General features: G+C 76.7%; 42 protein-coding genes. 22 read left to right on the top strand and 20 right to left on the bottom strand.

Features of this window, described 5'->3' with window-relative positions; translation table 11 throughout:
• Positions 1-153: 153 nt before the first annotated feature.
• Positions 154-1209, bottom strand: a complete 1056-nt coding sequence (locus ACRYMY_RS14120) for a hypothetical protein (RefSeq protein WP_432547892.1) — start codon at positions 1207-1209, stop codon at positions 154-156.
• A 52-nt stretch (positions 1210-1261) separates the two neighbouring features.
• Complete coding sequence (locus ACRYMY_RS14115) at positions 1262-2140, bottom strand: LysR family transcriptional regulator (RefSeq protein ID WP_432547891.1); 879 nt, start codon at positions 2138-2140, stop codon at positions 1262-1264.
• Between the two features lie 111 nt (positions 2141-2251).
• Between ACRYMY_RS14115 and ACRYMY_RS14110 the strand changes: the two genes are divergently transcribed.
• Both ACRYMY_RS14110 and ACRYMY_RS14105 read left to right on the top strand, forming a co-directional pair.
• A complete protein-coding gene (locus ACRYMY_RS14110) occupies positions 2252-3577 on the top strand; it encodes an MFS transporter (RefSeq protein ID WP_432547890.1) in 1326 nt (441 codons plus the stop codon).
• A 160-nt stretch (positions 3578-3737) separates the two neighbouring features.
• Positions 3738-4883 carry a hypothetical protein gene (locus tag ACRYMY_RS14105; protein ID WP_432547889.1) on the top strand — a complete coding sequence of 382 codons (1146 nt, stop codon included), beginning with the start codon at positions 3738-3740 and terminating at the stop codon, positions 4881-4883.
• A gap of 23 nt (positions 4884-4906) precedes the next feature.
• On the opposite strand, the gene ACRYMY_RS14100 is transcribed toward ACRYMY_RS14105, so the two are convergent.
• Positions 4907-5749, bottom strand: a complete 843-nt coding sequence (locus ACRYMY_RS14100) for an alpha/beta hydrolase fold domain-containing protein (RefSeq protein ID WP_432547888.1) — start codon at positions 5747-5749, stop codon at positions 4907-4909.
• A 20-nt stretch (positions 5750-5769) separates the two neighbouring features.
• Complete coding sequence (locus ACRYMY_RS14095) at positions 5770-6588, bottom strand: hypothetical protein (RefSeq protein ID WP_432547887.1); 819 nt, start codon at positions 6586-6588, stop codon at positions 5770-5772.
• Positions 6589-6770: 182 nt separating this feature from the next.
• Here ACRYMY_RS14095 and ACRYMY_RS14090 point away from each other — a divergent pair, with 182 nt between their 5' ends.
• Genes ACRYMY_RS14090 through ACRYMY_RS14080 form a run of 3 tightly spaced genes read left to right on the top strand, consistent with a single transcriptional unit; the run spans position 6771 to position 9413 of the window.
• Entirely contained in the window at positions 6771-7613 is an 843-nt protein-coding gene (locus tag ACRYMY_RS14090; protein WP_432547886.1) for a fumarylacetoacetate hydrolase family protein, read from the top strand.
• The gene (locus ACRYMY_RS14085) at positions 7610-8392 is read left to right on the top strand and encodes an SDR family NAD(P)-dependent oxidoreductase (RefSeq protein WP_432547885.1); all 783 of its coding nucleotides are present in this window, start codon (positions 7610-7612) and stop codon (positions 8390-8392) included. The genes ACRYMY_RS14090 and ACRYMY_RS14085 overlap by 4 nt, the downstream gene beginning before the upstream one ends.
• 1 nt (position 8393) lies before the next feature.
• The gene (locus tag ACRYMY_RS14080; RefSeq protein WP_432547884.1) at positions 8394-9413 is read left to right on the top strand and encodes an aldo/keto reductase; all 1020 of its coding nucleotides are present in this window, start codon (positions 8394-8396) and stop codon (positions 9411-9413) included.
• Here the strand turns inward: ACRYMY_RS14080 and ACRYMY_RS14075 are convergent.
• From ACRYMY_RS14075 to ACRYMY_RS14065, 3 genes are read right to left on the bottom strand one after another with little or no spacing between them, the layout of a single operon-like run.
• Positions 9397-10320: an acetamidase/formamidase family protein gene (locus tag ACRYMY_RS14075; RefSeq protein ID WP_432547883.1), complete on the bottom strand. Its 924-nt coding sequence runs from the start codon at positions 10318-10320 to the stop codon at positions 9397-9399. The genes ACRYMY_RS14080 and ACRYMY_RS14075 overlap by 17 nt on opposite strands.
• 19 nt (positions 10321-10339) lie before the next feature.
• The gene (locus ACRYMY_RS14070; RefSeq protein WP_432547882.1) at positions 10340-12451 is read right to left on the bottom strand and encodes a phosphoribosylaminoimidazolesuccinocarboxamide synthase; all 2112 of its coding nucleotides are present in this window, start codon (positions 12449-12451) and stop codon (positions 10340-10342) included.
• On the bottom strand, positions 12448-13773 hold the full coding sequence (locus tag ACRYMY_RS14065) for an ABC transporter substrate-binding protein (protein WP_432547881.1): 1326 nt from the start codon (positions 13771-13773) through the stop codon (positions 12448-12450). Before ACRYMY_RS14065 ends, ACRYMY_RS14070 begins: the two co-directional genes overlap by 4 nt.
• A 198-nt stretch (positions 13774-13971) precedes the next feature.
• Here ACRYMY_RS14065 and ACRYMY_RS14060 point away from each other — a divergent pair, with 198 nt between their 5' ends.
• The 3 genes from ACRYMY_RS14060 to ACRYMY_RS14050 all read left to right on the top strand — a co-directional run bounded on the left by ACRYMY_RS14060 (position 13972) and on the right by ACRYMY_RS14050 (position 18477).
• Entirely contained in the window at positions 13972-15003 is a 1032-nt protein-coding gene (locus ACRYMY_RS14060) for an alpha/beta hydrolase (protein WP_432547880.1), read from the top strand.
• 56 nt (positions 15004-15059) lie between these two features.
• Positions 15060-17543, top strand: coding sequence for a putative bifunctional diguanylate cyclase/phosphodiesterase (locus ACRYMY_RS14055; RefSeq protein ID WP_432547879.1), 2484 nt, complete (start codon positions 15060-15062; stop codon positions 17541-17543).
• 109 nt (positions 17544-17652) lie between these two features.
• Positions 17653-18477, top strand: a complete 825-nt coding sequence (locus tag ACRYMY_RS14050) for an aldo/keto reductase (protein WP_432547878.1) — start codon at positions 17653-17655, stop codon at positions 18475-18477.
• A 165-nt stretch (positions 18478-18642) separates the two neighbouring features.
• Here the strand turns inward: ACRYMY_RS14050 and ACRYMY_RS14045 are convergent, their stop codons facing one another.
• The 4 genes from ACRYMY_RS14045 to ACRYMY_RS14030 all read right to left on the bottom strand — a co-directional run bounded on the left by ACRYMY_RS14045 (position 18643) and on the right by ACRYMY_RS14030 (position 22554).
• The gene (locus tag ACRYMY_RS14045) at positions 18643-19767 is read right to left on the bottom strand and encodes an alpha/beta hydrolase family protein (RefSeq protein ID WP_432547877.1); all 1125 of its coding nucleotides are present in this window, start codon (positions 19765-19767) and stop codon (positions 18643-18645) included.
• On the bottom strand, positions 19764-21023 hold the full coding sequence (locus ACRYMY_RS14040) for a kynureninase (protein ID WP_432547876.1): 1260 nt from the start codon (positions 21021-21023) through the stop codon (positions 19764-19766). Before ACRYMY_RS14040 ends, ACRYMY_RS14045 begins: the two co-directional genes overlap by 4 nt.
• Positions 21024-21105: 82 nt before the next feature.
• A complete protein-coding gene (locus ACRYMY_RS14035) occupies positions 21106-22152 on the bottom strand; it encodes an NAD(P)-dependent alcohol dehydrogenase (protein WP_432547875.1) in 1047 nt (348 codons plus the stop codon).
• Between the two features lie 72 nt (positions 22153-22224).
• Positions 22225-22554: an L-rhamnose mutarotase gene (locus ACRYMY_RS14030; protein ID WP_432547874.1), complete on the bottom strand. Its 330-nt coding sequence runs from the start codon at positions 22552-22554 to the stop codon at positions 22225-22227.
• Positions 22555-22669: 115 nt separating this feature from the next.
• On the opposite strand from ACRYMY_RS14030, the gene ACRYMY_RS14025 reads away from it, so the two are divergent.
• Positions 22670-22996 (top strand): putative quinol monooxygenase, encoded by a 327-nt coding sequence (locus tag ACRYMY_RS14025; RefSeq protein ID WP_432547873.1) that lies wholly within the window; start codon positions 22670-22672, stop codon positions 22994-22996.
• On the opposite strand, the gene ACRYMY_RS14020 is transcribed toward ACRYMY_RS14025, so the two are convergent.
• Positions 22936-23922: a cupin domain-containing protein gene (locus ACRYMY_RS14020; RefSeq protein ID WP_432547872.1), complete on the bottom strand. Its 987-nt coding sequence runs from the start codon at positions 23920-23922 to the stop codon at positions 22936-22938. The two genes, ACRYMY_RS14025 and ACRYMY_RS14020, sit on opposite strands and share 61 nt — an antisense overlap.
• 201 nt (positions 23923-24123) lie before the next feature.
• Between ACRYMY_RS14020 and ACRYMY_RS14015 the strand changes: the two genes are divergently transcribed.
• A complete protein-coding gene (locus ACRYMY_RS14015) occupies positions 24124-24531 on the top strand; it encodes a pyridoxamine 5'-phosphate oxidase family protein (protein ID WP_432547895.1) in 408 nt (135 codons plus the stop codon).
• 19 nt (positions 24532-24550) lie between these two features.
• On the opposite strand, the gene ACRYMY_RS14010 is transcribed toward ACRYMY_RS14015, so the two are convergent.
• The 5 genes from ACRYMY_RS14010 to ACRYMY_RS13990 all read right to left on the bottom strand — a co-directional run bounded on the left by ACRYMY_RS14010 (position 24551) and on the right by ACRYMY_RS13990 (position 32543).
• On the bottom strand, positions 24551-27358 hold the full coding sequence (locus ACRYMY_RS14010) for an alpha-L-rhamnosidase (RefSeq protein ID WP_432547871.1): 2808 nt from the start codon (positions 27356-27358) through the stop codon (positions 24551-24553).
• Between the two features lie 31 nt (positions 27359-27389).
• Positions 27390-28217 (bottom strand): carbohydrate ABC transporter permease, encoded by an 828-nt coding sequence (locus ACRYMY_RS14005; protein ID WP_432547870.1) that lies wholly within the window; start codon positions 28215-28217, stop codon positions 27390-27392.
• Positions 28214-29164, bottom strand: a complete 951-nt coding sequence (locus tag ACRYMY_RS14000; protein ID WP_432547894.1) for a carbohydrate ABC transporter permease — start codon at positions 29162-29164, stop codon at positions 28214-28216. The genes ACRYMY_RS14005 and ACRYMY_RS14000 overlap by 4 nt, the downstream gene beginning before the upstream one ends.
• Positions 29158-30471, bottom strand: coding sequence for an ABC transporter substrate-binding protein (locus ACRYMY_RS13995; protein ID WP_432547869.1), 1314 nt, complete (start codon positions 30469-30471; stop codon positions 29158-29160). Before ACRYMY_RS13995 ends, ACRYMY_RS14000 begins: the two co-directional genes overlap by 7 nt.
• Before the next feature lie 197 nt (positions 30472-30668).
• Positions 30669-32543 (bottom strand): diguanylate cyclase domain-containing protein, encoded by a 1875-nt coding sequence (locus ACRYMY_RS13990; RefSeq protein ID WP_432547868.1) that lies wholly within the window; start codon positions 32541-32543, stop codon positions 30669-30671.
• 264 nt (positions 32544-32807) lie between these two features.
• Here ACRYMY_RS13990 and ACRYMY_RS13985 point away from each other — a divergent pair, with 264 nt between their 5' ends.
• Positions 32808-34754 (top strand): serine/threonine-protein kinase, encoded by a 1947-nt coding sequence (locus ACRYMY_RS13985; RefSeq protein WP_432547867.1) that lies wholly within the window; start codon positions 32808-32810, stop codon positions 34752-34754.
• Between the two features lie 27 nt (positions 34755-34781).
• On the opposite strand, the gene ACRYMY_RS13980 is transcribed toward ACRYMY_RS13985, so the two are convergent.
• Positions 34782-36140, bottom strand: a complete 1359-nt coding sequence (locus tag ACRYMY_RS13980; RefSeq protein WP_432547866.1) for an MFS transporter — start codon at positions 36138-36140, stop codon at positions 34782-34784.
• A gap of 266 nt (positions 36141-36406) precedes the next feature.
• Between ACRYMY_RS13980 and ACRYMY_RS13975 the strand changes: the two genes are divergently transcribed.
• From ACRYMY_RS13975 to rplI, 6 genes are all read left to right on the top strand, one after another.
• Positions 36407-38704 (top strand): transglycosylase domain-containing protein, encoded by a 2298-nt coding sequence (locus ACRYMY_RS13975; RefSeq protein ID WP_432547865.1) that lies wholly within the window; start codon positions 36407-36409, stop codon positions 38702-38704.
• 64 nt (positions 38705-38768) lie between these two features.
• Positions 38769-40211 (top strand): glycosyltransferase 87 family protein, encoded by a 1443-nt coding sequence (locus ACRYMY_RS13970; protein WP_432547864.1) that lies wholly within the window; start codon positions 38769-38771, stop codon positions 40209-40211.
• Between the two features lie 217 nt (positions 40212-40428).
• Entirely contained in the window at positions 40429-40725 is a 297-nt protein-coding gene (gene rpsF / locus ACRYMY_RS13965) for a 30S ribosomal protein S6 (RefSeq protein WP_369053138.1), read from the top strand.
• Complete coding sequence (locus tag ACRYMY_RS13960; protein ID WP_432547863.1) at positions 40725-41327, top strand: single-stranded DNA-binding protein; 603 nt, start codon at positions 40725-40727, stop codon at positions 41325-41327. The genes rpsF and ACRYMY_RS13960 overlap by 1 nt, the downstream gene beginning before the upstream one ends.
• 113 nt (positions 41328-41440) lie before the next feature.
• A complete protein-coding gene (gene rpsR / locus ACRYMY_RS13955) occupies positions 41441-41677 on the top strand; it encodes a 30S ribosomal protein S18 (RefSeq protein ID WP_369053140.1) in 237 nt (78 codons plus the stop codon).
• Positions 41678-41691: 14 nt separating this feature from the next.
• Entirely contained in the window at positions 41692-42144 is a 453-nt protein-coding gene (gene rplI / locus ACRYMY_RS13950) for a 50S ribosomal protein L9 (protein ID WP_369053141.1), read from the top strand.
• 68 nt (positions 42145-42212) lie between these two features.
• On the opposite strand, the gene ACRYMY_RS13945 is transcribed toward rplI, so the two are convergent.
• Complete coding sequence (locus tag ACRYMY_RS13945; RefSeq protein ID WP_432547862.1) at positions 42213-42620, bottom strand: ASCH domain-containing protein; 408 nt, start codon at positions 42618-42620, stop codon at positions 42213-42215.
• A gap of 44 nt (positions 42621-42664) precedes the next feature.
• Between ACRYMY_RS13945 and ACRYMY_RS13940 the strand changes: the two genes are divergently transcribed.
• On the top strand, positions 42665-43447 hold the full coding sequence (locus tag ACRYMY_RS13940) for a carbon-nitrogen hydrolase family protein (protein WP_432547861.1): 783 nt from the start codon (positions 42665-42667) through the stop codon (positions 43445-43447).
• Positions 43448-43451: 4 nt separating this feature from the next.
• Here the strand turns inward: ACRYMY_RS13940 and ACRYMY_RS13935 are convergent, their stop codons facing one another.
• Positions 43452-44813, bottom strand: coding sequence for an MATE family efflux transporter (locus ACRYMY_RS13935; protein ID WP_432547860.1), 1362 nt, complete (start codon positions 44811-44813; stop codon positions 43452-43454).
• 433 nt (positions 44814-45246) lie between these two features.
• Between ACRYMY_RS13935 and dnaB the strand changes: the two genes are divergently transcribed.
• The 4 genes from dnaB to ACRYMY_RS13915 all read left to right on the top strand — a co-directional run bounded on the left by dnaB (position 45247) and on the right by ACRYMY_RS13915 (position 51965).
• Entirely contained in the window at positions 45247-48399 is a 3153-nt protein-coding gene (dnaB, locus tag ACRYMY_RS13930; protein ID WP_432547893.1) for a replicative DNA helicase, read from the top strand.
• A gap of 98 nt (positions 48400-48497) precedes the next feature.
• Positions 48498-49487, top strand: coding sequence for an LLM class flavin-dependent oxidoreductase (locus ACRYMY_RS13925; RefSeq protein ID WP_432547859.1), 990 nt, complete (start codon positions 48498-48500; stop codon positions 49485-49487).
• A gap of 52 nt (positions 49488-49539) precedes the next feature.
• The gene (locus ACRYMY_RS13920) at positions 49540-50904 is read left to right on the top strand and encodes an alpha-amylase family glycosyl hydrolase (protein WP_432547858.1); all 1365 of its coding nucleotides are present in this window, start codon (positions 49540-49542) and stop codon (positions 50902-50904) included.
• Positions 50905-51128: 224 nt separating this feature from the next.
• A complete protein-coding gene (locus tag ACRYMY_RS13915) occupies positions 51129-51965 on the top strand; it encodes an alpha/beta fold hydrolase (RefSeq protein ID WP_432547857.1) in 837 nt (278 codons plus the stop codon).
• Positions 51966-52074 lie beyond the last annotated feature (109 nt).

Below are 52074 nucleotides of genomic sequence, written 5' to 3'. Positions count from 1 at the left end.
CCGCGGTGATCACGGATCGGTGAACGCTCACCCGTCCGTGATCACCGCGGGGTCCTGCCGTGATCTTGCTGAGATTCCCTGCAAGATCACGGTGGGAGGGGCGGGGCTGCGGGACGAGCGGGGCGGGAGCGGTGAGCCGGAGCGGGCGGGTCGTCAGTCCTCGCCCTGCGCGCGCATCCGGGCGACGTCGGCGTTGACCAGGCCCAGCAGGACCAGGTCGACCACCAGGCCCGCGGTCGCGGCGAACTGCGACGTCGCGAACAGGAACACCTGCGTCACCAGCAGGGACACGAGCACCGCCCGCTGCAGCGACTCCACCGCGGCGCGGCGGCCCGCCCGGCGCGCCTGCACCACCGCGACCAGCGAGAACAGCAGCGACGCCGAGGCGCCCACCAGCACGCCCCAGCCGGACACGCCCAGACCGCCGCTCGAGCCCTGCAGGGCCGCGACCGTCAGCGTCGACCCGGTCGCCTGCACCAGCAGGAGCACCGCCATCGCCGGCACCGCCCACGGCCGGTGCGCCGCGCGGTCGAAGGCGCGCCCCACGCGCGCCCACAGGTGCTCCAGCCTCGCCGGCACGGGCGCCGGGGCCGGCTCGACCGCCGCCAGCAGCGTCCGCAGCTCCGCCGCGCCGGGGGAGTCCGGCACCCGCTCCAGCGAGCGCAGCACCTCGTCGCGCCGGCTCGCGGGCAGCCGCCCGGCCAGGCCGTCGACGAGCACGTGCGCCGCGTTGGCGACCACCTCGTCGTCCTCCAGCGTGCGGTGCCGGCGCCACCAGTAGGCGCCCACCACGAGACCGGCGAACACCACGTACATGATCGCCGCGGCGGGTTCGAAGAAGTAGTCGTTGTCGGCCGTGACGAACTTGCCGACCTCGTCGATGAACAGCCCGAACCCGATCCCGCCCAGCAGCGCCGCCACCGGCCGCGGGCCGCGGCCCACGTAGGCGAACTGCAGGACCAGCGCCGCCAGCATGAGCAGCCCGCCGGGCAGCACGTGCGCCACGTGCAGGTCGCTGTCGCCACCGATGCGCGGGTAGCCGCTGAGGGCGAGGAAGGCACGGGTGACGAGGATCGTCGCCACCGCCGCGACGACGAACGTCGTCAGGTGCTGCACGGCCTTCTCGCTGCGCACGAGGTCCATGCGCAGCAGCGGGCTCAGCCGCCGGGACGGCTCGCGGGACGCGGGGGAGGGGATGAGGGCCGGCACCCGGCCACGCTAACGAGCCGCCCGCGCCCGGCTCCCCCGGGCGGGGCCGCGCTCAGGAGGGCGCGAGCGTCGCCGGGCCGCTGGACAGGACCGCCGCCGCCAGCGCCCGCGAGGCGGGGCGGTCGCGCGTGCGGGGGTTGGTCAGCAGCACCAGGTCGATCTGCCCCAGCTCGGGCAGCTCGTGCCGCCGGCCCAGCGGCGTCAGCTGCGGCGGCACCAGGCTCGTGGCCAGGCACGAGACGCCGATGCCCGCGGCCACCGCGGCGATGAGGCCGTTGACGCCGCGGCACACGCACGCCGTGCGGTAGGCGATCCCGGCCGCGTCCAGCGCCTCGTGCATCGCCGACGCGCTCAGGCTCGGGCCCGGGTAGACGGCCAGCGGCACCGGCCGGGCCAGGTCCAGGCGGGTGGTGGGCGTGCCCACCCACACCAGCCGCTCGCGCTTGACCAGCTGCCCCTCGCCCGAGCCGCGCGGGCGCTTGCCGATGAACACGTCCAGGCGGTCGTTGCCCAGCCGCCGGTGCAGGCTGCCGGACTGGTCGACCGTCAGCTCCAGGTCCACGCGCGGGTTCTCGGCGCGGAAGTCGCGCAGGATCTGCGGCAGCCGGGTCAGCGCCAGGTCGTCGGACATGCCGATCCGCAGCCGCCCGTGCGGGCGCTCGCCGCGGAAGTAGCCGGCGGCCCGCTCGTGGCTGGCGAGGATCGCGCGGGCGAAACCCGCCATCGCCTCCCCGTCCGGCGTCAGCGCCACCGAGTGCGTGTCGCGCTGCACCAGCAACCGCCCGACGGCGTCCTCCAGCTTGCGCACGTGCTGGCTGACGGTGGACTGGCGCACGCCGGTGCGGGCCGCGGCCTGCGTGAACGAGTTCGTCTGCGCGAGCGCCAGGAACGAGCGCAGCTGCACCGGGTCGAACGTCGCCGTCGGGTCCACCTCGACCGCCTCATCACGGATCGGAATGACTGATAGTCGCCCGATCACGGTAACCCCTGGGCGGGACGGGGGATAGGAAGGAGGAGACGACGAACCACGAGAGGCCCCACCGTGACCTCGGCGACCGCCGACACCCGCACCGGACGACCACCCCGCCGCCCCCACCCGCCGCGCCTGCCCCGGCCGCACCTGCCGCGCGCCACGTTCGCCGCGCTGGCCGTGCCGAACTTCCGCCTGTACGCCGGTGGTCAGGCCGTCGCCAACACCGGTACCTGGATCCAGAACATCGCCCTGGACTGGCTCGTGCTGCAGCTGACCGGCAGCCCCGCTGCCGTCGGCATCGCGATGGCGCTGCAGTTCACGCCGATCCTGCTGTTCGGCATGCACGGCGGGATGCTCGCCGACCGGTACCCCAAGCGGACCATCCTGCTCGTCACGCAGCTGCTCAACGCCGCCGTCGCGCTCGCGCTGGCCGTGCTGACCATCACCGGCGCCGTCACCGTGGGCCTCGTCTACCTCCTGGCGCTCGTCGGCGGTCTCGTCTTCGCCGTCGACAACCCCACCCGGCAGAGCTTCGTCAGCGAGGTCGTGCCCGCGCACCACCTGCGCAACGCCGTCGCCCTCAACGCCGCCGTCTTCCAGACCACCCGCCTCGTCGGGCCCGCCGTCGCCAGCGTCCTCATCGCCGGGGTCGGCACCGGCTGGGCGTTCGGGATCAACGCCCTGTGCTACCTCGGGCCCACGCTCGCGCTCGCCGCGATGAACACCGCCGCCCTCGTGCGCCACCCGGTCGCCGCGCGCGCGAAGGGGCAGCTGCGCTCGGCGCTGCGGTACGTGCGCGATCGTCCGCACGTGGCGTGGACGATCGCCCTCGTCGGCGTCTTCGGCACCTTCGGGCTGAACTTCCCCGTCGTCCTGACCGCCATGGCCAGCCGCACGTTCGACGGCGACGCCGGCCTGTACGGCTTCTTCAACATCGTCGTGGCCGTCGGCTCCATCGCGGGCGCGCTCATCGCCGGCGGGCGCACCCACACGCGGCTGCGGCTCATCGTCGCCCTCGGCGCGGCCTTCGGCCTCGCGCAGCTGCTCGCCGCGTTCGCGCCGACGCTGGAGCTGTTCGTCGCGGCCCTGGTCGCCATGGGCGTCACCAACCTCGCCTTCCAGGCGATGGCCAACTCCACCGTCCAGCTGTCCGTGGACCCGGAGTACCGGGGGCGGGTCATGGGCCTGTACATGCTCGTCTTCATCGGAGGCACGCCGTTCGGCGCCCCGCTCATCGGCTGGATCACCGAGCACGCCGGGGTGCGCGCCGGGATGGCGGTGTGCGGGGCGGTGCCGCTGCTGGCGGCCCTGGTCATCGGCGCCGTCCTCGCGCGCCGCGCCGCCCGGCTGGAGCGCGCGGCGCCGGTCGCGGCCCGGGCGGCGGCTGCCCGCTGACGGCGCTGTCCACACAGCTCCACAGTCGTCCACACCCTGTGTCCACAGCTGTGGACGACGGTGGGGACGGCGGTGGGGACCGGGGGCGGCGACGCGCGCCCCGGTGCCGCCGGCACCCCGGTGGGTAGGGTGGGCCGACCGTCGACCCACGAGGTGCCCCGTGCCGAAGAAGAAGCTCGCACGCCGTCACCGGGGCGGCCCGCAGCGGCCCACCGGGGAGCTGTCGCCCGTGCGCGCCGGCGGCCGCGCCCTCGACGGCCTGCAGGTGCCGTACCGCACCTTCCTCGAGCTCGAGGAGGACGAGACGGTCATGCCGGTCGGGGACATCGAGGCGCGCCTCATGGAGTCCCTCGGCTGGTTGCTGCTCGAGCGCGGCGAGGACGTCGTGCCCGCCGCCGCCCGCCGCTTCGAGGCCGAGGAGCTGCGCGGCTTCCTGCACGAGCTCGTCCCGCAGGTCGCGCAGCAGCACGGCGTGGACCCGCAGGCCCTCGTCGACGAGACCCGCGTGGCGTGGACGACGTACCTGATGTTCCTCGGCGAGTCCGGGCAGTGGCAGGGGCAGCCGGAGGAGCTGGCCGCCTGCCTCGACGTGGTCTCCGGCGGCGCCACCGGCGCCGAGGGGGACAAGCACACCGTCCTCGACGCCGTGGAGGCCGTCGCCGTCGCCGCCGGGGACGACGCCGAGCGCCGCGCCCTGGCCCGGCTGCCGTTCACCCGCGGGGTGGGGGCGCTGCTGGACCGCCTGGCCGCCGGCGAGGACGTCGGCGCCGCCGACGTCGCCACCGGCCGCGGCGTCGACCTCGTGCGCGAGGCCGTCGGCGAGGACGGCCCCGACGCGACGGCGCTGTGGCTGGAGTGGCTGTCCGGGGGCGTCGTGGAGGTGCAGGACGGCCGCACGCGCGTGCCGGGCGCCCGCCGGGGCGAGGACGGGGGCGCGGACCCCGACGACGAGGGGGACCTCGACCTGGACGTGGCCCGCGACGTGGCCGTGGCGTGGGTGGGCGAGCAGCTGGCCGCCGCCGGGTCGCCCGCGGCCGTCGTGGGCGCGCTGACCGCGCTCGCGGCCGCCGTCGTCGACCCCGTCGACGAGGCCGGCCTGGCCGACACCCTCACCGGGTCGGGCGACGAGGAGGAGCTGCCGCAGGTGCGGGCCGTCGTGCAGCGGCTGGCCGACGGCGGCCTGCTGTCCGGCGAGGCGCCGTGGCGCGCCGAGGAGGGCTTCGCCCGCACCGTCCTGCAGGTGCTGGAGCAGTTCTTCGACCCGCCCGGCGGCGGCGACTTCTTCGACTCCGCCGGCCGCGGCTGACCCCCGCGGCCCGGCGCCGCGCCTCAGCGGCGCAGGACCTCGTCCAGCCAGGCGAGCACCGGGGCGGTCAGGCGCCGCTCGAACTCCGGGCCCGCGTGCCCGACGCCCGGCAGCAGCCGGAACGTCACGTCCGCGCGCCGGCGCACCAGCTCCTCCACGACGAGCACCGTCTGCTGGTGCGGCACCAGCGGGTCCTCGGACCCCGCGGCCAGCCAGAACGCCGGCAGCACCGGCGCCGCCCGCAGCCACGGCACCGGGTTCGCGCTCTGCACCAGGCCGGGCACCTCCGCCAGCGGGGCGCCGAGGAACCGCGACTCCGGCGAGTCCGCACCGCCGTGGTCCATCACGGGCGTGCCGTCGCGCGGGGGAGCGGCGGCCAGCTGGGCGTCCATGAGGGAGAAGTCCGAGGGCCCGTACCAGCCGACCACGGCCGCCACCGAGGAGTCCGCGCCGACCGTGTCGAAGGGGGTGCGCCGCCCGCCCGTCGCGCCCGCCATCACCGCCAGGTAGGCGCCCGCCGAGCGGCCCCACGCGGCGAACCGCTCCGCGTCCAGGTCCAGCTCGCCGGCGTGGTGGCGCAGGTGCGCGACGGCCCGCTTCACGTCCTGCACGGCCGCCGGGAAGACCGCCTCGCCGGACAGGCGGTAGCCCACCGCGGCGACGGCGTACCCGTGCGCCAGCAGGGCCGGCAGGGCGTCCAGCTCGCCCGTGCGGTCCCCGGCGCGGAAGGCACCGCCGTGCACGGCCACCACCACCGGGTGCGGGCCGGGCCCGTCGGGCACGTGCAGGTCCAGCAGCTGGCGGGGGGAGTCCGAGCCGTAGGGGACGGTCCGCCACGGGAGGGGCACCTGGGGCACCTGGGGCACACGGCGACCGTAGCGGCGCCTCACAGCGGGGGAGCGGCCAGGCTCTCGTAGGCGTCCAGCTCCCCGTGGTGCGCCTCGCGCTCGCCCGCGCTCGTCCACGCCAGCGCGACGGCGTGGCGCTGCAGCTGCACCACCTCGTCGGGCGCCAGGTCCGCACCGGCCACCACCTCCCGCAGGGCCGCGGTCGGGCCGGAGGGTGAGCCGGCGACGGCCACCCGCACCCCCGCGCGCAGCAGCCGCGCGACGACGTCCGGGTCCGGGCGGCACGTCAGGCCCGCACCGCGCTGCCGCACGAGCTCCAGCAGCCGCGGGTCACCGGCCAGGTCGCCGGCGTCGGACAGGCGGTCGGCGCCCAGGTCCCCCAGCGCGCGCCGCACCCTCCGGGCCCCGTCGCCGTCGCCGTCCCGGTCGGCGGGGCCGCAGCGCACCGCCAGGCCCAGTCCCGCCCCCCGCACCCGCGCGGCGAGCTCGGCGGCGAGCTGCCCGTCGAGGTCGCCGTCGAGCTCGACGCCGACCAGGAGGTCGCGGCGGGCCAGGACGTCCTCCAGCGGCTCCGGCGCCGAGGCGTCCAGGCGCACCACCAGCCCGCAGGTCGTGCCCCGCTCGCGCTCCACCTCGTCCGCCGCGGCGCGCAGGCCGCGCAGCAGGTCGCCGAGCGGGACACCGCCCGCCGCGCGAGGGTCGAACGACACCTCCGCGTGCAGGACGTCCTGCTCCGCCGCCGCGCGCAGGTACGCGGTCAGCCGGGCGGGCGGGTCCGCGTCCTCCCCGTGCTCGGCGTCCAGGCGCACGTCCAGGTCGCACTTGGGCAGCTCGTCCACGAACGCCGTGAGGTCCACGGCGCGATCCTCCCGCGTCGCCGCCCCCGCGGGAACCCGGGAGCCCGGGACCTCGGGGACCCGGAGGGTCTCGGGGCCCGCTGCCGGGGCTCGCGTTGACACCCCGTCGAGGGCGGTGCCAGGCTCCGTGAACGCTCACGGTGGACGATCACCGCGGGACGACGACGGAGTCTGGAGCAGCGGTGAAGCTCGTGCGCCACGGACCTGCCGGTGCGGAGCGCGCCGCGGCCCTCCTCGACGACGGCCGGGCCGTCGACCTCTCGGACGTCCTGTCGGCCGACCGGCCGTGGACGGCCGAGGACCTGGCGCGCGCCGCCGGCGCCGTCCCCGGCGCGGCCGCCGTGGACCTCACCGGCCGGCGCCTCGGCGCGCCCGTGCCGCGGCCCGGCGCGGTGTTCTGCATCGGCTTGAACTACCGCGACCACGCCGCCGAGACCGGCGCCGAGCTGCCCGCCGAACCCGTCGTGTTCCTCAAGCTGCCCGCCACCGTCGTCGGCCCGCACGACACCGTCCTCGTCCCGCGCGGCAGCGAGAAGACCGACTACGAGGTCGAGCTGGGCGTCGTCATCGGCCGCACCGCCCGCTACCTGGAGTCCGCCGAGGAGGGCCTGGCGCACGTGGCCGGGTACGTCGTCTCCCACGACGTGTCCGAGCGGGAGTTCCAGCTCGAGCGCGGCGGCACCTGGGACAAGGGCAAGAACTGCGAGACGTTCAACCCCCTGGGCCCGTGGTTCGTCACCGCCGACGAGGTCGGCGACCCGCAGGACCTGCGCCTGCGCACCTGGGTCGACGGCGAGCTGCGCCAGGACGGCACGACCCGCGACATGGTGTTCGGCGTCGGGGAGCTGGTGCGCTACCTCAGCCGGTTCACCGTCCTGCAGCCCGGCGACGTCGTCAACACCGGCACCCCCGCCGGGGTGGCGCTGGGCCGGCCGGACCCGAAGCCGTACCTGCGCGCCGGGTCCGTCGTCGAGTGCGAGGTCACCGGGCTGGGCCGCACCCGCAACCCGCTGGGCGCGGCGTGAGCACGCCGGCGAGGCCGGCGACGCTGGCGGGCTGCCGCGTCCTGGTGACCGGCGGCGCCTCCGGCATCGGCGCCGCCACCGCCGCCAGGTTCCTCGCCGAGGGTTCCGCGGTCGCCGTCCTGGACCGCGACACGACCGGCGCGCCCGCCGGGGCGCTGGCCTGCGAGGCGGACCTGACCGACGACGCCGCCGTGCGCGCCGCCGTCGAGCGCGCCGCCGCGGCCCTCGGCGGCCTCGACGTCCTCGTCAACAACGCCGGCACCGGTGCGGTCGGCACCGTCGCCGACGGCGACGACGAGCAGTGGCACCGCGTCTTCGACGTCAACGTCCTGGGGATCGTGCGCACCACCCGCGCCGCCCTGCCGCACCTGCGGTCCTCGGCGTGCGCGGCGATCGTCAACACCGGCTCGATCGCCGCCTGGACCGGCCTGCCCGCCCGCGCCCTGTACTCGGCCACCAAGGGCGCCGTGCAGGCCCTCACGCTGGCGATGGCCGCCGACCACCTGGCCGACGGGATCCGTGTGAACTGCGTGAACCCCGGCACGGCCGACACCCCGTGGGTGCAGCGGCTGCTGGCGGCCGCCGACGACCCCGCCGCCGAGCGCGCGCGGCTGGAGGCGCGCCAGCCCACGGGCCGGCTGGTCACCGCCGAGGAGGTCGCCCACGCGGTCGTGCACCTCGCCGACCCCCGCTCCGGCGCCACCACCGGCGCCGTCCTCGCCGTCGACGGCGGCTCCCACTCCCTGCGCCCCGCGGCGCCCGCACCGGAGGTCTCCTGACGTGCTCACGACCGGACCCGCAGCGGAACTCGGCTCGTCCGGGGTGCGCGTCACCGCGCTCGGCTTCGGGGGCGCCCCGCTGGGCAACCACCTGTCCGAGGTCCCCGACGAGGCCGCGCGCGCCGCGCTCGACGCCGCGTGGGACGCCGGGGTGCGCCTGTTCGACACCGCCCCCCACTACGGCGTCGGGCTGTCCGAGCGCCGCGTCGGGCAGGCGCTGCGCGGGCGCCCGCGCGGGGAGTTCACGCTGTCCACCAAGGTCGGCCGCCTCGTCGTCCCCGCGGACTCCGAGCGGGGCCGGAGCGGCGACCGCGACCACGGGTTCGTCGTCCCCGACACCCACCGGCTCGCCTTCGACTTCTCCGCCGCCGGGGTGCGCCGGTCGCTGGAGGAGTCGCTGGAGCGACTCGGCGTCGACGCCGTCGACGTGCTGCTCGTCCACGACCCCGACGAGCACCTCGACGAGGCCCGCGCCGGCGCCCTGCCGGAGGTCGTGCGGATGCGCGAGGAGGGCCTCGTGCGCGCCGTCGGCGCCGGCATGAACGACGCCGTCCCCCTCACCGGTTTCGTCGAGGAGTTCGACCTCGACGTCGTCCTCGTCGCCGGGTGCTGGAACCTGCTGGACCGCTCGGCCCTGGACCACCTGTTCCCCGCCGCCGCGCGCACCGGCACCTCCGTGCTGCTCGGCGGGGTGTTCGCCTCCGGCGTCCTGGCCACGGACCGCCCCGCGCCGGGCGCCACGTACCGCTACGCCCCCGCGGGCGCCGACCTGCTGGCCCGCGTCCACGGCCTCGCCGACGTCGCCGAGCGGCACGGGATGACGCTGCCGGCGCTCGCCGTCCGCTTCGCGCTCGCGGCGCCGTCGGTGGCCTCGGTGCTGCTGGGCGTGCGCACCGCGGAGGAGGTGCGGCGCAACGCCTCCCTCCTCGGGGAACCGGTGCCGGACGCGGTGTGGGAGGACCTGCTGCGCGCCGGGCTGCTGGACGAGGAGACGGTCGCGGTCGTCACCGGCGGCGCCTGAGGGCGTCGTGCGGCAGGGCCGCGTGCACGCCCCACGTCCGGTTCGCCACCTGGGTGACGCGCAGGTCCACGCACGCGCTGGCCAGCGCCAGCGCGCGGGTGCGCGGCAGGTCGTGCAGGGCCGACAGCCAGGTGAGCATCGCGCCGAGGGCCGCGTCGGTCGCGGCACCCAGGTCGGCGTCGAACCCGAAGGTCAGCCGCTCGTGCGGCGTCACGGCGTGCACCCCGGGCAGGACGGGGTCGGCGACGAGGTCCAGGCCCAGCACGGACGTCGTCCCGCACTCCACGGCGGTGCCGCAGACCTCCCCGTCGCCCTGCGCGGCGTGCCCGTCGCCCACGCACAGCAGCGCGCCGTCGACCTCCACGGGCAGGAACACCGTGCTGCCCGCGACCAGCGAGCGGCAGTCGACGTTCCCGCCCGTGCCGGGGCGCGGCGGGACGGTCGAGTGCTCGCCGGGTTCGGCCAGGGTCGTGCCCAGGACGCCGAGGAACGGCGCCGTCCGCACCTCGAACCCGTCCTCGTCGACGGCCGTGCCCGCCGCGTCGTCGACCTCCCACAGCACCCGCACGGGGTCGGTCGCGCCCAGGCGCTCGTTCAGCGGCGTCGGCGTCCCCGCGACCGTCCAGCCCCAGCCGGCGGTGCGCACCGAGCGCACGTGGACGGCGAGGACGTCGCCCGGGCGGGCGCCCTCCACCGCGACGGGACCCGCCAGGCAGTGCCCGCGGCGGGAGGCGAACATCCGCGGCGCGTCGCCGCCGCCGGCGGGCAGCCGTTCCAGGAAACCGCCGGAGTCCAGGGCGCGGACCTCGACCTCGTCGCCCGGGCGCACCGTCAGCACGGGCGGGCGGGAGGGGTCGAAGACGTCCGTCACCAGGTGCGGCAGGGGGTCCAGGCGGTGTCGCGTCACCCGCCGATCCCACCACCGCTCACGGCGAGCGCACGAGCCCCTCGGCGCGCACGTCCCACGAGCCGTCGGCGGGGAACCCCGGCGCGGGCCGGCCGCCGTCGCCGTCCCAGCCGCCGGCCATCAGCGCCACCGCGGCCAGCAGCCCGCCGTTGCCGGGCAGGTACGCCGGCAGCACGGGCGTCTGGTGGTCGTGCCCGCTGGGCAGGTGGTGGTTCTTCGCGTGCGGGGCCAGCAGCACGTCCACGGCCAGCTGGGGTTCGCCCACGCGCGCGGCGGTCATCGCGGTGGCCGGGAAGTCCCAGCCCCACGCGCTGGCCCAGTCCCAGTCGGCGAGGACGTCGTGCAGGCTCGCCCGCACGACGGCCGGGTCCACCAGGCCCGTGTCCGGGACGACGCCCAGCGCGCCGAGCATGGAGGGGTGGTCGGTGCGGCGGGTCGGCTCGTCGAGGTCCAGGGCCGCCAGCACGCCGTCGCGCACCACCGGGGCGGCGATCCGCGCCGCGACCCGCTCCCACGAGGGGTCCGGCCGCTCGCCCGCCCGCCGGAGGAGCTCCGCGGCCGTGCGCAGGCACCAGCGCCACTGCGCCAGCTCGAACGACGGGTCCGCGGCGCGCTCGCGCACGTCCGCCCACGACTCCTGCGCGGGCACCAGCGGCGGCGGCAGGTGCAGGCGCCCGTCGGCGCCGGGCACGGGCAGGGCGGCGGCGAACCGGGCGGTCTCGGCGACCAGCGGCGCCCACCGGCGCAGCACCTGCGCCTCCCGGTCGGTGCCGGCGGCGCTGCGGCGCACCAGCTCCGCGAACTGCACGAGGTGGGGCTGCTGCCACAGCAGGAACGGGCCGATGTCGCTGGGCGTCTCCTCCCCGTCGGGGGTGACCTGCTTGGGCCAGCGCGCGCCCGGCAGCCCCTGCCGGTGGGCGGTGCGCCGCGCCCGCGGCAGCACCCGCTCGTACCAGGGCAGGCTGCGCTCCAGCAGGTCCGCGCGGCCCCACAGCGGGAAGTGCGCGGCGTGCCAGGGGTGCATCTCCAGGTGGCTGCGCCCGCGCCAGCTGTTGACCAGCAGCCCCGTCTCCGCGGGCGGCAGGGTCCCCGCGCTGTGCACGGCCGTGAGGAACTGCGACAGCACGATCCGCCGCTGCAGCTCCCCGGCGCGCGGGTCGCGGCTGGCGGTGACGTCGACGGCGGCGCCGCGCGCCCAGAACTCCTCCCACCAGAGCGCGGAGGCGGCCAGCACCTGCCCGGCGCGGGGGACGTCGAGCTCCCCCTCCGCGCCCGGCGCGGCGAGCAGCACCAGGTCGAGGACCCCGGCACCGGCCGGTGCCACGTCCACCCCGTGCGCGCCCGCGGGGCGCACCCCGCCGTCCGTGCGCACGCCGAGGCGGTAGCGCGTGGCGTCCAGCGCGCGGTGCACCAGCGCGCCGGTGGCGGTGGCGCGCACCTCGGTGCGGTGCGCGCCGGGACGCCCGTCGTCGCGCGAGAGGTTCCACGACGGCGACGCCGCGCCGAACGTGACCCGCACCCCGATCCCGGTCAGGTCCCCGCGCACGCGCACCGCCAGCGCGTCGGCGTGCGGGTGCGCGGCCGTCGTCACCTCGAGGCGGCGACCGGCCAGGTCCACGCGGCTGACCAGCGTCCCCGACCACAGGTCCAGCCGCTGCTCGGCGTCGCGCAGCTCGTGCGGCCGCGCGGGCCGGCCGTCGACGGTCAGCCCGGCGCGGAACAGGTCGAACCGGTGCGGGTTCGCGCGCAGGTGCGCCTCCGCCGCGCTCAGCCCCGCCGCGCTGCGCCCGTCCGCGCCGCGGGTCATGTCCACGTAGACGGCTGGGCCGTGCGGGGTGTCCACGACCCGCTCGACGTCGGCGGTGCGGTGACCCGCCGGGTCCGGGTCGCTGTGCCAGGCCCACTCGGCCAGCGTCCCCAGCATCGAGCCGAGCGGCCCGCCGCCGGCGTCGGGCAGCGGGTGCAGCTGCGGGAACGTGTGCAGGCCCGTGACGTCGACGGTGGTCGCGAACCGCCCGTTGCCCACCGACAGCGGGCTCGCGGGCAGGACACCGCGCACGACGACGTCGTGCGCGGCCACGAGGGCGCGCCGGTCGAGGCGCGGGGGGGTTCCGGGAGGCGTGGCGCTCACGCGCCGATCGCCGCCCCGACCTGGCCCAGGAACGCCTGCGCGGCGTCGGCGGGGGTGGTCCGCTCGAACAGCACGTCGGCGTTGAGGCGCTCGACGACCCCGCGGGTCTCGGTGGAGCCGACCGGACCGATGACGAGGGCGTCGCCCACCAGCGGGGTGACGCGGGCGATGAAGTCCGCCTGAGCCCGCTGGTCCTCGTCCAGGTCCGGCGCGATCGCCGCCAGGACCTCCGCGTTCGTCGGGATCCCGCGGTCCGCCCCGATGATCCGCCCCGCCTCGGGGGAGTTGACGAGGAAGTCCACCAGCCTGGCGGCGGCCTCCCTGTTCCGGGTGCGGGAGCTGATCGCGTACAGCTGCGAGGCCTGCAGCCACATGCCCGGCTGCCCTGTGGACTCCCCGGGCGCGCGCAGCAGCTGCAGGGGTTCGCCGGCCGCGGCGCGCAGGGCCGGCAGCGTGTTGCTCCAGCCCAGGGTGATCGCCGCCTGCCCGCGGCCCATCAGCGTCTGCTCCGGCGCGGCGTCCCCCAGCAGCTCCGTCGTGATCGTCGCGGGGGGCGTGGCACCGGCCTGCGACATCCGCAGCGTCCGCGTCCACCACTCCTCCAGCGTCGCCGCGGAGATCGCCAGGCCGCCGTCGGGGGTGTAGAGGCCCTCCCCGCGCTGGCGGGAGAACAGGTCCAGCGCGTCCGCGGTGGTCGGGTCCACGGCGCCGACCACGCCCTCGGGCGAGGCCGCGGACAGCTCGCCGGCCAGGGCCTCGAAGTCCTCCCACGTCCACGTCGCGTCGTCGGGCAGCGCGACGCCGGCGGCCTCGAACAGGGCGGGGTTCACGACCGCGCAGTAGGTGTTCACGCCCGTCGGCACGCCGTACTGCACGCCGGAGAACTCCCCGTTCGACAGGGCCGCCGCGTCGATGCCGTCCAGCGGCAGCAGGTCCGAGACCTCCGACAGGTCCAGCAGCGCGCCGCGGTCGCCGTACTCGCGCGGGTAGGCGCCGCCCAGCGTCATGACGTCGGGGGCGTCGTTCGCGGCGACGTTCGTGGCCAGGCGGTCGAAGTAGCCGGTGAAGTCGGCCCACTCGCCGCTGACCGTCGTTCCGGGGTTCGCGGCCTCGAACGCGTCGATCGCCGCCTGCGTGTCGGCGGCCCGGTCGGCGTTGCCCCACCAGGAGAAGCGCAGCGCGCCGTCGCCCCCACCGGAGGAGCCGCCGCCGCAGCCGGCCGCGAGCAGCGTCAGCGCGCCCAGGCCGCCGGCGCCGACCAGTCGGCGGCGGGTCAGCGGGGGGCCGGTGAGGCGGTGGTGGGGCGTGCGGTCGGACGTCATCGTCGTGGGGTCCCTCCCGTCCGCGACCTCGCGGACTCGCTTGAAACGTTCTACCGCCTCGGTGCGGCAGCGGTCGACCCGCCGGGCGCCGAAACACGACCGAAACTCCCGCGTCGCCCGCGGGACACGCGCGCGGAGGACCGTGGGACGGGACCGGACCCGAGGACCGCACCCGAGGACTCGACCCGAGGAGAGCCCGTGTCGACCACCGCCCCCGGCCCGCGCGCCACCGACCGGCTCGAGGTCGTCCACCCCCGCGGCGAGCTGCGGCCCGACCCCCGCCTGAGCGACCCCGACGCCGCCCGCCTCGTCGCCGAGCACGCCCGGCGCACCGCCGGCTGGACCCCCCGCCACCTCGCCGGCGTCGCCACCGCCCGCGCGCGCGACCGCCGCGGCGGCCCCGGCCCCGTCGACGACGAGCACGTCCTCGTCGCCGACCTGCACGTGCGCGGCGCCGCCGGGCCGCTGCGCGCGCGCCGCTACGTCCCCCGCACCGCCCTCGCCGGCGCGGGCACCGTCGTGCACCTGCACGGCGGCTGGGTCACCGGCGACCTCGACACCGACGACGCGCTGTGCCGGGTCCTCGCCGCCCGCACCGGCGCCGTCGTCCTCAGCCCCTGCTACCGGCACGCGCCCGAGCACCCCTTCCCCGGCGGGCTGCGCGACGCCGCCGCCGTCCTCGGCCTCGTCGCCGACGGCGCCGTGCCCGGCGTCCCCACCGGCCCGCTGGCCGTCTCCGGCACCTCCACCGGCGGCACCCTGGCCGCCGCCCTGGCCCGCTGGGGGCGCGACGGCGCCGCCCCGCCCCTGGCCGCGCAGCTGCTGCTGTCGCCCGTGCTCGACCACCGCCTCGACCGGGACTCGCACGAGCGCTTCGGCGACGGCCTGCTGCTGACCCGCGAGGACCTGGCCTGGTCCTGGGACCTGTACCTGCCCGACCGGCGCCGGCGCGCCGACCCCGACGCCAGCCCCCTGCGCGTGCCCGACCCCGCCGGGCTGCCGCCCGCCGTCCTCGTCGTCTCCGGCGCCGACCCCGTGCGCGACGAGGGCGTGGAGCACGCCGAGCGGCTGCGGGCCGCCGGCGTGCCCGTCGAGCTGCTCCTGCGCGAGGGCGTGCCCCACGCCCACGTCGCCCTGCCCGGCCTGCCCGCCGGCGAGCGCGACCTGGCCGCCGCCGCCGACGCCCTGCGCGCCCTGCTCGCCCGCCGGACCGCGCCCGCCACCCGCTGACCCGCCGATGTCCCCGAGTCCCCCCGGTGGGGGGTCCGGTGCGGCAGGATCCGCACGTGACCTCCCCGGCCCGGGGCGTCGCGACGGCCGCCGCCGCCCCGCGACGCCCCCTCGGCGCGCCCACCGGCGTCGCGGGACGGTCCGACCCCGGCGACGTCCCGCCCGGCCCGCACCCCTCGCCCCGCCAGCGCGCCCTCCTCCTGGCCACGACCGCCTGCTGGTGCGCCTACGTCCTGCTCGTCGTCGGCGGCGGCCTCGGCGGCGCGTGGCGCGAGGCCGCCCGCTGGGGCGACCTCGTGCCGGGCACGCTCGTGCAGGCCGGCGTCGTCGTCCTCCTGGCGCGGCGGGCGCGCGCCGGCGGGCCCGAGGCGCGCGCCTGGGGCGCCTACGCGCTGGCGTGGGCCGCCTACAGCGCCTCCGAGCTCGCCCACGACGTCGTCGTCGCCCGCGGCGGCTCCCTCGACCCCGCCGGACGCCCGCTGCTGGCCACCCTCGTCCTGCAGGTCGGCTACCTCGCCGCCTACCCGCTGGTCCTCCTCGCGCTGGCGCGGCTCCTGCGCCGCCGCCCCGGTGGGCCCCGCGCCGGCCACCTGGCGGGCACCCTCGCGCTCGTCGTCGTCACCGCCGCGCTCCTGCAGCAGCTCCTCGTCCACCCGCTCGCCGAGCGGACCGGGCACCCCCTGCCGACCACGACCGCGTGGGTGCTCAGCACGGCCGCGGACGTCGCCGTGGCGGTGTGCGCGGCGGCCGTCGCCGCCGGCTCCCGCGGCGACCCGCGCTGGTGGTTCCTGGCCGCCGGCACCCTCGTCTTCTCCGTCGGCAACGTCGTCTGCGTCGTCCTCGCGCTGCAGTCGCGCTACCACCCCGGCACCGGACTGGACCTGCTGTGGACCGGCGGGCTGCTGCTGGCCGCCGTCGCCGCCGTCCGGCCCGCCCGCCCCCGCCCGCCGCGACCACCGACGTCCACCGCCATCCTCGCCGCGCCCGTCCTCGTGGTGCCCGCCTGCGTCGGCCTGCTCTTCGCCGGCCAGTTCACGCCCCTGGCCCCGGAGGTCGCCTGGGCCTGCCTGCTCGCCGCGGTCCTCGCCGCCGCGCGCTCGGCCGGCGCCGTCCGCGAGCTCGTCGACCTCGCCCAGTACCGGCGCGCCGCCCTCACCGACGAGCTGACCGGCGTCGCCAACCGCCGCGCCCTGCTCGCCGACCTCGAGCGGCGCACCGCCCGCGCCGAGGTGTTCGGCCTGCTCGTGCTCGACCTCGACCGCTTCAAGGCCGTCAACGACGGCCTCGGCCACGCCGCCGGCGACGAGCTGCTGCGGCAGGTCGTGCGCCGCCTCGCGGGCGCCCTGCCCGCCGGCTGCCTCGTCGCCCGCCTCGGCGGCGACGAGCTGGCCGTCGTCCTGCCCGGCAGCGGCCCCGAGGAGGCCGGCCGCTTCGGCGCGCTGGCCGCCGCCGCCGTCACCGGCCCCTACGACCTGCTCGGCACCCGCGTGCACGCCGGCGGCAGCGTCGGCGCCGCCGCCCACCCCGCCCACGCCGGCACCCCCACGCGGCTGCTGCGCGTCGCCGACGACGCCATGTACCGGGCCAAGGCCGACGGCGGCGGCGTGCGCACCTGGTCCCCGGCCGCCTGCCCCGCGGGGGCCCACCACGGGCAGGGCGCCGGCGACCCCGCCGCGCGCGACCTGCTGCGCCGCACCCAGCTGCGCACCGCGCTCGGCCTCGACCCCGCCGCCGCCCCCGAGGACCGCCGCGCGGCCGGGCGGCTCGTCCTGCACTACCAGCCGCAGCTGGACCTGCGCGACGGCACCCTCGCCGGCGCCGAGGCCCTCGCGCGCTGGGATCACCCCGCGCTCGGGCTCCTCGGGCCCGCCGAGTTCCTGCCGCTGGCCGAGCGCGACGGGCTGATGCCCGCGCTGACCGGCTGGGCGCTCGCTGAGGCCCTGCGGGCCTCCGCGCGCTGGTCGGCCCGCGGCCACGACGTCCGCGTCGCCGTCAACGTGCCCGCCAGCGCCCTGCGCGACGGTTCGCTGCCCGTCGCCGTGGCCGGGCTGCTGGCCGAGCACGACCGCCCCGCCGAGCTGCTGCAGCTGGAGGTCACGGAGTCGGTGGCGATGGCCGACCACGAGGCCACCCAGGTGCTGCCGCAGCTGGCGGACCTCGGGGTGTCCCTGAGCATCGACGACTTCGGCACCGGCTACTCGTCGCTGGCCTACCTGCAGCGCCTCGTCTTCGACGAGGTCAAGCTCGACCGCACCTTCGTCGCCGGGGTCGGCACCGACTCCCGCTCGGCCGCGATCGCCGCGTCCACGGTCTGGCTGGCCCACCAGCTGGACGTGCGCATCGTCGCCGAGGGCATCGAGGAGGCCGCCGTGCGCGACGCCCTCACCGACCTCGGCTGCGACGTCGGGCAGGGCTTCCACCTCGCGCGGCCCCTGCCGGAGGAGGGGTTCACGGCCTGGCTGGACGTGTGCGACGTGCCCGCCGGCGGACCCGCGGCACCCGCCGTCCCGCCGGTGCCGCGCCCGCCGGCGGAGGCGTGAACGACGGGTCCCACCGCGCGCGCGGCCGCCGTCGCACCTAGCCTCGCGCGGGTCACCGGGCGCCGCGGCACGCTGTCCGCCGGCGCCCCATCGCGACCGAGGAGGACGCATGAGCGGGGTCCCCGACCTCACGCTGCACGACGGCACGACCATCCCGCAGGTCGGGCTGGGCGTGTTCCAGGTGCCGCCGGAGCAGACCGACGAGAACGTGCTGCGCGCCCTGGACGCCGGCTACCGGCACGTCGACACCGCCGCCGGGTACGGCAACGAGGCCGGGGTCGGCAACGCCCTGCGCACCTCGGGCCTGCCGCGCGAGGAGGTGTTCATCACCACCAAGCTCGCCAACGGCGAGCACGGGCGCGACAAGACGCTGCGCGCCTTCGACGCCAGCATGGCCAAGCTGCAGCTGGAGGTCCTGGACCTCTACCTCATCCACTGGCCGCAGCAGGCCGACGACTACGTCGAGACGTGGAAGGCCTTCGAGGAGCTGCACCGCGACGGGCGCATCCGCACCATCGGGGTGTCGAACTTCCAGAAGACCCACCTGCGCAAGCTGCTCGACGAGACGGAGGTCGTCCCCACCGTCAACCAGGTCGAGCTGCACCCGTACCTCGTGCAGGAGGACCTGCGCGCCTTCCACGCCGAGCACGGCATCGCCACGGAGGCGTGGAGCCCCATCGCCAAGGGCGGGGAGCTGCTGTCCGACCCGGTGATCACCGAGATCGCCGCCGACCTGGGCCGCGACCCCGCCCAGGTGGTGCTGCGCTGGCACGTGCAGCTGGGGAACATCGTCATCCCGAAGTCGGTGACGCCCGAGCGGATCGTCAGCAACCTCGACCTGTTCTCCTTCGAGCTGTCGGACGAGCAGGTGCAGCGCATCAGCGGCCTGAACCGCGACGAGCGCACCGGCCCGGACCCCGACACCTTCGGCTGACGGGTCCGCCCCCTCCCTCCGCCGCCGCCCCACCCCCGCCGTGATCACGGGTGGTCGAGCCCTCACCCGTCCACGACCACCGTGATCTCGCTGGGTCTCCCAGCAAGATCACGGTGGGGGAGTGGTGGCGGTGGGTGGCGGGGAGGGCGGAGGAGGGCGGCCGGGTCAGGGGCGGACGCGGGTGGCGACCAGGTCGACGACCGCCGCCCACAGCGGCGACGCCGGGTCCACGGGGGCGAAGTGGTCGCCCTCGCCCTCCACCTCCAGCACGTCGTCGCCGGCCGCGCGGGCGGCGACGGCGAAGGAGCGCGACACGTCGAGCAGGTCCGGGTCGTCCTGGCGCCCGCGGACCACGGCCACCGGCAGGCCGATCGGCAGCCGCGCCAGCGGCGAGGAGGCCGCGTAGACGTCCGGCACCTCCCCGGCCCGCCCGCCCAGCGCGCGCGAGGCCGCGCCCTCGGACAGCCACCGCCGGTCGACCGCCACGAGGTCCAGGCACCCGGCCAGCGACACCGTCAGCGCCGGGCGCACCGCCGCGGCCGGCTCGCCCGCCAGGTCCGCGGCGAGCCGGACGACCAGCTGACCGCCCGCGGAGTGCCCGAGCAGCACGACCCGCTCCAGGTCCAGCCGCGCCCCCGCCGCCCCCGGCACGTCGGCCAGCGCCCGCACGGCCGCGGCGACGTCCGCGGTCGTGGCGTCCCAGCCGTCCGCGTCGGGCCGGCGGTACTCCGCGTTCCAGCTGGCCCACCCGCGCGCCGCCAGGTCGACCGCCAGCGGCTCGAGGGTGTCCGCCTCCCAGCGCGAGCGCCAGTACCCGCCGTGCACGAGGACCGCGACGGGCGCCGGGCCCGTCCCGGCGGGCAGCCGCAGGTCGGCGTGCTGGTCGGGGTGCGGCCCGTAGGCGTGGCGGGCGGGCGGCGCGGCGCGGTGCGCCCACCACGCGTCCACCGCCCAGCGCAGCCCGGCCAGCCCGCGCCCGCGCACGTGCCGGCGCACGGCGCCGGAGCGGTCGGGCCCGCGCTCGACGACGTCCACGCGCACGACCCGCGCGTCCCCCAGCGCGAGCCCCAGGGCGGCCACGTCGACGGAGGCCGGGGGCAGCAGCAGGAGCTCCCCGTCGCGGGCGGCCTCGGCCACCGCCTCGCGGAAGGCGGCCTCCGAGGTGGTCGTCACCAGCCGCGCGTCCGTCCCGCGGGCCGCGGCCGCGCGCACCAGGAGCTCCCGGGCCGTGCGCTCGTCGCCCAGCGCGCCGGGCGCCGCGACGGCCATGACCGCCGGCGTCCCGCTCACGCCGGAGCGCCCGCGGCCACCCCGCGCAGCGCGAGCACCCCCTCCAGGACCTCGGCGAAGCTCGTGGACAGCGGCGCCAGGCCGAGGCGGATGCCGTCGGGCGCGCGGAAGTCCGGCAGCACCCCCTGCTCCCACAGCCGGTCGTTGACGGCGCGGAAGTCGCTGCGCCGCAGCGTGAGGTGCCCGCCGCGGCGCTCCGCCTCGCGCGGGGAGGCGACCTCGACGCCCAGCGGGGCGAGCAGCTCGTCGGCCGCCCGCAGCGCGAACGCCGTCAGCAGCACCGACTTGGCGCGCACGGCGGCCGTGCCCGCGCGCTCCAGCTGCTCCACGCCCACCCGCACCGGGACCATCGCGACGATCGGCGGGGTGCCGGACACGAGCTGCCGCGCCGCCGCCGCCGGCTCGTACGCGGGACCCATCGCGAACGGGTCGGCGTGCCCCATCCAGCCGTGCACGGGCTGGTGCAGCCGGCCGTGGTGGCGGGCGGCGAGGTAGGCGAACGCGGGCGCGCCGGGGCCGCCGTTGAGGTACTTGTACGTGCAGCCGACGGCCAGGTCGACGCCCCAGGCGTCCAGGTCCACGGGCACCGAACCGGCCGAGTGGCACAGGTCCCACAGGACGAGCCCGCCGGCGTCGTGGACGACGCGGGTGATCGCGGCCGCGTCGGCCAGGTGGCCGGAGCGGTAGGAGACGTGGCTGAAGGTGGCCAGCGCGGTGCGCTCGCCGACGACCTCGCGCACCTGCTCGGGGGTGATCCCCGCGGCGGGGTCGGTCTCGACCCAGCGCAGCGTCAGGCCCCGCTCGGCGGCGATGCCCTGCAGGACCCAGCGGTCGGTGGGGAAGTCGCCGGTGTCGCAGACGACCTCGTCGCGGCCGGTGGCGGCCGCGGCGTCCACGGCGGCGCGCACCAGCTTGTAGAAGAGGACGGTGGTGGAGTCGGCGACCACGGTCTGCCCGGGCGCCGCGCCGAGGGCGACGCGGCCGAGGTGGTCGCCGAGCTCCTCGGGCCAGCCCATCCACCCGTCGGTCCAGCCGCGGATGAGCCGCCCGCCCCACTGCTCGCGCACGAAGGCGTCCAGCGCGGCGGCGGTGGCCCGCAGCGGCCGGCCGAGGGAGTTGCCGTCCAGGTAGGACGTCACCGCCGGGGCGGCGTCGAGGAGGAACTCGTCGCGGTGGGCCGCCAGCGGGTCGGCGGCGTCCAGGTGCGCGGCCTCCTCGCGCCAGGGCGCGAGGAGGCGGTCCGGCGTCAGCGTCATGCCGGGCATCCTGCCCCGCCGCGGCCGGCGCGGGGGCGGACCCCGCACCGGCCGCGGCGCACGACGAGGCGGGTGCGGGAGGTCAGCCGATCGTGGCGGTGTCGATGACGAAGCGGTACCGCACGTCGGAGGCCAGGACGCGCTCCCACGCCTCGTTGACCTGCTCGGCGCGGATGACCTCGACCTCGGCGCCGATGCCGTGCTCGGCGCAGAAGTCCAGCATCTCCTGGGTCTCGGGGATGCCGCCGATGTTCGACCCGGCCACCGAGCGGCGGGCCGGGATGAGGGAGAAGACCTGCAGCGACAGGGCCTCCGGAGGGGCGCCGACGTTGACCATCGTGCCGTCCACGGCCAGCAGCGACAGGTAGGCGTCCAGGTCCAGCTTCGCGCTGACCGTGTTGACGATCAGGTCGAAGGAGCCCTTCAGCTGCTCGAAGGTGTCCGGGTCGCTGGTGGCGAAGTAGCGGCTCGCGCCCAGGCGCAGGCCGTCCTCCTGCTTCTTCAGCGACTGCGACAGCACCGTCACCTCCGCCCCCATCGCGGCGGCGATCTTGACGGCCATGTGGCCGAGGCCGCCCAGGCCGACGACGGCCACGCGCGTGCCCGGGCCGGCGCCCCAGTGGCGCAGCGGCGAGTAGGTGGTGATCCCCGCGCACAGCAGCGGGGCGGCCTGCTCGGAGGAGATGCCCTCGGGCACCCGCAGGACGAAGTCCTCGGTCACGACGATCTTCTGCGAGTAGCCGCCCTGGGTGGGCTGCCCGTCGCGGCCGGTGGCGGCGTAGGTGCCGGTGTTGCCCTTCAGGCAGTACTGCTCCAGGCCCTTCTCGCAGTTGGCGCACTCGCGGCAGGAGTCGACCATGCAGCCGACGCCGACGCGGTCGCCCACGGCGTGCTCCGTGACCTCCGAGCCGACCTCCTCGACGACGCCGACGATCTCGTGGCCGACGACGATCGGGTAGGGCACCTCGCCCCACTCGCCGCGGGCGGTGTGGATGTCGGAGTGGCAGATGCCGGCGTGCGTGATCCCGATGAGGACGTCGTGCGGGCCGACGTCGCGGCGCTCGATCGTGGTGGGAGCCAGCGGCTGGTCGGCCGCGGGCGCGGCGTAGGCCTTGACGGTGGTGGGCATGGGCGCCATCGAAGCACCGCGCTCCGGCGGCCGCACGGCGTGGGTGCCCCTCCCCGGGGGCCGCGCGGGCGCTCAGGCGAGGTGGAAGTACTCCTCCAGGCGCTCGCGCTCGCGGGTGGTCCCGTCGCCCGCCGCGGCGGGGGCGAAGAAGCGGGACATCGTCGCCTCCCAGCGGGCGCTGACCCCCTCGCGCTCCATCGCGGCGGTGGCGGCGGCGAAGTCGTCGCTCTCGCAGTAGCCGACGACGAGGCCGTCCTCGCGGCGCAGGAAGAGGGAGTAGTTGCGCCAGCCGCTGCGGGTGAGGGCCGCCAGGACCTCCGGCCACACCTCCTCGTGGACGGCGAGGTACTCCTCGACGAGCTCGGGGCGCAGGTGGAGCAGGAAGCAGGCGCGGTCGGTCACGGTCGCTCCGTCGGGACGTGAGACGTTTCAGGAGCTTCGACCCTAGGCGCCCGCGCGCGCCCCGGGCAAGACGTCCCGACAGCGGCGGCGGGGGCGCCCTCCTACAGTGGGCCGCGTGATCCTCATCGTCGTGAAGTGGCACGTGAAGCCCGAGCTCGCCGACCAGTGGCCCGAGCTGACCCGCGAGTTCACCGAGGCGGTGCGCGCCGAGCCGGGCAACCTGTTCTTCGACTGGTCCCGCAGCGTCGAGGACCCGCACCAGTACACGCTCGTCGAGGGGTTCCGCGACGACGAGGCGGGCCGCGTCCACGTGGCCGCCGAGCACTTCCAGAAGGCGGTCGGCCAGATGCCCGACTGGGTCAGCCGCACCCCCGAGATCCTCTACGTCGACGCCGCGGACGTCGACGGGTTCGGCCCCATGGCGGAGGTCCAGCCCCGCTGAGGCGCCCCGGGGACCTGCGGGTCCCCGGCGTCCTCGGGATCTTCCACGGCCCGCCGGAACCCGCTCGGGCTGGTACCGCGGACCCGGCGGAACGCGGCGCTGAACGCGAAGGGGTCCGCGTAGCCGACGCGCCGCGCGACCTGCGCGACGGTCGCCTCCGGCCGCTCCAGCAGCAGGTCGGCCGCCAGCGTCATGCGCCAGCGGGTCAGGTACGTCACGGGCGGTTCACCGACCCGGTCGGTGAACCGCTCGGCCAGCGTCGAGCGCGACACCCCGGTGCGGGCGGCCAGCGACGCCACCGTCCACGGGGCCGCCGGGTCGGTGTGCAGCAGGCGCAGCGCCTCGCCGACGACGGGGTCGCGCTGCGCGGACCACCAGCGCGGCGGCCGCCCGCCGGGCCGGTCGAACCACGTGCGCAGCGTGCACACCAGCAGCCAGTCCAGCAGCCGGTCCAGCACCGCCTGCTGGCCGGGCGCCTCGACGGCGACCTCGGCGGCCAGGTGGTCCAGCACGGGGTCGTCGGACTCCCCGCCGCCCACCCGCAGCACCGCCGGCAGGTCGTCGAGCAGGCGCCGGCTGATCTCCCCGCGCGCCGGGTAGGCGCCCACCACGAGCGTCGAGGCCCCCGCCGGCGCGCTGCCGGGCGCCGCCCGCCCGGGCCGCCAGGGCACCGCGTCCCCGGCCGCGGCGGGGTCGTCGGCGAGCGCGAACGTCGCCGGCCCGCGCACCACGACGGTCTCGCGGGCGCCGACGCGCTCCGGCGGACCGTGCTGCGGCAGCACCCAGCCGGACCCGGACAGCAGCGCGCACAGGGTCAGCGGCGCGCCGTCGTCGAAGCGCAGGGCCCACGGCGGGCTCAGCACCGCGACGCCGAACCGCGAGCCGTGCGAGCGGACCCCGCGGACCAGGTCGCTGAACACGTCCACGGCGCGGAGGGTAGGCGCGGGCCGCGGCGGGGACCAGAGCGGGCGCCGGACGACCGCGAAGGTCCCGCGGCGTCCCGGCCATGGCCGGACGCCGGCCGGCCGGGGTGTGCTGGGTCCGTGAGCCAGCACACGACCCACCAGCCCACCGACCAGCCCGCCCACCAGCCCGCCGACCAGCCCACCGACCGGCCCGCCGCCCGGCTGACCGAGCAGGACCGCGAGCTCCTGCGCCGCCCGCTGCTCGCCTTCTTCACCACGGCCGCCGGCCCGGTCCCGCCGCAGCCGCGCCCGGTGTGGTTCGAGCTGACCGCGGACGACGAGGTCCAGCTGTTCACCCCGCCGGGCTCGCTGAAGGTGCGCCGGCTGGAGCGCGACCCGCGCGCCTCCCTGGTCGTGGCCGCGCCCGCCGACGAGCGCGAGCACTGGGTGGCGCTGACCGGCCCCGTGAGCGTGGAGACCGAGGGGGCCCGCGAGCTGGCCGAGCGGCTGGCCGCGCGCTACTGGGACCTGGACGACCCGGTGCGCGCGGCCGACCGGGACGGGCTGCTCGTCGAGCCGTACGTGCGGCTCGTCCTGCACCCGGAGACGGTGCGCCGCACGGTCTTCTGAGCCGCCGGGCGTCGCGGGCTCAGCTCGTCGCGGCCCGCACCGCCTCGTCCGCGCGCTGCTGCACCGGCAGCGGCACGCGCCGCATGAGGTCGACGAGCCGGCCCTGCGGCACCCAGCGCGTCTGGTCGCGGAAGGCGCGCGCGAGGTGCTCGTCGTGGGCGCGCAGCGTCGTCATCAGGGCGTCGTAGGCGGCGGGCCGGTCCAGCACCTCCGCGGGGCTGGACGCGAGCGTCACCGGCCCTCCCGGTCCCCGGCCGGCGTCCGGGTCGGGGCCGCGCCACTCGTGCCGGCCGGAGACGACGTCCACGGGTTCCTCGCGGACCCACGGCAGGCGCACGCGCGCCGTGGTGCCGGTGGGGACGACGGCGGTCACGACGAGGTCGCCGTCCTCGCGGCGCCAGCCGGACTCCGCCCGCCCGTAGGGGGTGTCGTGGACGAACCGCGCGGAGTCCAGCCCCGGCAGGGGGTGCGGGGCCACGTCGATCCGCCGGTAGCCGGGCGCGGCCGGCGCCAGGCCCGCGACGACGCGGTGCAGCCAGTCGGCGACCGCCCCGAACGCGTAGTGGTTGAACGAGGTCATCTGGCCGGGGTTCACCGACCCGTCCTCCAGCAGGCTGTCCCAGCGCTCCCACACGGTGGTGGCGCCCATCGTCACCGGGTACAGCCACGAGGGGCACTCGGTCTGCAGCACCAGCCGGGCCGCGGCCTCGTCGTGACCGGTGCCCGTCAGCGCGTCGCACACCAGCGGCGTGCCGACGAACCCGGTCGCGACGCGGTACCCGGCGGCGCGCACGAGGTGCGCCAGTCGCTCGCCCATCGCCGCCCGGACGGCGGGGTCGGTGACGATCCCGTACCGGATCGCCAGCGCGTAGGCGGTCTGGGTGTCGCCGACGACGCGGGCGGCGGGGGTGACGTACTCGCGCAGCCAGGCGCGGCGCACCTCCTCGGCGGCGCCCGCGTACCGCTCGGCGTCCTCCTCGCGCCCGAGCAGCCGCGCCGTGCGCGCCAGCAGGTCCGCGGAGCGGAACAGCTCGGCGGTGGCGACGACGTCGGGGTCGGTGCGGGCCTCGCCGGGGCGGTCGGGCGGTGCGGCGGGGTCGAGCCAGTCGCCGAACTGGAAACCGCCCTCCCACAGCCGCCGCTCGCCGGCGGCGGCCAGCTCGACGTCCACCCAGGCGCGCATGCTCTCGTACTGGGCGGCCAGCACGCCGGTGTCGCCGAACCGCTCGTGCAGCACGGCCGGGACGACGGTGGCCGCGTCGCCCCACGCGGCGGCGGCCAGCACCTGCGGGCGCACGCTCGGCACGACGTAGGGGACGACGCCGTCGTGGTCGGCCTGCTCCAGGGCCAGGTCGCGCAGCCAGGAGGTGAGGAAGCCGTCGCAGTCCAGCAGCGCCGACGCCGTCGGCGCGAACACCTGGATGTCGCCGGTCCAGCCGAGCCGCTCGTCGCGCTGGGGGCAGTCGGTCGGCAGGTGCAGGAAGTTGCCCACGGTGCCGCGCACGACGTTGTCGTGGAAGCGCGACAGCAGCTCGTGGGAGCACTCGAACCAGCCCGTGCGCCGCAGGTCGCTGGAGACCACGACGGCGACCAGGTCGGCGGGGTCCAGCTCGCCGGGCCAGCCGTCGACCTCGACGTAGCGGAACCCGTGGAACGTCGACCACGGCTCCCACGCCTCGCGGCCGGTACCGGCCAGCACGTACCGGTCGGTGGCCTCGGCGGTGCGCAGCGGCCGGGTGCACAGCTCACCGCCCTCCAGGACCTCCGCGTGCCGCAGCGTCACCGTCGTCCCCGCCGGGCCGGAGACGGTGAGCCGCACCCACCCGACGAGGTCCTCGCCGAAGTCCAGGACCGTGCGCCCGGACGGCGTGGTGACCACGTCGGCCACCGCCACCTCGCGCAGCCGGCGGGCACCGGGGGACATCCGCGCCTGCGGCACCGGGCACGGCTCGTCCACGCGCACGGGCGCCCACGCGGCGTCGTCGAACCCGGGGGAGGACCAGCCGTGCTGCACCCGGCGCGCGTCGAACGTCTCGCCGGGGTAGATCCCGCTGCGGCGCAGCGGCCCCTCGCCGGTGGCGCGCCAGGTCCCGTCGGTGGCGACCGTCCTGGTGCTGCCGTCGGCCAGTTCCACGACCAGCTGCAGGGCGACGGCTGGCTGGTCCCCGTACAGGCGGGTGCCGATCTCCCCCGAGGGGAACCGCTCGCAGAACCACCCGCCGGCCAGCCGGACGCCGAGGACGTTCTCACCGGTGGTCAGCAGGCCGGTGACGTCGGTGCTCTCGTGCAGCAGCCGGTGGTCGTAGGCGGTCCAACCCGGCTTGAGGACCTCGTCGTCGACCTCGCGGCCGTTCACCTCGACCTGGTAGACGCCCCGCGCGGTGGCGTACAGCCGGGCGCGCGCCACCGGGACGTCGAGGGTGAAGGCGCGCCGCAGCAGCACCGGCTCGGCCAGCCGCTGCGGGTCCGCCAGCCCGACCGTGGCGGCGGACCACTCGCCGTCGGCGAGGAACCCGGCGACCACCGGCCGCGGCTCGCTCCAGGCCGAGACGGACCCGTCCCGGCCCGTGACCCGCACCCGCAGCGCGTGCTCCTCGCGCGGGCGCAGGTCCTCGAAGGGCCAGTCCACGAGGACGGAGTCCTCGCCCTCCAGCACCGCGGTGCGGGTGCCGGCGGGTCCGGTGAGCTCCAGCTCGGCGCCCGCATGCCACCACCCCGGGGTCGCGCACTCCGTGACCCAGCTCAGCCGGGGTCGGGCGGTGGCCACGGCGGTGCGGTCGGTGGCGTGCTCGGCGGTCACGCGGACCACCTGGGGGGTCGCGGGCACGAGGGGGTCCTCCCGGTCGGTGGCCGGCGCGTCAGCCCTTGACGGCGCCGGAGGTCATGCCACCCACGATCTGCCGGTTGAAGAAGACGTACAGCAGCAGCATGGGGATCGTGATGAGCAGGATGTTCATGAAGAGCAGGTTGTACTGCGTCGTGAACTGGCTCTGGAAGTTGTAGAGGGTCAGCTGCACCGTGGCGTTGCGCTCGCCGGGCAGGAAGTACAGGGGCGTCACGAAGTCGTTGAAGACGTTGACGGCCTGCACGACGACCACCGTGACGACGACCGGCTTGAGCAGCGGCAGGACGACGGTGAAGAACAGCCGCAGCGGCCCGGCGCCGTCGATGACCGCCGCCTCGTCGACCTCGCGGGGGATGGTGGCGATGAAGGCGCGGAAGAGCAGGATCGAGAAGGACAGCCCGAAGGCGAGCTGGACGAGGATGAGCCCGGACATGGTCCGGAACAGCCCGAGGGCCTGCAGGACCCAGATCGTCGGCACGACGGCCGGCGGGATGATCAGCCCGGACAGCACGAGGAAGTTGATGAACGGGTTCCACCGGGTGGGGCGGCGCTGGAGCACGAAGGCGACCATCGCGGCCAGGACGACCATGCCGGCGACGCTGGCGACCGTGAGGATCGTCGAGTTGATGAAGGCGATGACGAGGATGTAGTTGCGCGCCTCGAGCACCTCGACGAAGTTCTGGACCACCGCGATCTCGGTGGGCCAGGAGAACTCCAGCCGGTTGGCCTCGCTGCGCGTCTTCATCGCGGTGAGGACGATGAAGACGAAGGGGATGATGAACACGACCCCGGTGACGACGATCGCCAGCGCGCCGCCGCCCCAGCGGTAGAGGGCCTTCACAGCTCCACCTCCCGGCGGTTGAGCAGGTACGCCAGCGGCAGGACGATCGCCGTGACGAGGAGGAAGAGGACGACGTTGCCGGCGGTCGACAGGCCGTAGAAGCCCGCCTGGTACTGCTTGTAGATCACCGAGGCGATCACGTCGGAGGTGAAGCCCGGCCCGCCGCGGGTCATCGTCCAGATGAGCTCGAAGGAGCGCAGGCCGCCGATGAGCGCGAGGATGATGACGGTGGCGGTGGCCCCGCGGGCCAGCGGCAGGATGATGTGGAAGAAGTTCTTCACCGGGCCCGCACCGTCCACCTTGGCGGCCTCGAAGTACTCCCTGGGGATGGTGACGATGCCGGCGATGTAGATGAGCGTCGCCAGGCCCACGCCCTTCCAGACGTCGACGAGCGCCACCGAGTACAGCGCCCACCGCGGGTCGGTCAGCCAGCCGGGGCCGTCGATGCCGACGACCGCCAGCGCCTCGTTGATGAACCCGCCGAAGGGGTCCATGAGGACCTGGAAGGTGATGCCGACGCCGATGGTGCTGACCAGGACGGGGAAGAACACGACCGAGCGCAGGTACCCGCGGGCGGCCACCTGCGAGGTGAGGAAGAGGGCCAGCAGCATCCCCAGGACCACCTTGGCCCCGCAGGTGAGCACGGCGTAGACGACGGTGTTGCGCAGGCCGGTGACCAGCTGCGGCTCGGCGAAGAAGAGCCGGAAGTTGTCCAGGCCGATGAACTCGCTGTCGAAGAGCGTCCAGCGGGTGAGGCTGAACCAGAACGAGGCGAAGGTCGGCAGCACGAACAGGACGCCGAAGACGACCGCCGCGGGCAGGTAGAACCAGGTCGGGTACGGGCTGCGCCGGCGCCCCGCGCCCCGGCCGGGTCGCCCCGGCCGGGGTGCGGTGGCCGCCCCGGCGGCGCGCGCCGGGCTGTCGGTCGCCACCGGCTCGGTCACCAGCCCTCGAGGCCCAGCTGCTGGGCCTGCTTGGCGACGTCCTCGTCGTACAGGCGCGCCGCGTCGTCGGCCGGGCGGATGCCGGAACCCACCTCGACGGTCAGGTTCTCCAGGTTGGGGCCCTTGACGGGGGAGAGGAACTCCAGCGCCGGGGTCGCCCGGTCCTCGCTGAGGTAGGTGGCGATGTCCTGCGAGGCGGCCGGGGCGTCGTCCGGCAGCTCGCAACCCTGGATCGGGTACGGCCCGGTGGGCGGCGCCACCTCGTTGCGGGCTTCGCACGCGCCGGGGCTGGCGATGAAGGCCACGAGCCGCTTGGCCGCGTCGAGGCGCTCGCCCTCGGTCGTCGCGGGGATGTAGGCGCCGTCGGGCGTCCAGACGGTCAGGCCGGCGCTGGCCGCGTCGTCGCCGGGCAGGCCGAACACGCCGATGTCGTCCACCTGGTCGGGGTAGGTGTCGACCAGCTCGGACACGACGCCCGTGAGGATGGGGAAGTGCACGCCCTCCCCCTCGGCGAGCATCGCCAGGCCGTCCGGGTACGTCGCGGAGGGGAAGTTCTCGTTGAACAGGCCCGCCTCGAAGGCCTGCTGCTGGTGCTCGAAGCCCTTGCGGGCGGCGTCGGAGGTGGCGTAGCCGACCTCGTTGGCCGTGTAGCGCTCGGGGAAGTCCGGCTCGGCGGCCAGGACGTTGTGGAAGTCGCCCAGGACGAACAGCTGCGACGTCCACGTCTCGCCGTAGGTCTGGATGATGCCGGCCCGGCCGGAGTCCACGGCGGCCTGGCTGTTGGCCATGAACTCGTCCCAGGTCCGCGGGACCTCCAGGCCCAGCTCCTCGTAGACGGCCTTGTTGTAGAGGACGGCGCCGGCCTGCACCCCGCCGAAGGGGGCGCCGTAGGTGGCGTCGTCACCGCCGGCGGCGTCGAGGAACGCCTGGTCGATGTCGCCGACCCACGCCTCGCCGGACAGGTCGACGAGCTGCTGCTGCGGGTTGAGGGCCTGCAGCAGCGAGCCGGTGTTGTAGACGAAGACGTCCGGCATGTCGCCCGTGGCGAGCCTGGTCTTGATGAGGTTGTCGCCCTCGGTCCCGCCGGGCCGGGTCTCGACGGTGACGTCGACGTCGGAGTTCTCCGCCTCGAAGGCGGCGGCGATGGCTTCAGCGGCCTCGACGGTGTCGGCGGCGTTGCTCACCATGAGGGTGATGCCGGTGACGCCCTCCTCCGCGGAAGAGCCGAGGCTGCCCGCGCTGCACGCGGACAGGGGCAGCGCGGCGAGGGCCGCCGCGGCGATGAGCGCACGGGTGCGGGGTCGGTCCATGTCGCTGGTCTCCTCGTCGAGATCAACTCGTCACCGGGTCCCTCCCGGCCGGACTGAGACGTTTCAACCTCAGGTGCCACGACAGTAGGTCGGTCGGGGCACAGCGTCAACGCCTCTGCCGGGAGAAACCCCGGGCGGACCTGCGGTAAACGTTTCCCTCGACCCGCACCGGGGCCCGTGGACCGCCGAGCGCGCTCTCAGCCCTGCGAGCGGCGCCGGGACCGCAGGTCCACCACGCGCGGGCCGGCCGAGCGCACCCGCCCCTTGCCCGAACCCTTCGCCTCGTACATCGCCGCGTCGGCCTCCTGCAGCACGCGGGCGGCGTCCTGGCCGGGCGCCGCCACGGCCAGGCCCACGCTGATGCCGACGGGGAAGCTCCACCCGGCGACCTCGAACGGCTGCGCCATCGACTCGACGATCCGCTGCGCCACGGCCAGCGCCGCGCCGCCGTCGGGCAGGTCCGGGCACACGACCGCGAACTCGTCGCCGCCCAGGCGGGCGACGGTGTCGCCGGGGCGGACCGCGGCGCTCAGGCGCTCGGCCACCCCGATGAGCACGTGGTCGCCCGCGGCGTGCCCGCCGGTGTCGTTGACGGGCTTGAAGTCGTCCAGGTCGCAGTACAGGAGGGCGACCTCGCGCCCGGAGCGCCGGGCACCGGTCAGGGCGTGGCGCAGGCGGTCCTCCAGCAGCGTCCGGTTCGGCAGGCCCGTCAGGTGGTCGTGCAGCGCGGCCTCGCGCAGGCGGCGCTGCACGAGGCGGCGCTGGGTGACGTCGACGACCTGCACGACGGCGGCGACCTCGCCGGTGGCCGGGTCGTCGGCGGTGGGCCAGGCGGCCGCGGCCAGCTCCAGCCAGGTGCCCTCCCCGTCGGGACCGCCGTGGCGCAGCTCGGCGTGCCAGTGGGCGGCCTCCCCCTCGCGCACGCGCTCGACCATGTCGACCACCGCGGCGGTGAAGCCCTCGCGGTGCTCGTCGGCGACCTGCTCGGACCAGTCGCTGCCCACCGCGACGCCGCGGCCCAGCAGGCTCGTCAGGCGGTCGTTGACGCGGGCGACGACGGCGGTGCCGTCGGCGCGCAGCCGCAGCAGGGCGACGCCGAGCAGGGCGTCGTCGAAGGTGCGGCGGAACAGCTCCTCGCGCCGGCGGGCGTCCACGACGGCGCGGTCGCGCGAGCGCACCACCAGCGACATCACGAGCGTCACGGCCCCGGCCGTCAGCAGCAGGCCCTGCAGGGCGCGCGTGGCCTGCTCCGCCGCCAGCTGCGCCTGGGCGCCCACCGCCGCGCCCGCGCTGCCGGCCGTGGCGACCACGGCCACCACGAGCAGGCAGCTGAGCGCCCGCCCGGTGCCCAGCCGGGCCGCGGCCCACAGCACCGGCACGACGACGAGGAAGGACCACGGCCCGGGGGCCGCCGTCCAGAACACGGCGGTGGAGACGCCGGCGGCGACGAGCAGCGCGACGGCGTGCTCGAGGACGAGCGCGCGCTGGCGGCGCAGCGCCGGGCCCGGCACGGGCAGCAGCAGCGGCGGCGCGACGAGCATCACCCCGAGCAGCTGCGCGGGCAGGTGGTGCACGAGGCCCTGGCCCCCGACCGCCTGCAGGCACGCCCCGGCGAGGGTCCCGGCCAGGCCGGCGGCGAGCAGGCGCCAGGCGTCGCGGCCCCGGCGCAGGCGCAGCGGCCGCCCGCCGGTGAGCAGCCCCGCGACCGAGCCGCCGACCGCCACCTGCAGGGCCTGGGCGGTGGCGAAGAGGGTGGCCGGGCCGGCGTCCCCGCCGGCCCGGGCGCCGAGCAGCGCGCCGACGAGGGTCCCGGCCACCACCCACCAGCGGCGGGCGGGCCGGCGCGCGGCGAGGGCGAGGGCGACGCCGGCGGCCGGCCACCAGGGCGCGCCGCCCGGCCCGGAGGCACCCACGAGGTGCGGCACGAGGGCGGTGAGCAGGGCCACGACCAGGGCGGTGCTGACGGCCAGCCGCGCACCGCCGCCGCGCACGCGGTCGCCGCGGGACGTCCGCGACTGCGCCGGACGGGTGGCAGCGGCCGCTGCTTCGACACGCTCCGTGGTCGTGATCACGCACCCTGCATCGGCAGGTCCCGTCCCGGGCTTGAGCGCCCGATCGGGGGAACCCGTCGCGCCGCCGCGGCGTCGCAGCGGGCGTGGTGGTCCGGGGCGGTGCGCGTCCGCGCGTGCGGGCGCGTGTACCCCTCCCCGGCCGTCGCGTCGAGCCCGGTGGGCTCGCCACGCCCGCGGACGGGGGTCAGCGTCCCCCGGATGGGGCATCATGAGAGGCCCGTACACGGTGCCCGCGGGCACCGCCGAGGCGCGGAGGTGCCAGCGGTGAGCAGCGAGGGTTGGCCGGACGAGCGGCTGACGGCGCCGGACGTGCCGTCGGTGCTCCGCCACCGCGCGGGCCCGGCGGACGACCCCGACCGCTACGAGCTGCTCGGGGAGACCGAGGGCGCCGACGAGGCGTGGCACGTGCTCGACCACCGCGCCCCGGCGGGGGAGGCGCTGTTCACGCTCGCCGCCCTGCGCCCCGCCCCCGACCCGGCCGCCGGCGAGGTGTCCGAGGAGGCGTCCGCCGACGCCGACGGGACCGGGGACGCCGGAGGGCCCCCGCTCGACCCGGCCGGTGTCTGGCGCGAGCGGGCCGCCGGCCTGGCCCGGGTCCGGCACGAGGCCCTCGCCCGCGTGGTGACGTCCTTCGCCGGCCCCGCCCCGCACCCGCCGGGCCGCCTGGACCTGGACGCCCCGGCCTGGCAGTACGCCGTCCTCGAGAAGGCCTCCGGCCGCTCCGTGGCCGACTGGCTGCGCGACGACCCCGGCGCGGGGCTGGAGGACCGCTTCGTCGTCCTGGCCACCGCCGCCGGCGTCCTGCAGGAGCTGCACCGCGGCTCGGGGCAGTCCCCGCCCCTCGTGCACGGCGACATCACGCCCCGCTCGGTGCGGCTCGCCGGGTTCCGACCCGCCGACGGCGTCCGCCTGGCCGGCGCCAGCCTCGGCGGGCTGCGCACCGGGCCGCTGCGGCCCTCCGTCGGCCCCTACACGGCGCCGGAGGTGCGCGCCGGGGCGCTGCCCTCCTCCGCCGGCGACGTCTTCGGCCTCGGCGCCACCGCGGTGTTCCTCCTCACCGGGCAGCCGCCGGCCGTCGGGCCCGACGGCGGGCTCGACACCGCGCTGGTGCGCCGTCAGCTCGCCGTCGCCCCGGCCACCGCCCCGCACGCCGGGCTGGCCGACCTGCTCCTGCAGGCGCTGGCCGACGACCCCGCGCAGCGCCCCGACCGTCTGCCGGCGTGGGTGAACGGCCTGCGCGCGCTCGCGGACACCGGCGCCGGGGCGCCGTTCGGCCTCGACGAGGCCGCCACCGCGGCCCTCGGTGCCGCCGCCCTGCACGAGGCCGTGCCGGCCGGCTCCTCCCGGGCCGCGCACCGCCGCGAGGGCGGCGTGCTGGCGGACGTGCGCTCGCTGCCGCGCCGCCCCGTGGCCGCCGTCGTGGGCGCGCTGGTGCTGGCCACCGCGGGCACGGGCATCGCCATCGCCGCCGTCCAGCAGGGCCGGCTGGCGGACGTCCCCAACCCCGTGGCCATCGTGCAGCCGCCGCCGGTGACCACCTCCACCGCCGCGCCGCCGCCCGTGGCCGTGCCCGAGGAGGGTTCCGGCCCGGCCGAGGCACCCACCGGGACGGGCGGCGGCGGGGGCACCGGCGGTTCCGGGGGCTCGGCGCGGGGCACGGGTGAGCGGACCGCGCCGCCGGCGACCTCCGCCACCCCCTCGGGCACCCCGTCCGGCCTCGAGGGCTCGCCCCCGCCGTCGCCGGTCGACCCCACCACGGGCCTGCCGCTGCCGCCGCCGGGTCCGCCGCCGGCGCCCTCCACGACGCCGCCGGACCTGTTCACGCCCGCCCCGACCGTCCCGCTCCCGCCCCGGCCCACGACCGCGCCGCCGACGAGCGCGCCGACCGTGCCGCCGACGACCGCGCCGCCCCCGGTCACGCCGGCCCCGCCCACCCTCACGCCCGCGCCGCCGTCCTCGGCGCCGCCGCCCCGCCCGACGCGCCCGCCGCGGCCCACGCGCCCGCCGCGGCCGACCACGCCACCGACCACCCCGCCGCCGGTCTCGACGCCCGCCCCGCCGGTGGTCACCCCTCCGCCGGTGGTCGAGCCCGAGCCGACGAGCGCGCCACCGGAGGAGCCGCCGGAGGACGAGGACACCGCCGGCCCCACCGGCACGCCCGAGCCCCCCGAGGTCGTCACGCCCCCGGACGCCGAGGTCCCCCTGCCCTGAGCGGGAGCGGGAGCGGGAGCGGGCCGGTCAGGGCACGCGCGCCCGGGCCGACGGGCGCTCGCGGGCGCGGCCGTGCGCGACGGCGACGAGCGCGTACCCGCACGCCAGCACCACCGCGACGACGCCCAGGCGCCCGTCGGCGGGCACCAGCAGCACCGACGCTCCGGCCGCCAGCACGTAGCTGACGTTGAAGACGAGGTCGTAGGCGGTGAAGACGCGCCCGCGGTAGGCGTCGTCCACGCTGCGCTGCACCACGGTGTCCACGCCGATCTTGGCGCCCTGCCCGCCCGCGCCGAGCAGGAACGCGGCCACCGCCAGGGCCGTCACGTCCGTGGTCAGCCCCACGAGCAGCTGGGCAGCGCCGGCCAGCAGCAGGCAGCCGCGGATCCAGGCGGTGACCCGCTCGCGCCGGGCGCCCCAGGGGGCCGCGAGCGCCGCCGCCCCCGAGCCGGCGGCCACGGCCGTCAGCAGGACGCCGAGCACCGCCAGGCCCTGCGAGGGATCCTCCAGGGGGGCCAGGGTCCGCCGGCACAGGACGACGACGGCGACGGTCGTCAGCCCGAACGCCCACCGGTGCCAGGCCACCACGCCCAGCGCGGCGGCCGCCGCCCGCCGCTCGCGCAGGTGCGCGACGCCGGCCACGACGTCGCGCGAGGCGCGTCGGACGACGGCGGCGGGTCCGGCGGCGGACCGCCCGCCCGGCGGGCCGGGGGAGGGGTCGGGCCCCAGCAGCCCGCGGGGGAAGGCCAGCGCGACCAGCCCGGCTACCGCGTACGCGGCGGCCGCCACGCACAGCGCACCCACGTCCGCGCCGGCGCCCGTCCCCAGGACCGCGGCGACGCCCACCGTGATCGCGGCCCCCGCGCCCGCGGCGACGGTGCCGGCCGTCGGGGTGATCGAGTTGGCCAGGACGAGCTGACCGGGGGCCACGACCCGCGGCAGCGCCGCCGACAGCCCGGCGAGCAGCGCGCGGTTGACCGACAGGGTCGCCAGCGCCAGCACCCCGAGGACGACGTCGCCGGCGCCGCCCGCCAGGGTCACCGCCACGCACGCCGCCAGCGCGGCCCGCAGCAGGTTGCCCCACCCCAGCACGGAGCGGCGCGGGCGGCGGTCCAGCAGCACGCCCGCCCAGGGGCCGACGACCGTGAACGGCAGCAGCAGCACCGCCGAGGCCAGCGCCACGCCGGCGGGGGTGGCCTGCCGCTCGGGGGCGAAGAAGAACAGCGTCGCCAGGCCGGCCTGGAAGGCGCCGTCGCTGGCCTGCCCGACCAGCCGCACCGCCATCAGGTGCCGGTAGCGCCGGGTCGCGAGCAGCCGCCGCAGCTCGGCGGGAACGCCGGCCTCCTCGCCGTCCCCGGCGTCCCCGCCGGGCCGCCCCGCTCTCACCGCACCCTCACGCCGTCACGGTACGCAGCGGCCCCGGCGGGGACAGGCCCCCGTCGGTGGGGGAGCGGGCGGGGTGGGGGCGGGGCGTGGAGGTGTCGTGAGCGCCGCCGCCCGCGGTCCCCGCGCGGCGCGCAGGACCTCCCGGCCCGCGCATACTGGACGGGCCGGGGATCTCGAGGGGCGCACCGCTCCTGCCGATGGATCACCAGCACCCGACGTGCGTGCCGGTCCCGCACGCCGCCCCCACCACGGAGGAACGCACCGCAGTGGCTCAACGCCGTCCTGGCCCCGGGTCCGCGCAGCGCCGGCCGCAGCAGCCGGCCGCGCGCCGGCCCGCCGCCCGCCCCGCCGCCCGCAAGAGCCGCCGTGGCCGGCGCGGCCGCCGCGCGCTGGCCTGGCTCGGCGGCCTCGTCGCCGCCGGCGTCGTGCTCGGGGTCGGCGGCCTCGCCGCGGCGTACGCCGTCACCGACGTCCCGGACCCCAACGAGCTGGCCGACGCGCAGATCAGCACCGTCTACTTCAGCGACGGCCAGACGGAGCTGGGCACCTTCGCGGCCCGCAACCGCGAGGTCGTCGGCATCGACGAGGTGCCCGACGTCGTGCAGCACGCCGTCCTGGCCGCCGAGGACCGCTCCTTCTACGAGAACCGCGGCGTCTCCCCGACGGGCATCGCCCGCGCGGTGTGGAACAACGTGCGCGGCGGCTCGCAGCAGGGCGGCTCGACGATCACGCAGCAGTACGTGAAGAACTACTACCTGACCTCCGAGCGCTCCTACGCGCGCAAGGCCCAGGAGTTCATCCTCGCCCTGAAGATCGACCAGCAGCAGACCAAGGACGAGACGCTGCAGGACTACCTCAACACCGTGTACTTCGGCCGCGGCGCCTACGGCGTGCAGGCCGCCGCGCAGGCGTACTTCGGCCGGGACGTCGGCGAGCTGGACGTCTCCCAGGCCGCGCTGCTGGCGGCCGTCCTCAAGGCGCCCAGCGCCCTGGACCCCCTCAACGACCCCGAGGGCGCGGCCGCCCGCGTCGACTACGTGCTGGACGGCATGGTCTCCGAGGGCTGGCTGTCGGCGGAGGACCGCGCCGCCGCCGGGCTCCCGGACACGGTGCAGGAGCAGCGCGAGGACGCCCTGCGCGGGCCGAACGGCTACCTGCTGACGACGGTGCGCGCGGAGCTGGAGAGCACCGCGGGCCTGACGGAGGAGCAGATCGACCGCGGCGGCTACCGCATCGTCACCACCTTCGACGCGCGGGCGCAGGAGGCGGCCGTGCAGGCCGTGCAGGACCAGCTGCCCGCCAGCGTCCCCGAGGGCCTGCAGGTCGCGCTGTCCGCGATCGACCCCGCCACCGGCGGGGTGCGGGCCATGTACGGCGGCGCCGACTACCTGCAGCGCAACCGCAACGCCGTGACGCAGGACATCGCCCAGGCCGGGTCGACGTTCAAGCCGTTCACCCTCGTCGCGGCCCTGGAGCAGGGCGTCTCGCTGCGCAGCACCTACAGCGGCGCCAGCCCGATGACGGTCGACGGCGGCACGTTCCGCAACTTCGGCGGCTCCAGCTACGGGCGGATCAACCTCGTCACGGCCACCGCCAACTCGGTCAACACGACGTACGTGCAGCTGAACGAGGAGGTCGGTCCCGAGGCCACCCGGCGGGTCGCGGTCGAGGCCGGTTACCCGGTGGACACCAACACCCTGGGCGACGCGGACACGACCATCTCCAACGTCCTGGGCACGGCCTCGCCGCACCCCATCGACGTCACGCAGGCCTACGCCACGTTCGCCGCGCAGGGCGTGCGCAACGACTGGCACACCATCGAGAGCATCGACGACGCCGACGGCACCCGCGTCTACACCGCCTCCCCGACGCAGCGGCGCGTGTTCGCCGAGGACGTCATGGCCGACACCACGTACGCCCTGCAGCAGGTCGTGCAGCAGGGCAGCGGCCGCTACGCCCGCAACCTCGGCCGCCCGGCCGCGGGCAAGACGGGCACGTCCTCGGGCAACATGTCCGCCTGGTTCGCCGGGTACACCCCGCAGCTGGCCGCCAGCGTGGCGATGTACCAGGTCGGCGAGTCCGGCCCGGAGAAGCTGTCCCTGGGCGGCGGGGAGGTCACCGGCGGCTCGTACCCGGTGCGCATCTGGACGTCCTTCGTGCGCGCCGCGCTGCAGGGCGTCCCCGAGGCGGACTTCCCCTCGCCCAGCTACGTCGGCTCCTCCGGCTCCTCGAGGGCGACGTCCACCCCGTCGCGCACCGCGCAGGAGTCGCCGAGCGAGTCCCCGACGGCCACGCAGGAGCCCACCGAGGAGGCCTCCGAGGAGCCGACCGAGGAGGCCACCGAGGAGCCCGCGGAGCCCACCGCGGAGGCCACCGAGCAGCCCACCGGTACGCCCACCAGCACCGCCACCGGCTCGCCCACGGCGCAGCCGACCGCCACGGGAGGCGGCGGTGGCGGCGGTGGTGACGGTGGCGGCGGTGAGGGCGGCGGTGGTGACGACGGTGGTGACGGCGAGGCGGCCCCGCAGGCCGACGAGGGCGCGGACGCCGCACCGGTGCCCTGACCGGCGCCCGGCCCGTCCGCGCCCCGGGCGCCCGCGGGCGGCCCGACTGGGGCACGCTGCTGCGGTGAGCTCCCAGCGCCCGCCCACCGGGTCCACCAGGCCCACCGGGGCCCCCGGGCCCGCCAGGTCCTCCGAGCCCGTCGCCCCGACCGCTGCCGACCCGGTGGCCCGCGCCGGCAGCGAGGTCCTCGGCGGGCCCGCCGGCCGGCGCCTGGGCGCCGGGACGCCGTGGTGGGCGCGCCCGCTGCCCGTCGCCCTGCTCCTGGCGGCCCTCGCCGTGGCGCTCGGCGCGGTGAGCAAGCACCACTGCCGCGCCGCCGGGTGGAACACGCCCGACCAGTTCTGGCACGCCTGCTACGCCGACGGGCCCGTCGTCTACACCTCTTCCGGGCTGGCGCAGGGCCTCGGCCCCTACGGCGACGGCGTCTCCCTGGGGCAGCCGCCGCTGACGGCGGCGCTGGCGTGGCTGCTCGGCCTGCTCGCCCCCGACGAGGTGAGTGTGGCCGCCCAGCGCACCTACTTCGACGTCATGGCGCTGGCGCTGGCGCTGGCGGCCCTGGCCGTCGTCGCGGCCGTCGCCGTCGCCGCCGGGCGCCGCCGCGGCTGGGACGCCCTCCTCGTGGCCGCCAGCCCGGTGCTCGTCCTGACCTCGCTGGTGTCCCTCGACCTGCTCGGGGTCGCGCTGGCCGCCGCGGGCCTGGCCGCGTGGGCGCGCCGCCGGCCCGTCCTGGCCGGTGTCCTGATCGGCCTGGCCGCCGCCGCCCGCACCTGGCCGGCGCTGCTGCTGCTCGCGCTGCTGCTGGTGGGCCTGCGCTGCGGCCGTGCCCGCGCGGTCGCCGGGACGGCCGGGGTGGCGGCGCTGACCTGGCTGGCGGTGTCGCTGCCGGTGGCGCTGGTCGACCGGGCCGCCTGGAGCGCCCACCTGACGACGTGGGCGGGCGAGCGCGCCGGGTACGGGTCGGTGTGGCTGCTGCCGCAGCTGTGGGCGCAGTCCGCGGGGTCCGCGGACGCGCAGGGGCTGCCCGGGGCGGCGGTGACGGCGCTCGCGGTCACCGGCTGGGTGGTCTGGACGCTGCTGGTGGGGCTGTTCGTGCTGTGGCTGCCGCGCCGGCCGCGACTGCCGCAGGTGGCGCTCGCCCTCGTGGCCGGCTGGTGCGTGCTGGCCCCCTCCTTCCCGGTGCAGGCCTCGCTGTGGCTGCTGCCGCTGGCGGCGCTGGCCGTGCCGCGCTGGCGCGACCACCTGCTGTGGTGGGCGGCCGAGGCCGCGTACTTCGCCGCGGTGTGGCTGTTCATCGCCGGGCAGTCGGTGCCCGGCCGGGCGCTGCCGCCGGAGCTGTACGCGCTGCTCCTGCTGCTGCGGGTGGCCGGGGTGGCGTGGCTGGTCGCCGCGGCCGCCCGCGACGCCCGCGCGCCCCGCCGCGACCCCGTGCGCGCCGGCGGCGCCGACGACCCGGCCGGCGGTGTCTTCGACCGCGCCCCGGACGCCCTGGTGGTCCGCGTCACCTGAGCGCGGGGTCCCCACCCGCCCGGGCCCGCCCGCCGGCGGCCCGGCTGTGGACGGCCGCCCGGCCGCGGTGGCGCGCGGGGCAGGGTGGGCACCGGGAGGCCGGTAGACTCGTGCGGTCCTCCGCCTCGCGTCCCCAGCGGCGCGCGGTGGAGACGACGCCGATCGACCCTCCTGCCGCGGAGAGACCGCGGCCGCTGAGACCGGAGGAGGTGGGGTAATGAGCGCGCGTCAGTACGAGCTCATGGTGATCCTCGACGCGGAGCTGGAAGAGCGCACGGTGGGTCCGTCGCTCGACCGCTTCCTGAACGTCGTGCGCCAGGGCGGTGGCACCGTCGGCAAGGTCGACATCTGGGGCCGTCGCCGTCTGGCCTACGACATCAAGAAGAAGTCCGAGGGCATCTACGCCGTCATCGACCTGAACACCGAGCCGGCCGTGGCTCAGGAGCTGGACCGCCAGCTCAACCTCAACGAGGCGGTGCTGCGGACCAAGCTGCTCCGCTCCGAGGCCGCCTGATGGCCGGCGAACCGGTCATCACGCTGGTCGGGAACCTGACCAACGACCCGGAGCTGCGCTTCACCCCCTCCGGTGCCGCCGTCGCGAACTTCCGCGTCGCCAGCACCCCCCGGACGTTCGACCGTCAGGCGAACGACTGGAAGGAGGGCGAGGCGCTCTTCATGAACTGCACCGTGTGGCGCGAGGCGGCCGAGAACGTCGCCGAGTCCCTCACGCGCGGCATGCGCGTGGTCGTCACCGGCCGCCTGCAGTCGCGCACCTTCGACACGAAGGAGGGCGAGCGCCGCACCGTCATCGAGATGCAGGTCGACGAGGTCGGCCCCTCGCTGCGCTACGCCACCGCCAAGGTCAACAAGACCCAGCGCGGTGGTGGTGGCGGCGGGTTCGGCGGCGGCGGCCAGGGCGGCGGCTTCGGCGGCGGCCAGGGCGGCTCCGGCGGCCAGGGCGGCTCCGGCGGCCAGGGCGGCGGCGGTGGCTGGGGCGCGAGCTCCGGCGGCGGCGGCCAGCAGCAGGACGACCCGTGGGCGACCGGCCCCTCTGGCGGGAGCCAGGGCGGCGGCGGTGGCTGGGGCGGCTCGTCCAACGACGACCCGCCGTTCTGACGGTCGTCCCGACCCCGGGCCGCGGCGGCAGCGCTGCGGCGGCCGGGGGTCACTGAAGAACCACACCACCATCCCGGGGTAGACCCCGGGCTCCACGAGAGGGGAGCACCACGATGGCCAAGGTGCCCGTGCGCAAGCCCAAGAAGAAGCAGAACCCGCTCAAGGCCGCGAAGATCGAGAGCGTCGACTACAAGGACACCGCGCTGCTGCGCAAGTTCATCTCCGACCGCGGCAAGATCCGCGCGCGCCGGGTGACGGGCGTGTCCGTGCAGGAGCAGCGGGAGATCGCCAAGGCGATCAAGAACGCCCGCGAGATGGCGCTGCTGCCCTACAGCAGCTCCGCCCGCTGAGGAGGGGACACGAGATGAAGCTCATCCTCACCCACGAGGTGTCCGGTCTCGGGACGCCCGGTGACGTCGTGGAGGTCAAGGACGGCTACGGCCGCAACTTCCTCCTGCCGCGCAACCTGGCCACGCCGTGGACCAAGGGCGGCGAGAAGCAGGTCGAGGCGATCCGCAAGGCCCGCCGCACCCGCGAGATCGCCACCCTGGACGAGGCCAAGGCCGTGAAGCAGTCGCTGGAGTCCCGCACCGTCGCCCTCGCGGCGCGCGCGGGCCAGGGCGGCCGCCTCTTCGGTGCGATCACCCCCGCGGAGATCGCCCAGGCCGTCACCGCCGCCGGCGGCCCGGCCGTCGACCGGCGCAAGGTCGAGGTCCCGCAGCCGATCAAGGCCGTGGGCACCCACACCGCGCTGGTGCGCCTGCACCCCGAGGTCTCCGCCACGGTGACCGTCGAGGTCGTCGAGGCCAGCGCCTGACGAGGTAGCACCACCACGAGGGGCCGGTCGCGCGCTGCGCGGCCGGCCCCCCGCGCGTCCGGCGCCGCTCAGCCGTCCGCGCCGACGAGCCGGAAGCGCAGGCACACCACGGGCGTGCCGGCGCTCACCGCCACGCCCACCCCGGCCCAGTACCGCTCGTGCGCGGCGGCCCAGTCCGCGTGCCCGGCGTACCCCTCGCCCTCCTCGCGCGCGAAGGCGTCGTCGACCTCCGCGAAGGGCACCACCCGCACCGCGGTGACCTCGACGGTCGCCACGTGCGCACCCCCGTCGTCGAGGACGGCCAGGCGCTCGCCGACGCGCTCGACCTCCTCGCCCTCGGCGGCGTAGTCGACGTCGAGCAGGCCGGCCGTGGCCCTCTTGCGCCCGGCCAGGACGAGGGCCGTCAGCTCGCGGCGCACCCGGCCGGGCGTGCCGAGCTCGAGGGTGCGCAGTCCGTCGACGCGGGTCCAGGTCACCCGCCGCACCCTGCCACGCGGGCCGGTTCTGGCAGGCTGCGCGGATGCGCGTGGCGCTCGCCCAGATCTCCAGCACCGACGACCCCGCGGCGAACCTCGACCTGGTCGCCGTGGAGGTCGCCGCGGCCCGCGACGCCGGCGCCCGCCTCCTCGTGCTGCCCGAGGCGACCATGTGCCGCTTCGGGGTCCCCCTCGGCCCGGTCGCCGAACCCGCCGACGGGCCGTGGGCGACCCGGCTGGGCGAGCTGGCCGACGCCGCCGGCCTGACCGTCGTCGCCGGCGGGTTCACCCCCGGCTCCGGCGGGCGGGTCCGCAACACCCTGTTCGCCGCCGGCCCGGGCGTGCGGGCCGCCTACGACAAGGTCCACGTCTACGACGCCTTCGGCTACCGCGAGTCCGAGGCCGTCGAGCCCGGTGACGGGCCCGTCCTCGTGCCCGTGGACGGCGAGCCGGTCGGCCTGGCCACCTGCTACGACGTGCGCTTCCCCGGCCTGTTCACCGCGTACGCCGACCGCGGCGCCCGCCTCGTGGTCGTGGCCGCCTCCTGGGGCGCCGGACCGGGCAAGGTGGAGCAGTGGGACCTGCTGGTGCGCGCGCGGGCGCTGGACGCCACGAGCGTCGTCGTCGCCTGCGGGCAGGCGGCCCCGGCCGTCCCGACCGAGGGTGGGGCGCCGACGGGGGTGGGCTCCTCGACGGTGGCCGGGCCGACGGGCGAGGTGCTGGGGCGGCTGGGCGCCGAGCCGGGCCGGCTGGTCGTCGACGTGGACCTGGACGCGGTGGACGCCGTGCGCGCCGCGCTGCCGGTGCTGGCCAACCGCCGCCTGTGAGGGCTCAGGCCCCCACGACCACCCACCGGTCGGTGCGCACGCGGTGCACGAGGGTGGCCAGGCGGGCCAGGGAGTAGACGCCGGCGAAGGAGATCCACAGCCACACCAGGCCGGCCCGCCCGGCGGGGGCCAGCGCCAGCACGGCCAGCGCGCACGGCAGGTAGCACAGCAGCGTGACCGCGCCCGCGGCGGCGAGGTAGCGGCCGTCGCCGGCGCCGATGAGGACGCCGTCGAGGACGAACACCCAGCCGGCCACGGGCAGCGAGGCGCCCACGACCACCAGCGCGGCGGTCAGGTAGTGGTGCACCTGCTCGTCGGGGGCGAACGGCCCGGCCACCAGCGGCGCCGCGAGCGCGAGGGCGGCGCCCAGCACCACGCCGACGGCGACGCCCCACTGCGCGGTGCGCCGCACGACGGCCCGCACCCCGTCCACGTCGGCGGCGCCGAGCGCCCGGCCCACGAGCGCCTGCGCGGCGATGGCCAGGGCGTCCAGGGCCAGCGCGGTCGTCGTCCACACCGTCATGGCGACCTGGTGGGCGGCGATCCCCGCGTCGCCCTGACGGGCGGCCACGAACGTCGTCACCAGCAGCGCCACCCGCAGGGTGAGGGTGCGCACGAGCAGCGGGACGCCGGCGCGGGCGCTGCGCAGCACCCCCAGCGGGTGCAGGCCCACGGGCGCGCCGGTGCGGCGCACCCCGCGGGCGACGACGACCACGAGGACGAGGGCCATGAGCAGCTGGGTGGCCGCGGTTCCGGCCGCCGAGCCGGCGATGCCCCAGCCGAGGCCGTGCACGAGCAGCAGGTTGAGCACGACGTTGAGCGCGGCGCCGCCGGCGGCGACGGCCAGCGGGGTGCGGGTGTCCTGCAGGCCCCGCAGGACGCCCGTGGCGGCGAGCACGACGAGCATCCCCGGCAGCCCCGGCAGGCTGACCCGCAGGTACGTCACGGCGTACGGGGCCGCTTCGGGGGAGGCGCCGAGGGCGGTGACGAGCGGCCCGGCCAGCGGGGCGACGACCAGGGCGGTCGCCACGCCCAGCAGCAGCGCCAGCCAGATCCCGTCCACGCCCTGCGCGAGGGCCCCGCGCAGGTCCCCGGCGCCCAGCCGGCGCGCCACGGCCGCCGTCGTGCCGTAGGCGAGGAAGACGAAGAGGCTGACGGCCGTCGCCAGCAGCGCCCCGGCCACGCCCAGGCCCGCCAGGGGCAGGGTGCCCAGGCTCGCCACGATCGCCGAGTCGGCCAGCAGGAACAGCGGTTCGGCCACCAGCGCGCCGAGCGCGGGGACCGCCAGACGCAGGATGTCGGCATCCCGGCGCCCGACCTTGAGCCCTCCGCGCGAACCGTCACCGGACCGCAACCCGCACGCCACCCTCCCGCTGTCCCGACGTTCTCGTCCTCCACACCTGGTGGACAGGTGGGGAGGCGCATCGTCGCAGGTCAGCGTCGTGCACCGGCGGTCGGGGGGCGCTGCGGCCCGAGTTGTCCCCAGGGTTGTCCACCCCCTGTGCACCAGTGGTCCCCAACCGTCCACAGGTTGTCGACAACCCTGTGCACAGGGCGGTTTGACCGGGCCGGGTGCCGTCGGTCAGTGTCGGACCCTCCCGGTAGGACTGCTCGTGCGCGGGCCCGTGGTGGGCCCGGCGGTGGGGTGAGCCGGGGAGAGGGGCTGCGCGCACGTGACGACCTACGAGGACCGCCCGGCCCAGCAGCGCGAGGGGGCGGACGGGTCCGGCCGCGGGGGCCAGCGCGGCCGCGGCCAGGGCGACCGCGGGCCGTCGGTGGGCAGCGAGCCGTACGAGCGGATGCCCCCGCAGGACATCGCCGCCGAGCAGGGCGTGCTCGGCGGGATGATGCTGTCCAAGGACGCCATCGCCGACGTCGTCGAGGTGCTCAAGGGCGTCGACTTCTACCGCCCCGCCCACGAGATGATCTACGAGGCGGTCCTCGACCTGTACTCGCGCGGCGAGCCGGCCGACCCCGTCACCGTCTCCGCCGAGCTGACCAACCGCGGCGAGCTCGCCCGCGTGGGCGGCACCCCCTACCTGCACGACCTCATCTCCACCGTCCCCACCGCCGCCAACGCCGGCTTCTACGCCCGCATCGTGCGCGAGCGCGCCGTGCTGCGCCGCCTCGTGGAGGCCGGCACCCGCATCGTGCAGATGGGCTACGGCGCCGACGGCGGCGACGTGGACGCCATCGTCAACTCCGCGCAGGCCGAGGTGTACGCGGTCACGGAGAAGCGCACGAAGGAGGACTACGCCGTCCTCGGCGACGTCATCGAGGGCGCCATCGACGAGATCGAGGCCAGCAGCCACCGCGGCGAGGGCATGGTCGGCGTCCCCACCGGCTTCGCCGACCTGGACCAGCTGACCAACGGCCTGCACCCCGGGCAGATGATCGTCATCGCGGCCCGGCCGGCCGTGGGCAAGGCCCTGGCCCTCGACACGCCCCTGCCCACCCCGACGGGCTGGACGACGATGGGCGAGGTCCGCCCCGGCGACGAGCTCCTCGGCGCCGACGGGCGACCCGTGCGGGTGGTCGCCGCCACGGACGTCATGACGGACCGCCCCTGCTACGAGGTCGTCTTCTCCGACGGCACCGTGCTGGTCGCCGACGGTGAGCACCAGTGGCTGACCTCGTCGCGCGGGTCCCGGGCCGTCGTGACGACGTCCTCCCTGGCGGCCGACCTCGCGCGGGGCGTCCCGCACCACGTCGACGCTGCCGCACCGCTCGACCTTCCCCCCGCCGACCTCGACGTCGACCCGTACCTGCTGGGGGCGCTCGCGGCCGGCTGGTCCGGCTCGCTCGGCGACGTCCGCGGTGAGCTGGCCGCCGCGCTGGACGCGGCGGGTGCGGCGGGCCTGCGCGTCGACTCCGCCGACGTGCCGCCGCAGGTGCTGCGCGGGTCCTCGGCGCAGCGCCGCGCGCTGGTCGCCGGGGCGGCCGACGTGGCGTGCCGTGCCGGGTCCGACGGCGTGGTGTCGCTCGACCTCGTGCCGTCCGCGGTCCCGGTCGTCGTGGAGGCGCTGCACACGCTGGGCCTGGCCCCGGCGGTGGGCGACGGCGCTGGTGCCCGCGTCCGCGTGTCCTTCGCCACGGACGGTGACTGGGTGTTCCGGTGCGGCAGCGAGCGGCTGGAGCTGAAGCGGGCGCTGCACGAGCGGGAGGACGTCCCGTCCACCGCCCGGCGCGTCACGGCCGTCCGGCCGGTGCCCACCGTGCCCGTGCGCTGCGTCGAGGTCGACGCCGACGACCACCTGTACCTCGCCGGCCGCTCGATGGTCCCGACGCACAACTCCACCCTCGGGCTGGACATCGCCCGGGCCGCGTCCATCAAGCACGGCCTCGCCTCGGTGATCTTCTCCCTGGAGATGGGTCGCAACGAGATCTCGATGCGCCTGCTGTCCGCGGAGGCGCGCATCCCCCTGCAGAACATGCGCAAGGGGACGATGCGCGAGGACGACTGGACGAAGCTGGCCCGCACCATGGGCTCGATCTCCGAGGCGCCGCTGTACATCGACGACTCGCCGAACATGTCGCTGATGGAGATCCGCTCCAAGTGCCGCCGGCTCAAGCAGCGCGCCGACCTCAAGCTGGTGATCGTCGACTACCTGCAGCTCATGACGTCCGGCAAGCGGGTGGAGAGCCGCCAGCAGGAGGTCTCCGAGTTCTCCCGCGCGCTGAAGCTGCTCGCCAAGGAGCTCGAGGTCCCCGTCATCGCGCTGTCGCAGCTGAACCGCGGGCCTGAGCAGCGCACCGACAAGAAGCCGCAGATGAGCGACTTGCGCGAGTCCGGCTGCCTGACCGCGGACACCCGCGTCCTGCGCGCCGACACCGGCGCGGGCACCACCCTGGGGGAGCTGTACGCGGCGGGGGCGCGCGACGTGCCGGTGTGGGCGCTGGACGACTCGCTGCGCTACGTGCGCCGCCACCTCACCCACGTGTTCCCCACCGGCACCAAGCCCGTGCACCGGCTGCGCACGGCGTCCGGCAAGACGGTCCGTGCCACCGCCAACCACCCCTTCCTCACCTACGAGGGGTGGACGCCGCTGGCTGACCTGACGCCCGGTCAGCGCATCGCCGTGCCGCGGCACGTCCCGGCGCCGGAGGCCGTCGCCGCGTGGGAGGACGACCGTGTCGTGGCCACCGCGCACGCCCTGGCCGGCGGACGGCTCCTGGACGTCGACCCAGCGCTCACCGGCGGGCGGGTCCCCGTCGAGGTGTTCCACCTGCCGAAGCGGCAGATCGCCCTGTTCCTGCACCACCTGCGCGACGTCGCGGGGGACGTCGAGAGCGGTGCCGCGGCCGGTGGCCGGGTCACCTTGCGCTCCGCCGGTCGCGACCTGCTCGACGACGTGGCGCGCCTCCTGCTGCGCTTCGGCATCTCGGCCGAGCTGCGGACCGCGGGGGAGGGGTGGTCCCTGGACATCACCGGCCCCGACGACCTGCGCCGCTTCCTGCAGGAGGTGGGCGCTCGCGGGCCCGAGGCGCTCGCCCTCCTCGACCGGGTCCGCGGTGCAGCACCGGTGGCACCGGACGACGGCGTGTGGCAGCACGTCGGCCGTGAACTGTCGGGCGGCGCGGCTGCCGAGGCGGGCCCTGCGCTGTCGCGCATCGCCACGGTCCTCCAGGCGGCGGACCTGCACGTGGACGCCGTGAACGACGTCCTCTGGGACGAGGTCGTCGCCATCGAGCCCGACGGCGAGGAGCCTGTCTACGACGCCACCGTGCTGGGCGGGCACAACTTCGTCGCGGACGGCATCGCGGTCCACAACTCGATCGAGCAGGACGCCGACATGGTGATCCTGCTGCACCGCGAGGACATGTACGAGAAGGAGTCCCCGCGCGCGGGGGAGGCGGACTTCATCGTCGCCAAGCACCGCAACGGGCCCACGGACACGATCACCGTCGCCTTCCAGGGCCACTACTCGCGCTTCGTGGACATGGCCACCTGACGTCCCGCCGGCCGGGGGAGGCCACCGGCCGGTGGAACAAGCGGGGCGGCGGCCCGGTTGCAGCCGTCGAACAGTCCCGCTGGTGAAAGGTGCACGTCGTGTCGCTCTCCCTGTCGATCCTGGACCTCGCCCACATCGGTCCGGGGAAGACGGCCGGTGAGAGCATCGCCGCCAGCGTCGAGCTGGCCCGCACCGCCGAGCGCAGCGGGTACCAGCGCGTCTGGTACGCCGAGCACCACAACATGCCGCACATCGCGTCCTCGGCGCCCGCGGTGCTCATCGCCCACGTCGGCGCGCACACCTCCACCATCCGCCTCGGCGCCGGCGGCGTGATGCTGCCCAACCACTCCCCGCTGTCGATCGCCGAGCAGTTCGGCACCCTCGACGCGATGTACCCCGGCCGCATCGACCTCGGCCTGGGCCGCGCCCCCGGCTCCGACCAGGCGACGACGTACGCGCTGCGCCGCGACCCGTCGGCCGCCGAGACGTTCCCCCGCGACGTCGCGGAACTGCGCGACTACCTCGCCGGCCGCTCCAGCGTCGCCGGTGTCGACGCCGTGCCCGGCGCCGGGTCCCGCGTCCCCCTGTACGTCCTCGGCTCCTCCACGTTCGGCGCGCACCTGGCCGCCGCGCTCGGCCTTCCGTACGCGTTCGCCTCGCACTTCGCCCCGCAGGCCCTGCACGCCGCGGTCAGCGCCTACCGGCGCGAGTTCCAGCCGTCCGAGCAGCTGGACCGCCCCCACGTCATCGCCGGCGTGAACGTCGTCGCCGCCGACTCCGCCGACGACGCCCGCGCCTCGTTCGAGCAGGTGCAGCGCCGGTTCGCCGTCTCCCTGTTCGGCCGCGGCCGCACGTTCACCGAGGCGGAGGTCGACGTCCTCATGCAGACCGCCGCCGGCCAGCACGTCGGCCAGATGCTGTCCTACGCCGCCGTCGGCACCCCCGCGGACGTGCGCCGCTACCTCGACTCCTTCCTCGACGCCGCCGGCGCCGACGAGCTCATCACCGCCCACCAGGCCCTCGACGACGAGGCGCGGCTGCGCTCCGTCGAGCTCCTCGCCGAGGTCGCGCAGGACGTCACCGTCTGACCCGCACCCGCCCCGGTGGTGGCGGCGCCACCCGCCGGGGCAGGGTGGGGGGATGAGCGATCGACGCGTCCCCGGCCCCGACTGGGTGCAGCACGCCGTCTTCTGGCACGTGTACCCCCTGGGTTTCACCGGTGCCGAGGCGCACGCCGAGGACCTGGACGGACCGGTGCGGCACCGCCTGCCGCACCTCGCCGGCTGGCTCGACCACGCCCTCGCCCTCGGCGCGTCCGGTCTGCTGCTGGGTCCCGTGTTCGCCTCCGAGACCCACGGCTACGACACCGTCGACCACCTCCGCGTCGACCCGCGCCTCGGCGACGACGGCGACCTCGACGCGCTGCTCCGCGCGGCGTCCGAACGCGGGATCCGGGTCCTCCTCGACGGCGTGTTCCACCACGTCGGCCGCTCCCACCCGGCGTTCCGCGCGGTGCTGGAGCAGGGCCCGTCCGCACCGACCGCGTCCTGGTTCCGGCTGCGCTGGCCCGGCGGGCCGGAGGCGTGGACGCCCGGCACGGAACCCGACTACGACGACTTCGAGGGCCACCACCAGCTCGTCGCGCTGAACCACGCGGACCCCGCCGTCGTCGACCACGTCGCCGACGTGATGACGCACTGGCTGGACCGCGGCGCTGCCGGGTGGCGGCTGGACGCCGCCTACGCCGTGCCCGCGGGGTTCTGGGCGCAGGTCGCCGACCGGGTGCGCGAGCGCCACCCCGACGCCTACCTCGTCGGGGAGGTCATCCACGGCGACTACCCCGCCGCCGTCGTCGACGGGCACCTGGACTCCGTGACGCAGTACGAGCTGTGGAAGGCCGTCTGGAGCGGCCTCAACGACGGCAACCTGCACGAACTCGCCCACGCGCTGGGCCGCCACGACGAGTTCTCGCGGACGTTCGCGCCGCTGACGTTCCTCGGCAACCACGACGTCACCCGCATCGCCAGCCGCCTGGACGACCCCGCGCACCTCGCGCACGCCCTCGCCGTGCTGACCACCGTCGCGGGGACGCCGTGCGTGTACGCCGGCGACGAGCACGCCTTCCGCGGCGTCAAGGAGGACCGCGCCGGCGGCGACGACGCGGTGCGCCCGCCGTTCCCCGCCTCGCCGGAGGAGCTGTCGCCGCTGGGGCTGCCGACGTTCCACCTGCACCAGGAGCTCATCGGGCTGCGCCGTCGGCACGCGTGGCTGCACGGCGCGCGCACGAGCGTGCTGCACGTGGCGAACGACGCGCTCGCCTACGCCAGCGAGGGCGGGTCGGGAGAACGGGTCGTCGTCGCGCTGTCCACCGCGGACGGCACGAGCGCCGTGCCGGCGCCCGGTGCCCGCGAGGTCCTCGCGGGCACCGGGCGGATCCTGGACGCGGGCACGGACGGCGCGCGGGTGGAACTGCCGCCGGGCGGGTGGGCGGTCGCGGCGGGCTGAGGCGCCGGCCGGTGCGGCGGTCGTGGTGCGCTGCCGCGGGGACGGTGCTCACCGCCCGCGGTTCCCTCATCACCTGCTGCCACGGCTCTGCTCCACCCGGCAGTTCCCGGCGCTCTCGGCGTGCGCGCGTCCCGACGCGTCCGTAGCGTCCCGGGGGCAGGACGCGCCCGCCCGGCGGACGGCCGGGTGCGCAGGCGCACCGCAGACCTGGAGGACGCTCGCCGATGACCGAGATCACCGCGCACCACGGCTTGTTCAAGAACACCGACCTGCACGTCGACGACACCGGCGGCCCCGGCCGTCCCGTCGTGCTCATCCACGGCTGGCCGCTGTCCGGCGCCGCGTGGTCCGAGCAGGTCCCGGCGCTGCAGGCCGCCGGCTACCGCGTCGTCACCTACGACCGCCGCGGTTTCGGGCGCAGCGACAAGACGCGCTCCGGGTACGACTACGACACCCTCACCGAGGACCTGCACGCCCTGCTGGAGGCCCTCGACCTGACCGACGTGACGCTCGTCGGCTTCTCCATGGGCGGCGGGGAGGTCGCCCGCTACTTCACGAAGTACGGGACCGACCGCGTGCGCAGCGCCGTCTTCGCCGGTGCCGTCCCCCCGTACCTGGCTCAGAGCGACGACAACCCCGACGGCCCCCTGAGCCAGGAGAAGGCCGACGAGATGGAGTCGGGCCTGAAGGACGACGAGGACACCTTCTACGACGGGTTCGTCACCGACTTCTTCTCCGTCGACGGTGTCCTGAAGGTGACCGAGGCGCAGCGCCAGGACGCGATCGCGCTGACGAAGCAGGCCGACGAGAAGGCCGCGCTGAAGGCCATGGAAGCCTTCGGCACCACCGACTTCCGCGACGACCTGCCGAAGGTGACCGTCCCGACCCTGGTCGTCCACGGCGACGGCGACGCGATCGTGCCGTTCGAGGGGTCCGGCGCGCGCACCCACGCCGCGATCCCCGGCAGCCGGCTGCACGTGGTGGCGGGCGCGCCGCACGGTTTCAACGTCAGCCACGCCGAGGAGTTCAACCGCGTGCTGATCGACTTCCTCTCCGTCTGAGGACCGGCCCCGGGGGGGGGGGGGGGGGGGGGGGGGGGGGGGGGGGGGGGGGGGGGGGGGGGGGGGGGGGGGGGGGGGGGGGGGGGGGGGGGGGGGGGGGGGGGGGGGG

This window comes from Kineococcus haloalkalitolerans (genome assembly GCF_050871905.1).
In the GTDB taxonomy this organism is placed as follows: domain Bacteria; phylum Actinomycetota; class Actinomycetes; order Actinomycetales; family Kineococcaceae; genus Kineococcus.
Note: the sequence above shows the minus strand (reverse complement) of the source record. Positions and strands in the feature narration are given on the sequence as shown.

Coding starts and splice junctions, on each gene's coding strand:
- ACRYMY_RS13940 (WP_432547861.1), top strand. CDS start 42,665: ATGCGCGTGGCGCTCGCCCAGATCTCCAGCACCGACGACCCCGCGGCG.
- ACRYMY_RS13920 (WP_432547858.1), top strand. CDS start 49,540: ATGAGCGATCGACGCGTCCCCGGCCCCGACTGGGTGCAGCACGCCGTC.
- ACRYMY_RS13960 (WP_432547863.1), top strand. CDS start 40,725: ATGGCCGGCGAACCGGTCATCACGCTGGTCGGGAACCTGACCAACGAC.
- dnaB (WP_432547893.1), top strand. CDS start 45,247: ATGCCCCCGCAGGACATCGCCGCCGAGCAGGGCGTGCTCGGCGGGATG.
- ACRYMY_RS13995 (WP_432547869.1), bottom strand. CDS start 30,471: ATGGACCGACCCCGCACCCGTGCGCTCATCGCCGCGGCGGCCCTCGCC.
- ACRYMY_RS14040 (WP_432547876.1), bottom strand. CDS start 21,023: ATGACGCTGACGCCGGACCGCCTCCTCGCGCCCTGGCGCGAGGAGGCC.
- rplI (WP_369053141.1), top strand. CDS start 41,692: ATGAAGCTCATCCTCACCCACGAGGTGTCCGGTCTCGGGACGCCCGGT.
- rpsF (WP_369053138.1), top strand. CDS start 40,429: ATGAGCGCGCGTCAGTACGAGCTCATGGTGATCCTCGACGCGGAGCTG.
- rpsR (WP_369053140.1), top strand. CDS start 41,441: ATGGCCAAGGTGCCCGTGCGCAAGCCCAAGAAGAAGCAGAACCCGCTC.
- ACRYMY_RS14035 (WP_432547875.1), bottom strand. CDS start 22,152: ATGCCCACCACCGTCAAGGCCTACGCCGCGCCCGCGGCCGACCAGCCG.
- ACRYMY_RS13915 (WP_432547857.1), top strand. CDS start 51,129: ATGACCGAGATCACCGCGCACCACGGCTTGTTCAAGAACACCGACCTG.
- ACRYMY_RS14050 (WP_432547878.1), top strand. CDS start 17,653: ATGAGCGGGGTCCCCGACCTCACGCTGCACGACGGCACGACCATCCCG.
- ACRYMY_RS14065 (WP_432547881.1), bottom strand. CDS start 13,773: ATGACGTCCGACCGCACGCCCCACCACCGCCTCACCGGCCCCCCGCTG.